Here is a 57,671-nt window from a genome sequence, read left to right on the forward strand (position 1 = left end):
CCATTGGGCACACTGCGGAAAGCCTGACGCAGGCGCGCGCCGAACTGGGCGCATGGCTGGCGGGCGAGGGGGCAGAGCCGGATTGGCCGGGCATCGGCCTGCTGCGCACCGCGCGCGACTATCCCGGCCGCCACGGCGCGATCGTGCTGGCGTGGGACGCGGCGCTGGCAGCGCTGGCGGAGCCGGCAAAGGCAGGCTAAGGCATTCCCGGATAACAGTGCCCCGGGGGAAATTGCACACCATGAACACCACCCACGCGGAACCGACCGCGGCAGACATTCGGCTGGTGATTGCCGCCAGTTCCGCCGGCACGGTGTTCGAATGGTACGATTTCTTCATCTACGGCACGCTGGGCACGATCCTGTCCAAGGCGTTCTTTCCCACAGGCAATGCCACGCTCGAACTGCTGCTGTTCTGGCTGGTCTTTGCCGTGGGCTTTGGCTTTCGCCCCCTGGGCGCTGTGCTGTTCGGGTTCCTGGGTGACCGGCTGGGGCGCAAATACACGTTCCTGGCGACTGTGGCGCTGATGGGCGTGGCCACGGCCGGCGTCGGCCTGGTGCCTTCGGCTGCCAGCATCGGCTATACCGCGCCGGCCCTGGTCATCCTGCTGCGCGTGGCGCAGGGCCTTGCCCTGGGCGGGGAATATGGCGGCGCGGCGGTCTATGTCGCCGAACACTGCGCGCCCGAACGGCGCGGTTTCTTCACCAGCTTCATCCAGGCCGGCGTGGTCGGCGGCTTCATCCTCAGCCTGGTCGTGGTGCTCAGCTGCAAGGCGGCGTTCGGGCCGGAACTGTGGGCCGCGTGGGGCTGGCGCGTGCCGTTCATCCTCAGCCTGGCGCTGCTGGCAATCTCGCTGTGGATGCGGCTCAAGCTTTCGGAAAGCCCGGTATTCCAGGCGATGAAGGCGGAAAACGAGCTGGCCGGCAATCCCTTTATCGAATGCATGACGGCACCGGGCAACCGCAAGCGGCTGCTCGTCGCGCTGTTCGGCATTGCCGCCGGGCTGACGGTGATCTGGTACACCGCCATGTTCAGCAGCCTGACGTTCCTGAAAACCGCTATGCGGATGAACGACACGGCGGCCGAGATCATCGTCGGCATCGCCGCGTTGTTCGGCGTCGGCTCGTTCCTGTTCTTTGGCCACGTTTCCGATCGCGTGGGGCGCAAGGCGCCGATCGTGTGGGGCTATGTCGCCACGCTGGTGCTGCTGTTCCCGCTCTATTGGGGTATCGGCGCCCTCGCCAATCCGCATCTCGCGCGCCAGGCGCGTGAGCTGCCCGTGGTCGTGGCCGGCCCCGATTGCCGTTATGAAGCCTTTGCCATCGATCAGGCTAGCCAGTGCGGCAAGCTGCTGTCGGATCTCACCGCCACCGGCGTGCCCTATCGCCTCGAACATGCTGCCACGCTCTCGCTGCACGCCGGCGCTGCGCGCCTGCCGTTGGAAGCCTATCCCTGGGCCGACAAGAAGGCGCGCGGCAAGGCGCTGGAAGGCCTGCTGGGCAAGGCCGGCTATGATCTGGCGCGTATTACTCCAACGCCAGGCCGGGCGATCCTGGTCGTGCTGGTGCTGTTCGGCCTCATGGCGCTGTCGGGCGCCACCTATGGACCGGTTGCCGCGACTCTGTGCGAAATGTTCCCACCGCGCATCCGCTATTCCTCGCTGTCGATCCCCTATCACATCGGCACTGGCTATTTCGGCGGCTTCCTGCCGTTTCTTTCCACACTCATCATCGCCAAGACCGGCGATCCCTATGCCGGGCTGTGGTATACCTGGGTTGTCGTCCTGGTGGCCCTGGTGGTGTCGCTGTGGGGTCTCAAGGGCGGCCTGCCGCAGGACGAGCCAGTCTGAAACGCTTTCATCCATCAGGATTTGATCGAACGTTGTCTGTTTTTTCTTCCGTTCCGTTGCCCCCTGCCGCGCTGCGGCTTGCCTTTGATGCCACCGCCCTCGCCGGCAATTGGCGCGCGCTCGATCGCCTGAGCGGCGCGGCCAGCGCTGGCGCTGCGGTCAAGGCCGATGCCTATGGCTTGGGTGCGGCGCGGGTGGTGCCGGTCCTGGCGCAGGCCGGGTGCCGCGACTGGTTCGTGGCGCACTGGTGCGAAGTGCCCGATCTGCTGCCCCATGTTCCCGCCGCGTCGATCCACGTGCTGCATGGCCCGATGAACGCGGCAGACGTGGCCTATGCCCGCGCCACTGGGGTTACCCCGGTGCTCAACTCCCTGGCGCAAGTGCAGCGCTGGCTGGCCGCGGGCGGCGGGCGTTGCGACCTGATGGTCGATACCGGGATCAACCGCCTGGGCCTGCCGATGGCCGATCTGGGCGATCCCGGCTTGGCGGCGCTGGATATCGACTGCTGCATTTCGCATCTTGCCAGCGCGGACGAGGATGTGGCGCAGAATGCGCAGCAACTCGCCCGCTTTCAGGCGGTACGCGCCCAAATCAAGGCCCGGCGCTACAGCCTTGCCAACAGCGCCGGCATCGCGCTGGGTGCCCCGTGGCATGCCGATGTGACGCGGCCGGGCATCGCGCTTTATGGCGGCATTGTGCGCAGCGAACTGGCGGGCATGATCGCCCCAGTGGCGCGGCCGCAGGCGGCCGTGATCCAGCGGCGCCAGCTCCATCCGGGCGATCATGTCGGCTATAATGCCACGTTTACCGCCGATCGCCCTGTTGCAGCCGCGGTGGTCGCGCTGGGATATGCCGACGGCTATCTGCGCACATGGTCTGGCAGGGGCGAATTTTTGTGGCAGGGCAAGACCTTGCCAGTGATTGGCCGGATTTCGATGGATATGACCATAGTGGACGCAACAGATGCGCCCGCGCTGGTTGAAGGGGACTGGCTCGACGTGGCTTATAATCTGCCAGAAGCCGCCAAAATCAGCGGGTTGTCCCAATATGAGCTGCTTACCCTGCTGGGCCGCCGATTTTTGCGCGACAAAGCATGTCTTGCACCTTGATTAACTCATATTGCGCCGCACATACTGCATCTGCTAATCGTGTACGACATTCCCAGCGGGGGTCCGATAAAAATGGCAAATCAGGCTAAGGACGGCGATACCGTCATCATCAAGAAGTACGCCAACCGCCGTCTCTACAACACGCGGACGTCCAGCTACATCACGCTCGATCACCTCGCCCAGATGGTGAAGGAAAATGTCGAGTTCAAAGTGATCGACGCCAAGAGTGGCGCCGACCTGACCCATTCGATCCTCACCCAGATCATCATGGAAGAGGAAGCCACCGGCGAGCAGATGCTGCCGACCAACTTCCTGCGCCAGCTGATCGCGATGTATGGCAATTCGATGCAGGCGCTGCTGCCGGGCTATCTGGAAGCCTCGATGGAACACTTCCGCGAGAACCAGAACAAGCTGCGCAAGGCGATCGAGGATTCGATCGGTTCCAACCCGCTGGCGCAGATTGCCCAGCGCAACATGGAAATGTTCAAGGCTGCCGCTGCTGCGTTTGTCCCCGGCGCCACCCCGCGCGAGGATGACAAGCCCGCCAGCGCTCCTGCCGGTGGCGAGGGCGAACTTTCGGAACTGCGCAAGCAGATGGCCGAAATGCAGAAGAAGCTCGATCAACTGGGAAAGTAAGCCGCCGATTTTTGCCGGTGCGCGTGCATTGGGGCGTTGCCCCGATCCGCCGCACCGGCTAACCGGCAGGGCATGAACCAGCCCAAGATCAAGCACGCGCTGCCGATCAAGCGCGAAGAAGACTTTGCCCAGTGGTACCAGGCGGTCATCGCCGAGGCCGAGCTTGCCGAGGAATCCGGCGTGCGCGGCTGCATGGTGATCAAGCCATGGGGCTATGGCATCTGGGAACGCATCCAGAAGCTGATGGACGCACGCATCAAGGAAGCGGGCGTCGAAAACTGCTATTTCCCGCTGTTCATCCCGCTGTCGTACTTCGCCAAGGAAGCCGACCACGTGGAAGGCTTTGCCAAGGAAATGGCGGTTGTCACGCATCACCGCCTGATCGCCGATCCCAAGGGCGGGCTGATGCCCGATCCGGAAGCCAAGCTGGAAGAGCCGCTGGTCGTGCGCCCCACCTCGGAAACGGTGATTGGCGCGGCCATGGCACGCTGGGTGCAATCGTGGCGCGATCTGCCGCTGCTGACCAACCAGTGGGCCAATGTCGTGCGCTGGGAAATGCGCACCCGCATGTTCCTGCGCACCAGCGAATTTCTCTGGCAGGAAGGCCATACCGCCCATGCGGACGAGGCCGACGCCATGGAGGAAACCCTGCGCGCGCTCGAAATGTACCGCGGCTTTGCGCAAGACGTTCTGGCGCTGCCGGTCATCGCCGGGCCCAAGCCTGAAAACGAACGCTTCCCCGGTGCCGTCGCGACCTATTCGATCGAGGCGATGATGCAGGATGGCAAGGCACTGCAGGCCGGCACCTCGCACTATCTCGGCACCACCTTCTCGCAGGCAGCGGGCATCCGCTATCAGGACAAGGAAGGCCAGCAGGCGCTGTGCCACACCACCTCGTGGGGCGTGTCCACCCGCCTGATCGGCGGCGTGATCATGACGCATGGCGATGATGATGGCTTGCAGACGCCGCCACAGGTGGCGCCGCACCAGATCGTGATCCTGCCGATGCTGCGCGATAACGACGGCGATGACGCGCTGCTCGCCTATTGCGAAGACCTGCGCAAGGCGCTCGCGGCGCGCAGCGTGTTCGATGAAAAGGTGCGCGTCCTGCTCGACAAGCGCCCCGGCAAGGCCACCGCCAAGCGCTGGGCCTGGGTCAAGAAGGGGGTGCCGCTGATCCTCGAAATCGGCGGGCGCGATGCGGAAAATGGCCAGGTTTCGGCGGTGCGCCGCGATCGCCTGTGGCGCGAGGATGGCAAGGTCAATTTCGTTGGCCAAGCCAAGGACGATTTCGTTGCCAGCGCCGCCGCTGAACTGGAATCGATCCAGGCTGCGCTGTTCGCCCAGGCAGAGGCGCGTCGCGATGCGCAGATCGAGCGCGGCGTGACCGATCTCGATGGCCTGGCCGCCTATTTTGCCGAAGACCGCAAGTTCCCCGGCTGGGTGGAACTGGGCTGGTCGCGCCCCACCGGCGCCGCGCTCGACAAGGTGGTGGAGCAGCTCAAGGCGTTGAAGCTTACCATCCGCAACAGCCCGCTTGGCGGTCCCGCGCCCACCGGCACCTGCCCGTTCACGGGAGAGCCGGCGGTGGAAACGATCTATATCGCCCGGGCTTATTGAGCGCTTTGTAAAACATTCCCTCCCCCGACCCCTCCCGCAAGCGGGAGGGGGTTAGGGGAGGGAATGTCCCATGTTCCCCCTTACGCCCCGCAAAATTTCGTTTACCTTGCGCAACATGACCCGCGCTCTCGTTGCTCTTCCGCTCCTCGCCCTGGCCGTGCCGCTTCATGCGCAAGAGGTTTCGCCACAGCGCCTCAAGGCCGATGTCGAAACCCTGGTCGGCTTCGGCACGCGGCACACCATGTCCTCTCCCACCGATCCCAAGCGAGGTATCGGCGCGGCGCGGGCCTGGGCCAAGGCGCAGTTCGCGGCGAGCAGTGCGGCCTGCGGTCAGTGCCTCACCATCGTCACCCCCGAAACCACGGTGACCGGCGAGCGCGTCCCCACGCCCACCAAGATCGTTGATGTCGTGGCCATCCAGCGCGGCACGGAGCGGCCCAACGAGGTCGTCATCGTCGCCGGCCATATCGACAGCCGCGTCAGCGACGTGATGAACGTCACCGCCGATGCCCCCGGCGCCAACGATGATGGTTCGGGCACGGCTTTGGTGCTGGAAGCCGCGCGCGTGCTCTCCACCCGCAAGTTTCCTACAACCATCGTCTATGCCGTGCTCAGCGGCGAAGAGCAGGGGCTCTATGGCGGCAAGCTGTTGGCCGATTATGCAAAGGCCCAGGGTTGGACGGTGAAGGCCATGTTCAACAACGATATCGTCGGCAATTCGCGCGGGTCTGACGGCCTGGTGGACGATACCCATGTGCGCGTCTTTTCCGAAGGGCCGCGTGGCGATGGCGATGCCGCGCTCGGCCGTGCGCAGCGCGCGATCGGGGGCGAGAACGACAGCCCCTCGCGCAATCTTTCGCGCTGGCTGGCGGGCCTGACCAATCCGGCCAAGACCGGCCTTGCCGTGCGCCAGGTCTGGCGCGCTGATCGCATGGGCCGGGGCGGCGATCACCTGCCGTTCGAGGCGCTGGGCTATCCCGCCGTGCGCTTTTCGGTCGCGGTCGAAAACTATGATCGCCAACACCAGGATCTGCGCACCGAGCAGGGGCGCCCCTATGGCGACACGGTCGATGCCATGGATTTTGCCTATCTTGCCAAGGTAACCCGCCTCAACGTTGCCGGCCTTGCTGCGCTGGCCCGCGCACCGATGCCGCCGGTCGCCACCGTCAAGGCGGCGGTCCAGACCTTTACCGATATTGCCTGGCAGCCGGTGCCCGGCGCGGTGCGCTATGCCGTGTGGCAGCGCGCCACCGACGCACCGGGCTGGCCGGCCAAGCCGGTGCTGACCACCAGCGATACCCATGTCACGCTGCCCGGCGTGCGCGGCGATGACTGGTTCTTTGGCGTCAGCGCAATTGCGGCCGATGGCAGCATGAGCCCGGTGGCCTCGGCCGTGCCGGGCGGCGGGTTCGGTCCACAGCAGGCCCAGCACTAAATTAAGCGGTTGCGTGGAGACCACGCCAAAGGGGGATTTTCATGCTTCACGCCATCAAGCACGGCTTGCGCAATCTCGTCACGCTTACCGGCCGCGATGGCCGCAAGCAGTTCTGGCTCTATGCGGTGTTCCTGCTGCTGTTGCGCTGGGCGGTCAGCACCGTGGCAACGGTGCCCTTGATGGCCAGCACGATGAACACGGCCTTCACTGCCGCGCGCAACAGCACCGATCCTGCCGCCACGGCCACGGCCGTGCAGGCCAATATCACCGCCGCCCTGCCGCAGATCATGCTGCTGGGCATTGTGATCAGCCTGGTCACTGCAGCCATGCTGCTGTCCAGCCTGGTGCGCCGCCTGCACGATAGCGGGCTGTCCGGTTGGTTCGCGCTGTTGCCGGGCGTGCCCTATCTTATTTCGCTGGCAGCCGCCCCGCGCGAAGTGGCGCACACCATGGCGGTCATGCAGCAACAGGGCCCTGGCCACCCCGGCGCGGCGCTCCATGCCACCAACTGGAGCATTGCCGCGATCGGCTGGCTGGCCCTTGCCTTGCTGGTGGCAGTGGCGGCGCGGCCGTCCACCCCCGGCACCAACCGCTACGGGCCGGAGCCAGTGGATTTGGACGCCTGATCAGGCTGCGACCGCCTCGATCAGCAGGGTGTCGATGGTAAAGCTGCCATCCGCCTCGATCGCAAAGTGATCCTGCACCTCGCGCGGGGCCTGTTGCTGAACCTGGCGGATCATCGCTGCATGGGCGGCGGGCGTGCCCATCCGCGCCGTCCATTCGGCAAAGTCCATGCGCAAGCGCCCCGGCTGGATCGCGGTCACGGCAAAGCCGGCCTGGCCCAGCGCCGCCACCCATTCGGCGGCGCTGTAATCGCGCACGTGTGACGCATCGCGCAGCAGTTCCATCACCTGCAAGTGCGTGTCGCACAGCGCCTGGACCGGCGCCACCACATCGGCAAACAGCGCCAGCCCGCCGGGCCGGCACACCCGCCGCGCCTGTGCCAGCCCGCGGGCCAGGCTGTTCCAGTGGTGCGCGGAAAAGCGGCTGCTGATTGCATCGGCATGGCCATCGGCAAAGGGCAGGGTTTCGGCGGCGCTCACGCAGGTGACGATGTTGGCCATGCCACGGCGCGCGCTTTCGGCCTCGACAGCGTCCAGCATGCGCGGGGAAAGATCGGTGGCGATCACCTCGGCACAATGCGGCGCAGCGGCATAAGCCACGTGGCCGCCGCCGGTGCCGATGTCGATCAACCGGGCGGGGCGGCGTTCGGCCAGCGCCTGGGCGATGCGGGCGAGATCGGCACCCTGGGCGTGAACGGTGCTGGAAACATAGGCGGCGGCGCGGCTGCCGAATTGGGCGTCAGCGTGGCTGTCGTGGTTGGGCTGAATCATGGTCTATCCTTTCCCGGCGGGGTGTGGCGCGCGATTTACCCTGTTACAAGATTGGCGTTTATCCTGTTATAAGCGCTGCCATGACCGATACGAGACTGGAACTCGGCCGCTTCCTGCGCGCCATGCGCGAACGCAGCCCGGCCGAGGCAGGGGGCCGCCGCCGCACGCCCGGCCTGCGGCGCGAGGAACTGGCGATCCGCGCCGGGATCAGCACCACCTGGCTGGCCTGGCTGGAGCAGGGGCGCGAGGCCAATCCATCGCCCCATGCGCTCGCCCGCCTGGCGCGGGCCCTGGCCCTGTCGGTGGCAGAGCGCGCCTATCTGTTCGAACTGGCCGGCCGGCTCGATCCCGAGGCGCCGGTCGCCCTGGCGCTGGAAGAGGCGCCCGATTCGGTGCGTGTGCTGGTCGATTTCGCACCTGGCCCGGCCTATGGCCTCGATCGCACCTGGCGCGCGACCTGCTGGAATGCGGCCGCCGCACGGCTGTTTCCCGGCTGGCTCGATGATCTGGGAGAGCGCAACCTGCTGCGCTACATGTTCCTGCGGGCCGAAGCGCGCGCCATGCTGCCCGATTGGCACGAGCGCGCCCGCCGCCTGATTGCGGAATTTCGCGCCGATCATGCCGGGCGCCATGGCGATCCGGTCAGCGAGCGGATCGTGGCCGATCTGCGCGGGCAAAGCGCTGAATTTGCCAGCCTGTGGGACGAGCAGGTGGTGCAGGGCCGCGAAGGTGGCCTGCGCCGGTTCGACCATCCCTGGGACGGGCACCTGGCCTTTCGGCAGTTCACCTGGATTCCCGCCGATCGCCCCGATACCAAGGTGGTGGTGCTGCACCCGGCGTGACGCGCGCGGCAAAGGTTGCGCTTTGCGCGCCAAACGCCCACATGCGCTGGAATGGCCAAGACCAATTTTCCCCCGGGACTCCCTACGCGCCAGCAGGTGCTCGATTTCATCGCCCAGAGTGCAGAGCCAGCCGGCAAGCGCGAGATTGCCAAGGCATTCGGCCTGAGAGGCACGGAAAAGATCGCGCTCAAGGCGCTGCTCAAGGACATGGCCGAAGAGGGCCTGATTGACGGCAACCGCACCGCGTTCCACGCCATGGGCGGCGTGCCCAAGGTGACGGTGCTGCGCGTCGTCGAAATCGATGAAGGCCATGTCCTGGCCATTCCCGATTCATGGCAGCCCGATGATGCCAGCCCGCCGCCGCGCCTGCGCGTAATCGAGCCCAAGGGCAAGGCGCGTGATCGCCAGGCCGCGCTCAAGCCGGGCGATCGCGTGCTGGCCCGCACTGAGGAAGTTGGCGGGTCTGGTTCGGGCAAGTGGCTGGCCCACCCGATGAAGAAGCTGCCGCAGCAAAGCGAGCAGGTCATGGGCGTGGTCGAACTCGATGGCGTGGGCAAGGGTTGGCTGGCCCCGATCGACAAGCGCGAGCGCCACGCCGCGCCGATTTCCGATCTTGGCGGGGCAGAGGCCGGGCAACTCGTTTTGGCAGAGCCGGCCGGCCGCAGCCCGCGCTCGGGCATGCGGGTCACGGCGGTGCTGGGCGATCCGCTCGCGCCGCGCGCGTTCAGCCTGATCGCCATTCACAAGCACGGCATCCCGATGTCCTTCGCGCCCGAAGCGCTGGACGAGGCGCACATTGCTGCCAAGCTGCCGCTCAGCCACGATCACCGCGAAGACCTGCGCGCCCTGCCGATCGTGGCGATCGATCCCAGCGACGCCCGTGACCACGACGATGCCATCTGGGCCGAGCCCGATGGCGAGGGCGGCTTCCGCGCGCTGGTCGCCATCGCTGACGTCAGCTTTTACGTGCGCCCCGGCGGTCAGCTCGATCGCGATGCACGCAAGCGGGGCAACTCGGTTTATTTCCCCGATCGCGTCGTGCCGATGCTGCCCGAAGTGCTCAGCGCCGATGTCTGCTCGCTCAAATCGGGCGCCGATCGCGCGGCCATGGCCTGCCATCTGCACATTGCCGCCGACGGCCGCATCAAGGATTTCCGCTTTACCCGCGCGCTGGTGCGCATCCATGAAGTCATCGCCTATGAAGAGGCGCAGGCCCGCATCGATGAGGATCGGGCCGAGCCGCATCTGCAGAACCTGTGGGCAGCATGGCGCCTGCTCGAAAAAGCCCGCGCCGCGCGCGATCCGCTCGAACTGGAACTACCCGAACGCCGCGTGATGCTCGATGATCAGGGCCGCATTGCCCAGATCGCCCTGCGCGAACGGCTCGATGCGCACCGCGTGGTCGAAGACTTCATGATCGCGGCCAACGTGGCGGCAGCCAAGGCGCTGGAAGCCAAGACCGCACCGGTGGTCTATCGCATTCACGAGCCGCCGAGCCGGGAAAAGCTGCTGGCGCTCAAGGACTATCTCGCCACGTTCGATCGCAAGCTCGCGCTCGGCCAGGTGATCACGCCGGGCCTGTTCAACCGCATGCTCAAGGACGTGACCGACGAGGCGGAAAAGGCGCTGGTGATGGAAGCGGTGCTGCGCAGCCAGACCCAGGCCTATTACGGCCCGCGCAATGCCGGGCACTTTGGTCTGGCGCTGGGCAGCTATGCCCACTTCACCTCGCCGATCCGCCGCTATGCCGACTTGCTGGTGCACCGCGCGCTGGTCGATGCCTATGGCCTGGAGCAGCCACGCCCGGCCGATCATGCCGTCCCTGGCACCTCGGGCCTGTCTGATCGCGACAAGGGCGATCTTGCCCGCGTCTCTGACGCCATCAGCGCGGCCGAGCGCCGCGCGATGGAAGCCGAGCGCGAGACGATCGATCGCTATGTTGCGGCCTGGCTATCCACCCGCGTGGGCGAGGTCTTCGACACGCGCATCAGTGGCGTGCAGAAATTCGGGCTGTTCGCCACGATCCTGGGTCTGGGCGGCGATGGCCTGGTGCCGGTGTCGACCCTGGGCGCCGAGCGCTTCAATTACGATGAAAAGGCCCAGCGCCTGGTCGGCGAATTGAGCGGGGAGGAATTTGCCATGGGCATGATCCTCAAGCTGCGCTTGGCCGAAGCCAACCCGCTCACCGGCGCGCTCAAGTTCGAGCCGGTGGACGTGGCCGAAGGCGTGCAGCGTATCGAGCGGCGTGGCAGCAAGCTGGATGGCAAGCCCAAGTTCCGCGGCAAGCACATGGTCGGCCAACGCGGCCGGCCCGGCAACATTCGACACCAGGGCAAGCGCAAGTAACCCCCTCCGACGGCCTGCGGCCGCCACCTCCCCCGGTGGGGGAGGACCTGCTGATCCTCCCCCACCGGGGGAGGGGAACCGCCGCGAAGCGGTGGTGGAGGGGCGGCGTCAGCTCACCGCGTCGATCGTCTCGTCATCGACGCCACCTGGCACGATCATCAGCACGCAGGGCAGGGTGCCCGCGGCCGCGGCAAAGTGGGTGATAAGCGGGCCAGGATTGTCCTGAGCCGCGCCCAGCACCAGCGCCGACACTTCCGGGTGCTCCTTGAGGTATTCGCGTACCACCTGCGGGCCGTTGCCCTGGCGCACGCTGATCAGCGGCGCCAGGCCGGATTCACTGGCGAGGCTGCCGGCCGCGGCGGTGGCGAGCACTTCGGCGCGATCGTGCGCTTCCTGTTCAATCGTGGCCTGCACCCCGGCAAAGGCGACGAATTCCTGGCGTGGCACCAGCGCCAGAATGTGCACCCCGCCATTGGTACGCACGGCGCGTCGCGCGGCAAAGCGCAGGGCACGCGCCGCTTCCTCCGTCTCGTCCATGATCACCAGATAGATGCGCTGCTGGTCTGGCATGTGCTTGATCCGCCCCCGTTTCGCGCAGGTGGTATCGCGAATGCGGGGTTCTGGCAAATAGGTGAGGTGCACGGGCACGGCAGGATGCGTAAAAATCATCGCCTGCGCGCGTCGCTAGAGGCTTGACCGAAGGTGCAAGGCTGGTGAAATGGAGTGGTGAAACAGAAATTCGATTTAACCCGAATTTTTGAGAAAAAACCAGTTTTGCAAACCGAATTGACACTTTTGTCAGCAAGGACACGGAAAACAGCCCATGCCCATCGCGATCAAGATGCCCGCCCTGTCCCCAACGATGGAAGAGGGCACGCTGGCCCGCTGGCTCGTCAAGGTTGGTGACAAGGTTTCCTCGGGTGACATCATGGCCGAAATCGAAACCGACAAGGCCACCATGGAATTCGAAGCGGTGGACGAAGGCACGATCGTGTCGATCGACGTGGCCGAAGGCAGCGAAGGCGTGAAGGTTGGCACCGTGATCGCCATGATCGCCGGCGAAGACGAAGATGCCAGCGCCCCGGCACCGGCCACACCCGCACCCGCGCCGGCCAAGGCCGCCGAAGCCGCGCCGGCGCCTGCTGCCAGCGCCCCGGCACCCGCTGCTGCCCCGGCCGCCAAGGGCGATCGCGTCATCGCCACGCCGCTGGCCAAGCGCATTGCCGCTGAAAAGGGCATCGACCTGTCGGCCGTCAAGGGCAGTGGCCCGAACGGCCGCGTGACCAAGGCCGATGTGCTGGGGGCCAAGCCCGGTGCGGCTGCAGCGCCCGCCACCGCTGCTGCCCCGGCTGCGCCCGCCGCCGCCACGCCGGCCCCGGCTGCGGCGCCCGCACCGGCTGCAGTGCCCGATTTCGGCATCCCTTACGAAGCGCAGAAGCTCAACAACGTGCGCAAGACCATTGCGCGCCGCCTGACCGAAGCCAAGCAGACCATCCCGCACATCTACCTTACGGTCGACGTGCGCCTCGATGCGCTGCTCAAGCTGCGCAGCCAATTGAACGCCGCGCTCGAAGCGCAGGGCGTCAAGCTTTCGGTCAACGACCTGCTGATCAAGGCGCTGGCCAAGGCCCTGGTCCAGGTGCCCAAGTGCAACGTCAGCTTTGCCGGCGATGAGCTGCGCAGCTTCACCCGTGTCGATGTGTCGGTGGCCGTGGCCGCGCCTTCGGGCCTGATCACGCCGATCATCAAGGATGCCGGAGCCAAGTCGATCTCGGCCATCGCCACCGAGATCAAGCAGCTGGCCGGCAAGGCCCGCGAAGGCAAGCTGCAGCCGCACGAATTCCAGGGCGGCACCGCTTCGCTGTCCAACCTCGGCATGTTCGGCATCAAGCAGTTCGAAGCCGTGATCAATCCGCCCCAGGGCATGATCCTGGCCGTGGGTGCCGGTGAACAGCGCCCCTACATCGTCGATGGCGCGCTGGGCGTGGCGACGGTGATGAGCGCCACCGGCAGCTTTGACCACCGCGCGATCGACGGGGCCGATGGCGCCGAACTGATGCAGGCGTTCAAGCAGATCGTCGAAAACCCCTTGGCGCTGGTTGCCTAGGAATGACGGATACTAACACGCTGCTAGGGCTTACGCAGGCTGTGACTGGCCTGTTTGCCCTGGTAGCTGCTAGTACCGGACTCATCGCGTGGATTAGTTGGCGAATTTCGCCTCTGGAAATAAATTTCACTGAACATCGGCAAAAATCAGGATATTCGATTTGGTCTGCAAAGGTCAGAAGTTTTCGAAATATCGTTGGTAAGCAGGAGCTCTATGTCTGCAGCCACGATAGAAATCTGAAAATTCATCGCGCAACCATTATTGATGGTCCTGGAAGCTGGGGAATTGTAGGTCTAAGTTTACTTCCAAATGGTGCATTGAGGGTTGATATTGAACTTTTAAAAAGTGGCGGATTTTTTTCATTTAGAATGATTGCCGATGGAAATTCTGTTCCTGAAATATTGAAAATTTCGGAGGACTCATACTGGAGTGTGGCTATAGGGCGCTTTTTTTCAAGCCCAATAGCGCGAGCGCTAGTCACCGCGAAGGTTCGAGTTCTTGTGATTTGCGTTGGATTCGTATTTTTGACGTTGACGGCATTAATTCGACTTCTGGAAATCGGAGTATTGAAATGAGAGCTGTCAATTTATGAGCGTAAGCAGCCGCGAGCCGGCCATCCGCGTCACCGCCATGCCGGCGGATTGCAACGCCTATGGCGACATTTTCGGCGGATGGCTGATGTGCCTGATGGACAATGCTGCGGGGCTGATCGCCTCGCGGCGTTGTCGCGGGCGCGCGGTCACCATCGCGCTCGACGGCATGCAGTTCCTCAATCCGGTGAAGGTGGGTGACGAGGTGTCGGTCTATGGCGAAATCGAAAAGACCGGGCGCACCTCGATGACCATCGCCATCGAGGCATGGCGCCGCGAACGCCATCGCGAGCAGTCCTCGATGGTCACCCAGGCCAAGTTCACGTTTGTTGCCGTTGACGGCACCGGCCGGCCCCGCCCGGTTGACGAATAAGGAGAATTCCAAGTGGCTGATCAATATGACGTGATCGTCCTCGGTTCGGGTCCTGGCGGCTATGTGGCGGCAATCCGCTGCGCCCAGCTGGGTCTCAAGACCGCCATTGTCGAGCGCGAGCTGCTCGGCGGCATCTGCCTTAACTGGGGCTGCATTCCCACCAAGGCGCTGCTGCGCTCGGCCGAAGTGCTCAACCACATGAAGCACGCGGCGAGCTATGGCCTGGCGGCCGACAACATCCGCGCCGATCTGGACGCGGTGGTCAAGCGTTCGCGCGGCGTGGCCAAGCAGCTTAACCAGGGCGTGACGCACCTGATGAAGAAGAACAAGATCACCATGCACATGGGCACGGGCGTCTTGAAGAGCCCCACCAGCATCGAAGTGACCGGCGACAAGGGCACCGAAACGATTTCGGCCAAGCACGTGATCGTGGCCACTGGCGCCCGCGCACGCGATCTGCCGTTCGCCAAGGCCGATGGCAACCGCGTGTGGACCTATCGCCATGCGATGACGCCCAAGGAGCTTCCGAGCAAGCTGCTGGTCATCGGCTCGGGCGCGATCGGTATCGAGTTCGCCAGCTTCTACAACGACATGGGCGCTGACGTGACCGTGGTCGAAATGCTCGATCGCGTCGTGCCGGTGGAAGACGCCGATGTTTCGGCATTCCTCGAAAAGGCGCTGACCAAGCAGGGCATGAAGATCATGACCGGCGCGGGCGTGGAAAGCCTGGCGGTGTCGGCCAATGGCGTGAAGGCCAAGATCAAGGCCAAGGACGGCAAGGTGATCGACGGCGATTACAGCCATGTGATCGTGGCGGTCGGCATCGTGCCCAATACCGAGAACATCGGGCTTGAAGCACAGGGCGTGAAGATGGAGCGCGGCTTCATCCAGATCGACGGCTATGGCCGCACCGGCGCCAAGGGCCTGTGGGCGATCGGCGACGTGACGCCCGGGCCGTGGCTGGCGCACAAGGCGAGCCACGAGGGCGTGATCGCGGCAGAAGCCATTGCGGCCGAACTCGGCAATAAGGACGTGCACCCGCACCCGATGGACCGCGCCAACATCCCCGGCTGCACCTATTGCCACCCGCAGATCGCCAGCGTCGGCCTGACCGAGGCCAAGGCCAAGGAAGCCGGTTACACCGTCAAGGCCGGGACGTTCCCGTTCATCGGCAATGGCAAGGCCATCGCGCTTGGGGAGCCGGAAGGCTTCGTCAAGACGGTGTTCGATGCCAAGACCGGCGAACTCTTGGGCGCGCACATGATCGGCGCCGAAGTGACCGAAATGATCCAGGGCTTTGTCGTGGGCAAGACGCTGGAAACCACCGAGGCCGAACTGATGCACACGGTGTTCCCGCACCCGACCATCAGCGAATCCATGCATGAATCGGTGCTCGCCGCCTACGGCCGCGCCCTGCACATCTAAGGCAAGCGGCCTCCTCCCGCGTGCGGGAGGGAGGCCTATCTACTCCCCTCCCGCGTGCGGGAGGGGCTGGGGGAGGGCATGTTGCACCCCAACCGCCCACCCTCTTGCCAAACCTCCACCAATCCCCCACGGCCCCAGGCATGACGCACGATGTGATCATCCTGGGCGCCGGGGCGGCTGGCCTGTTCTGCGCGGCCACGGCGGCTGGGCGCGGGCGCCGCGTGGTGGTGCTCGATCACGCCGAAAAGCCAGGCAAGAAAATCCTGATCTCGGGCGGCGGACGGTGCAATTTCACCAATCTGCACACCGCGCCTGATCGCTATCTGTCCGAAAATCCGCATTTCGCGCGCTCTGCGCTCAGCCGGTTTACCCCGGGCGATTTCATTGCCCTGGTCGATGCCCACGGCATTGCCAGGCATGAAAAGACGCTGGGGCAGTTGTTCTGCGATGGCTCTGCCCGCCAGATCGTCGACATGCTGATGGACCAGTGCGCCGCCGCTGGCGCGCAGGTGCGCTGCAACAGCCCGATCGCCGCGGTGCGCCACGCCGATGGCCTGTTCCATGTCAGCGCGGGGGAAAGCGCATTTGCCGCCCCGTCGCTGGTCATCGCCACCGGCGGCCCGGCCATTCCCAAGATCGGCGCCACCGGCTTTGCCTATGACCTGGCGCGGCAATTCGGCCTCAAGGTGGTGCAACCGCGCCCGGCGCTGGTGCCGCTCACGCTGCCGGCCGAGGCGGCCTTGTTCCGTGAACTGTCGGGCATTGCCGCCCCGGTTGAAGCCACCTGCGGCAAGGCGCGGTTTGCCGAAGCGGCGCTGTTTACCCATCGCGGGCTGTCCGGCCCGGCGATCCTCCAGGTGTCCTCGTACTGGAAGCGCGGCGAGGTCGTGCGCATCGATTTCCTGCCCGGCCGCACGGGCGACTGGCTGCTCGATGCCAAGCGCCAGCGCCCGCGCGCCGGCCTGCGCAGCGTGCTGGGCGAGGCGCTGCCCGAGCGCCTGGCCACCGCCCTGGCCGATCAGCTTGGCCTGGCGGCCGAAATGGGCAACCTGCCTGACAAGGCCTTGCGCGCCGCGCAGGCGCGCCTGCATGCCTGGGATTTCATGCCCGATGGCAGCGAAGGCTTTGCCAAGGCCGAAGTGACCGCCGGCGGCATCAGCACGGCCGAACTGTCTCAGCGCACGATGGAAGCTCGCAAGGTGCCAGGCCTTTTCGCGATCGGTGAGGCGGTGGACGTGACCGGCTGGCTGGGCGGGTATAATTTCCAGTGGGCCTGGGCCAGCGCGCACGCGGCCGGCATGGCCGCCTGATCGGGGGAATACCTAGGGAAACGCGGGTTGAACCGGCAGAAACCTGCCGGATAACGGCAGGATAATGCCAATTGGGTGCAAGCACGTGCCCTTAAACATACGCGCTGTTGATGGTCTATGTGGCCTGTTCGCCATGGAAAGCCCGCCAGCCGGGCATCGTGCGATCAAGGACCACACCCCCATGCCCAACTATACCGATGCGTCGGTCGTTTCGACCTATGCGCTTACCGGCAACAAATACTTTGACGCCTTGCTCTATTCCAAGGCCATGTTCCGCTCCAAGTGGTCGACCATTGCCGATGGCAAGACGGCGATCACCTACAGCTTCCCGTGGCTCGATGGCGTCGCCAGCAAGTTTGCCAATGGCTATGGCAGCGAACCGGGCGCGGCCACCCATGGCGCCATGCCCAGCGCGCAGATCGCCAACATCAAGGCGGCGTTCCAGGCGTGGTCCGATGTGGCCAACATCACCTTTACCCAGGTGAGCGAGACCGACAGCGGCACCGTCGGCGATATCCGCGTCGCGCAATCGTCCAGCGTGAGCGGACAATACTGGGGCTATTGCAAGCTGGTATCCAATGGCGCGGCCAATGCCCATGGCGATATCTGGATTTCGCCCAGCTATGGCAACGGCTCGTTCGCGGTGGGCACCTACAACTACATGGCGATGATGCATGAGGTCGGCCACGCCCTGGGCCTCGATCACCCGTTTGAAGGCAATAAGATGCCCTCGGGCTTTGACGTGCGCAATTACACGATCATGTCCTACACCGATCCCAAGGGGGTGTGGTGGGTGAACAGCGGCACGGGGCAGACCGAATACCTCATCAAGTCGCCGATGGTCTATGACATCGCCGCGATCCAGGCGATCTATGGCGCCAACACCGGCTTTCACGCCGGCGATGACACCTACAGCTACTCCGCCACGGCACCGTTCTTCGCCGCAATCTGGCATGGCGGCGGCAATGACACGATCGATGTCAGCGCCTTTTCCAAGGGGTGCCGCGTTGATCTGCACGCCGGTGCCTATTCTACCCTGGTGTTCGACAACCTGCAGACGCTGAACAACAATCTCGGCATTGCCTTCAACTGCACGATCGAAAATGCCACGGGCGGCAGCGGGGCCGACAAACTCGTCGGCAACGATATCGCCAATGTGCTGTTCGGCCGCGACGGCGACGATACGCTGACAGGCAATGGCGGTAACGACACGCTCAACGGCGGCGCGGGCAAGGACGTGCTGCTGGGCGGCAACGATGCCGATACGCTGATCGGCGGGGCAGGGCAGGACACGCTGACCGGGGGCGCCGGCGCGGACGCTTTCGTTTTTACCGCCATTTCCGATTTTGCCGGGCAAGACCTAGCCAGTTGCGATGCGATCACCGATTTCAGCAAGACGCAGAAAGACGTGATCAAGCTCAACCAGATCGATGCGATCAGCACCAACGCCAATGCCGATGATCCCTTCACTTTCATCGGCACCGCCAATTTCCACAAGGTGGCGGGCGAATTGCGCTATATGTACAGCGGCGGCGCCACGGTGATCCAGGGTGACGTCAATGGCGATGGCGTGGCTGATTTCTGGCTGAAAGCGGCGGGCAAGATCGCCTTTGCCGCCACTGATTTCGTGCTCTAGCCTGGACGCCTTGCCAGGGGGAGGAGCGCTCACGGCTCCACTTTGAACCTGTCGTCCGTCCCGTAACGCGGCGGGCTTGCCTACCAAGGCAAGCCTTCAACCGTACGGGAATGCACGCGTGGCCACCTATACCCAGGCATCGCCGGTCAAGACCTATTCGCTGACCGCCGACGCGCGGTTCAATGCCTTGCTCCAGGCCGATCCCGCCTATCGCCTGGCGTGGTCCACGGTCTCTGCCGGCAAGACGGTGGTCAGCTACAGCTTCATCTGGGGCGGCGGCGTCGCTTCGGCCTTTGCCAGCGGCTATGGCACCGAAATGACCGCAGCCACGGTCGGCGCCTTGCCGTCTGGCGACTATGCCAATGTCGCCCTGGCGTTTGCGCAATGGTCCAACGTGGCCAACCTTTCGTTCAAGCAGGTGGCCGAAACCGCCGGCGGCACCGTGGGGGACATTCGCCTGGGCCTGTCCTCGCGCGTGGGCGATGCCTGGGGCTATACCAAGGCCACGGCTGGCGGCCTGGCCAATAGCCACGGCGATATCTGGATCAACCCGCTGTATGGGCGCGATTCCTATGCGGTGAACACCTACAATTTCACCGCTCTGATGCACGAGATTGGCCACGCCCTGGGCCTGGCGCATCCATCGGAAGGCAATATCATCCCCACCGGGTATGATTATCGCAACTACACGATCATGTCCTACAACGATCCCTATGGGGTCTATGCCTACAACCCGGCCAAGGAAGACTTCGACTATATCATCCAGACGCCGATGGTTTACGATATCGCCGCGATCCAGGCGATCTATGGCGCGAACATGAGCTATCATGCCGGCGACAACACCTATGCCTATTCGCCCGGCAGCCCGTTTTACGCCACGATCTGGGATGCCGGCGGCAAGGATCTGATCGACCTGCGCACGTTCAAGCTGGATTGCTGGGTTGATCTCCACCCTGGCGCCTATTCCACGCTGGGGTTTACCAATGTCAGCGTGTCCAACAACCTGGGCATCGCCTACAACGTGACAATCGAAGACTGCTATGGCGGCGCTGGCAACGACACGCTGGTGGGCAACGAGGCGAACAACGCGCTTTATGGCAACGCTGGCAACGACCGGCTCTATGGCTATGGCGGGAATGACAAGCTTTCGGGCGGCAAGGGCGATGACATTCTCTCGGGCGGCGATGGCAACGATACCTTCCTGGCCGGTGATGACCTGGGCAACGATCGCTATGTCGGCGGGCCTGGCCTCGATCTTGTGACGTATGCCGGCGCGACGGTGGGCGTCACGGTCAACCTGGCGACGGGAGTGGGCGATGGCACCGCCGCCGGCCTGGGCAAGGACACGATCTCGGGCGTGGAGCGCGTTACCGGCTCTGCCCACAATGATACCCTGCTGGGCGATGCCAACGACAACATCCTGTCGGGCAATGGCGGCAACGATACGATCAACGGCATGGCCGGCGCCGATACCTTGCGCGGCGGATCGGGCCAGGACCGGCTCACCGGCGGCAGCGGCGCCGATCGCTTCGTGTTTGAGCGGGTGATCGAATTTGCCGGAAGCACAGCCACCACGTGTGACGTGATCACCGATTTCAAGCATGTGGACGGCGATCTGATCGTGTTGACGCCGATTGACGCGAACAGCCTGACCAGCGCCGACGATGCCTTTGCGTTCATCGGCACGGCCGCCTTCCACCATGTGGCGGGCGAGTTGCGCTATGCTATCACCGGCGGCAACACCCTGGTTCAGGGGGACATCAACGGCGATGGCCTGGCTGATTTCGCGCTGCTGCTGCAAGGCAGCCTGTCGCTGGCAAAGGGCGATTTCCTGCTCTGAACGGCTACGCACTTTCCGCAGGGGCGCCCAACGGTTTGTTGGCCATGGCGGGTCTAAGCCGGCCAAAATGCCGGAGACGACCATGTTCGGATTGCGCAAAGTCTTTGGGAGCCCTGCCGCGCCCGCGCCACTGCCCACCTTGGCGGCGTGGGATCAAGACGTGCCGCCTGTCGAGAGTTTTGTCCCGCTGGCGCAGCCGTCGATGCGTGTGGTGCGCAGCAACAGTATGCTGCACGGGCTGGGCCACGAAACCTTCCGCTTTGGCGATGTCGCGGCAGCGCTGGTCATGGCCTATGTGTCCCCGCACGTCGATTTCGAAACGGTGGTGCAGCGTTTGCGTCCGTTGTGCGCGCCGGCGCGCGTGGTGGCAGTCACCACGGCGGGCGAACTGTGCGGCGATGGCCAGGGGCCGCTCTATTGCCCGGCCGATGGCGCGTGGGACAGCGTGGTGGTGCAGGTCTTCGGGCCAGACCTGTTTGCCGCCACCAGCATCCACGCCGTTCCCCTGGCAAACGCCGATATTCGCGCCGGCAGGCCCAGCAAGGCGCAGGATGCCCGCGTTGACGAGATCGCCGATCACCTCTCGCGCCTGTCCGTGTCCTTCCCGGTACGGCACCATGATACGCTGGCACTCACCCTGATCGACGGGCTTTCCGCCAGCGAGAACTTCTTCATGGAAGCGGTCTATCGCTGCGGCCGCTTCCCATGCGTGTTCATCGGTGGATCGGCTGGCGGCAAGCTGGATTTCCAGGCGACCTGGCTGTTCGACGGCGAACACTTCTTGCAGGACCATGCGGTGATCGTCTTTGCCAAGATGCGCGACGATGCGCGCTTCGGCATCTTCAAGACACAGAACTTCGTCGATACCGGGCGCAGCGTGATCATCATGGAAGCTTCGGCCGAAACCCGCTGCGTCACTTCGGTGGTGGAGCCCGGCTCGGTGGAGATCGTGCCCGTGGTCGATGCACTCAGCGCCATGATGGGGTGCCAGCCGCACGATCTGGAACAGCGCCTGCAAGGGCACACGTTTGCCATCCGCCTGAACGACCAGCTGTTCGTGCGCTCCATCTCCAGCATCGATGTGGCGGCCGGGGCCGTGCATTTCTATTGCGACATCAACCCCGGCGATGAATTGCACCTGGTGGCCGCCACCGATTTTGCCGGGCAGACCAGGGCTGATCTGGAGGCGTTCCTGCGGGGCAAGCCGCATCCGGTGGGCGCCCTGCTCAACGACTGCATCCTGCGCCGCCTGGGTAATGGCGCGCAACTCGGCGCGCTGGACGGGCTGTGGGGCGATGTGCCGGCGGCGGGCTTTTCCACGTTTGGCGAATTGCTGGGCATCAACGTCAACCAGACCTTGACGGCGGTGGTCTTCTTCAAGCCCGCGCCGGGCGAGGTGCTGGCCGAACCGTTCGTGGAGCAGTTCCCCATCCACTATGCGCAGTTCGCGCGCTATTTCGTGGAAACGCGGCTCAACCAGCAGCGCCTGATCAACGGGCTGCGCCAGCAGTTGCTGGGCCGGCTTACCGATTTCGTGATGAAGACCGCGCGCCTCGCGCACGAGCTGGACCAGGTGGCCAGTGGCACGGAGGACGTGCGCCGCAATGTCGATGCGATGCGCAGCGAGATCGAGCAGCGGCTGGCGGGCCTCGCCCACAGCGACGGGGAAGGGGTGCTCGATACCGAATTCGGCCATGTCGCCCAGGCCATGGCCCAGCTGCGCGACATCGTGGAAGTGATCGACAAGATCAACATGCAGACCAACCTGCTCTCGCTCAACGCCGGGATCGAGGCGGCACGCGCCGGCGAGGCCGGGCGCGCCTTTGCCATCGTCGCCAACGAAGTGCGCAGCCTGGCCAAGATGACCCGCACCACGCTCGATCAAAGCCGGGAATCGCTGGGCCAGGTCGATAACTCGATGACGCGCCTGGGCGGCCATGTCGCCCAGACAGAGGCCAAGCTGGGCAATGCCCGCAATGGCTTTGATGTCATCACCGCCAGCCTCGGCGCGATGTTCGCCTCGTTCTCGCGCATTGGCGACTTGCTGGGATCGGTGGAGCAGATGGCCCGCCAGCAGACCGGCATGATGAGCCAGGTCGAGCTGGAGATAGAGCGCCTGCGCCGGGTGGAGGGGCAGCAGGCGTAAGCAGCCTAGGCGGCGTGGACAAATTCCACAACGTCACGGTTGCCCTCTAAAAGGCCCTGGGGAGGCGCGAGGACGAAGCAAGAGTGGGCCTCTTGCAAGACCGAGCAACGCTGCCAGGGCCTTTTAGAGGGCAACCCCTGTGGGGCTGGACCAAAAACCGCCATTTCAGCGTCGGCTCGTCGCGCAATATTCCCGATATTGCGCTTCCTCGCCTCCTCGAACTGGCGGTTTTTGCTTCCAGCCGTGGCGCTGTGGAATTTGTCCACGCCGCCTAGATCCGCCGCAGCGCGTCGGCCATCACATGGGCTTCATGCTGGCTGGCGATCAGCAGCGGCTGGGTGTCCTGCTCGGCCCGGCGTTCGCTTTCGGGCACCAGCGCGCGTGCGTCGCCGCTCCACTGTGCGGCAATCGCTCGCACTTCGGGCACGATCACCAGCTTGGCCACCACCAGCGATCCGGTCCACAGCGGGATCGACAGCACGAGCGAGGTGATGACGCACTTCACAGCCTTGCCGGGGTGCAGGAAGTTGATGTTCCAGGTCATGGTCAATTCCCGATTGCGCTTTCCCATCGGTCCCGGGGCAGGGGCTAATGGCTCGGGCCTGACATCGGGATGAATGACCAAATTTTCATGTTGGTTCAAAAGGTAGTCTGGGCACTGCGCCGCCAGTGGCCCTGCGGCCATGGCGGCGCAGCAATGGTTCAGGCCGCCACGTAATGCGCCGTGGTCTTGGCCGCCACTTCCTCGGCCGTCACGCCCGGCGCCAGCTCCACCAGGTGGAACGGGCTGTCGTGATCCGGGCGCTGGAACACGGCGAGGTCGGTGATCACCATGTCGACCACGTTCTTGCCAGTCAGCGGGAGGGTGCAATCAGGAATGAACTTGGAGCTGCCGTCCTTGGCGCAGTGCTCCATCACCACGATGATGCGCTTCACCCCCGCGACCAGGTCCATGGCGCCGCCCATGCCCTTGATCATCTTGCCGGGCACCATCCAGTTGGCGATATCGCCGCCCTGCGACACTTCCATCGCGCCCAGCACGGTCAGGTCGATATGCCCACCCCGGATCATGGCAAAGCTTTGCGCGCTATCGAAATAGGCGGTCTGCGGCAGTTCGCTGATGGTCTGCTTGCCGGCGTTGATCAGGTCGGCGTCGACCTCGTCGTCGAACGGGAAGGGGCCGATGCCCAGCATCCCGTTTTCCGATTGCAGCGTCACTTCCATGCCGGCGGGAATGTGGTTGGCCACCAGCGTGGGGATGCCGATGCCCAGGTTCACATAGAACCCATCTTGAAGTTCGCGCGCCGCGCGCGCGGCCATTTCGTCACGAGTCCAGGGCATCAGGCGTTCTCCCGCGCACGGGTGGTGCGGAATTCGATCTTCTTGTCATAGGGCGCGCCCAGCACTAGCCGCTGGACATAGACGCCCGGCAGGTGGATGCCATCGGCATCGAGGCTGCCGGTCGGCACGATCTCTTCCACTTCCACCACGCAGACCTTGCCGCAGGTCGCGGCCGGCACGTTGAAATTGCGCGCCGTCTTGCGGAACACCACGTTGCCGCTCTCGTCCGCCTTCCACGCCTTGACCAGCGACAGGTCGGCAAAGATCCCGCGTTCCAGGATATAGTCCTGCCCGTCAAAATTCTTCACTTCCTTGCCCTCGGCCACCAGCGTGCCCACGCCGGTCTTGGTGTAGAAGCCGGGAATGCCTGCGCCGCCCGCGCGCATGCGCTCGGCCAGGGTGCCCTGGGGGCAGAATTCCACCTCCAGCTCGCCCGACAGATACTGGCGTTCGAATTCCTTGTTCTCGCCCACATAGGACGAGATCATCTTCTTGACCTGGCGCGTGCGCAGCAGCTTGCCGATGCCTTCGTTGTCGATGCCGGCATTGTTGCTGGCAAAGGTCAGCCCGCTCACCCCGGACTCGCGCACCGCATCCAGCAGCCGCTCAGGGATTCCGCAAAGGCCAAAGCCCCCGCAGGCGATCAGCAGGCCATCGTGCAACAGCCCGTCCAGCGCGGCTGTGGCAGAGGGATAGATCTTGTTGGCCATCGGCACCTCTCCATTGATGCCCCGTCTTACGCCAGCCAATCGATCGGAACTAGCGATACATTGTTATCTTTTATGATAAGACCTGGATATGATACCGCAGGCCCATGAAGCGCCTGGCCATCTATCACCTCGAAACCCTGCTGTGGATTGCCCGCCTGGGCACGTTCCGCGCCGCGGCAGAGCGGCTCAATACTACGCAGCCCGCCATTTCCGCCCGCGTGAAAGAGATCGAGGAGCAATTGGGCGTCGATCTGTTCCGCCGCGAAGGGCGCAACATGGTGCTCACCGCGCGCGGCCGCGCCCTGGTCGCCGATTTCGAGCCGCTGTGGGCCGGCTTCGAACGCGCGCTGTTCAAGGCGAGCGACTTTGGCGGCGCCACCGGCATCGTGCGCATCGGCACCGGCGAGATCGCCGCCGCCAGTTGCCTGCCCGCCTTCGTCGCGGCGGTGGAGCAGGACCTGCCCGGCGTGACGCTGGAGATCGAGCTCGACCTAACCGCCCGCATGCTCCAGCAACTGCTCGCCGGCACCAGCGACATGGTGTTCCTCGCCGGCCCGGTCGCCAGCCCCGGCGTGCGCACCACGCCATTGGGCAGCGTCGCGCTGGTCTGGGCGGCCAGCAAGGCCACGGCGCAGGCCGACGGCTTCAAGCAAGCGCTGCCGGTGTGGTCGATCCCGGAACACTCACCCATCCACGGCATCATGCGCGAATCCCTCGCGCAGCACGGCATCACGCCGCCAGTCATCCGCACCTGCAACAACGTCCGCGCCTTGGTCGAAATCATCCGCCTGGGCAGCGGCGCCGCGCTGTTGCCCGAAACCATGGTGCGCGGCGAACTGGCGAGCGGGGAGCTGGTGCAAGTCCTGCCATCGCCCAAGCGGCAACTGCGCTTCGAAGCGGCGATCAGGAGCGCCGAGCGCGACCCGCTGATTCTGGAGCTGTTCCGGCGGGTTGGTGGGCTGCGGATTGATTAGCCCAAACATTCCCTCCCCTAACCCCTCCCGCTGGCGGGAGGGGCTGGGGGAGGGCCTGTAAGCACCACAGCTCAATTCTACCGCATTCCCCCGGCGCGGCGCGCTGTATTGCGCATAAATGCCAGCCACGATTCCACGAAAACCGAGAATTGCCTTTCAATTTTTCGGCATCGTGTTATTAAGGTCGTGCTTACGTCGCATGCGACGGATAAATCGGCAGCTTTATGCCACCCCTTTATCCTTTTCTAGCACTACAGAAGCCGGGATGCGCCGCTGTTGGCGCATGCCCGTCAAACCATGGGATAAAGGGTTATCCATATGACGACCGGAACCGTAAAGTTTTTCAACGTCGACAAGGGCTATGGCTTCATTGCGCCCAATGACGGCGGCACCGATGCCTTCGTGCACATCTCGGCCGTGGAACGCGCCGGCATGCGCACGCTCGAAAAGGACCAGCGCGTTTCGTACGAGTTGGAAACCGATCGCCGTGGCAAGGTTTCGGCAGTCAATCTCCAGGCTGCCTGATGGATGCGGGTCGCGCGGTTGATCCAACCGCGCGACCACACCGCACCTGTCGCTACATGCCAAATTGACATTGCTGGAGGCCGAAAATGTCTGATCCGAAAAATCGTCCGTTCCTGATCAACAAGGATGCGGAAGGCAATTTCCGGCTGACCGTGCGCAGTGTGCGATACAACTCGCAAGGGTATCCGTTGGTCACGGCGGCACTGCAAGACGAACTGTTCAAGACCATGGCTGGCGCACGCACATTCGCGCGCGACAACTTTGGCGCACAGCCGGGCGAATACGCTTCAAAGTAAAGAGCGTTGTTCGCAACGTGAGAAGGAATTGGCATGGCCAAGGGTCAAAAGAAATCCAACAAGGAAGTGCGCAAGCCCAAGGCGGCCAAGCCGCCCAAGCTTAACGCCTCCAATCCATCGACCAAGCCAGCGCCGGTCGGGATCGTCACGATCAAGCGGTGAGCCCGAGCGGGCAACTGCGCTGCTTTGCCACTCTGGCCGCGCCGATGCCAACGCTCGGCGCGTCGTTGGCATGCCGGAAAATCAGCAAGATTGCCGGCATCGCCAACCGGTGGAGCCAGTTTCATGACGGATAGTCCCAGCCTCATCGACCCCCAGTTGCTCGATGCGCACGAAGCGTCTGATATTTCAGCCATCAACGGCATCGTCAGTCTGGCGAACATCCTGCGCGGCCGCAATATTCTGACCGACGCCGAGGCTTCGGCCCTGCACGAAAGCATGAGTTTGCCGCTTGGCATGGCCAAATACGCAGACAATCCGTCGGTCCAGGACATTCAGCTCAACCTCGACCGCCTGTTTGCGATGGTCGTCCGCCCGGGTTGAGCCCTACCGCTCCCTGATCGCCGCCTTCAGCCCCAGATGCGCGGCAAGCGCTTTCAAGTCCCGGCCCACGCTGTCGTTGATCAGTACGGCATGGCGGTCTTCCACTTCCATCACCAGCACCTCGCCTTCGCGGCGCAGCGTGCTGCCGTTCAGCGCCGAAGGGGCGCCAACGGTGAACCGCCGGCACAGCCGGGTGGCAAGGCCCCAGGCCTGGGCTTCGCGCAGCGAGGCGGGGGTGGCGAGAAGGTTGAGGTCTTCGGGCAGGGTCAGCTTGCCGGTATTGGCGATCATTGCGGCGGCGAGCATCGCGCGATCGCGCGCGGTCGCGCCGATCCAGCGTTTGCGCAGGCCCCATTCATGCGCCAGGTCGCCGCGCAGGTTGGGCTCCACCGTGGCCGAGGCCATGCACAGCATCGTGGAGGCAAGGCGCAGGCGCTCGCGCCGGTCGGGCCCGTCGGTCTGCACCACGCCGGCGGTCCAGCCGGCCACCATGCTGGCGGTGTTGGGTGAAATGCCGTGTTCTTGGGCAAAGGCAGAGGCGCCGGCGACCAGCGGTTCCTGCCCGCGCACGGCATCGGGCATCGCTTCCCACAGCACGCCTTCGCGCAGGCCCCAGGCGGAAAATACCAGCCTTTCGGGCTTTAGCCGGGCGATCAGCACGGCGAGCAGCGCGGCAGTATCGGGCAGGCTGGTAAGGCGCCCGCCGGAAACCCCGGCGATCGGCGCCACGGCCTCTCCCTTGCGCCGCGCCAAGGACTTGGCCAGCTTCAGCGCCAGGGCGGGATCGGCGACATAGCCGTGCGGATCATCGATCGGAAAGCGCGTTTCCACCATCATGTGGCGGGCAAAGGCGCGCAGCGAGCCGCCGACGAGATAGAGCGTCTGCCCCGGCGTGGCTTTCCATTCCGCCTTGGCCAGCGCCTTGGTGATCTTCTGCCCGAACGCGCGCTGCCCTTCGGCGCGCAGCGCGGGCAGGCGCAGCGTGCCCAGCGGCAGGCTGACCCCGTGGGTGCAGCGCTGCCCGTCCACATCGACCAGTTCCAGGCTGCCACCGCCCAGATCGCCCACCACGCCCTTGGCCTTGGGAAAGGCACCCAGCACGCCGTGCGCGCTGGTGATCGCCTCTTCCTCGCCCGAGAGCAGGCGCGGGGCAAAGCCCAGCTTGGCAATCGCATCCAGAAAGGCCGGACCATTGCGCGCGTCACGGCTGGCGGCGGTGGCCACCACGTCCACCTCGCTTACCCCTTGCAGCGCCAGGATCGCCTTGAACCGGGCTAGCGAGGCCAGCGCCAAAGCCATGGCCTTGGGCGAAAGATCGCCGCTTTCCGCAACGCCCTTGCCCAGGCGCGCGGTCACTTTCTCGTTGTGCAGCACCTTGGGCGCGCGCAGCGGCTGGCCATAGATGACCAGGCGCACGGTGTTGGAGCCGATATCGATAATGGCGCGCTTGGGCGCTTCTTTGCCACGGGACAGGCCAAATGCCATCGCGCCGTCAATCGACCGTTGCGCCACCGCGCCGCAGCGCCAGCTTGGGTACCTTGCGCCCCTTGGTAAGGGCCGCGCCGCGGCCCGAAAGCGAAGGATTGGTCATGAAATAGCGGTGCACATTGAACGGTTTCTCGCCGGCATCGGATCGACACGAAACCCGCTGATAATCGCCATCGGCGTGCAAAGTCCAGCTTTGCTCGGTATCGATCAGGTTGGCCAGCATCACCTGGTCGAGGATCTGGTCGTGCACCGTGCGGTTGCGGATCGGCACCAGCACTTCCACCCGGCGATCCAGATTGCGGCTCATCCCGTCGGCTGAAGAGATGAACACCCGCGCGCGCCGGTTGGGCAGGGCGGCGCCATTGCCGAACGCCCAGATGCGGCTGTGCTCCAGAAAGCGGCCGATGATCGATTTCACCGTGATCCGTTCCGAAAGCCCGGGCACGCCGGGCCGCAGGCAGCAGATGCCGCGCACCACCAGCGAAATGTCCACGCCAGCCTGCGCTGCGGCATAGAGCCGCTCGATCAGGCGGCTGTCGGTCAGCGCGTTGAGCTTGGCCCAGATCGCGGCGCGCTTGCCGGCGCGGGCAAAGGCGATCTCGCGCTCGATGCAATCATACAGCGTGCGGCGCAGGCCGATCGGCGAGATGGAAAGAAACTCGGTGTTCTTGGGCTCGACATAGCCGGTGATGAAATTGAACAGCTGCCCGGCATCGCGCCCCGCCTTGGGATCGGCGGTAAAGAACGACAGGTCGGTATAGATGCGCGCGGTCACCGGGTGATAGTTGCCGGTACCAAAGTGGCAATAAGTGCGATAGCCATCGCCCTCGCGCCGCACCACCATCGAAACCTTGGCGTGGGTCTTCCAGTCGACGAAGCCATAGATCACCTGGACCCCGGCGCGCTCCAACTGGCTCGCCCAGTGCAGGTTCTGTTCCTCGTCGAACCGCGCCTTGAGTTCGACCACGGCCGTGACCGACTTGCCCGCCTCGGCCGCCGCGATCAGCGCGGCAATCACCGCCGATTGCTTGCCGGCACGATAGAGCGTCTGCTTGATCGCCACTACATCGGGGTCTTCGGCGGCCTGGCGCAGGAAATCGACCACCACGTCGAAACTTTCGAACGGGTGGTGGATCACAAGATCCTTTTCGCGGATCGCGGCAAAGCAATCGCCGTCGTGTTCCAGCACGCGTTCGGGATAGCGCGGGTTGTAGGGTTCGAATTTCAGTTCCGGGCGCGGCATGTCGACGATCTGCGACAGGCCGTTCATCGCCAGCAAGCCGCGCGATTTCACCACCAGCGCATAGTCCAGGCGCAGCTTGTCGCGCAGCAATTGTTCGGCCGTGGGGTCGAAATCATCCTGCAATTGCAGCATGATCACCTTGCCGCGCCGCCGCCGCTGGATCGCCGTGCGGAAATAGCGCACCAGGTCTTCGGCGTCTTCCTCGATCTCCATGTCGCTGTCGCGCAGCACGCGGAACGTGCCCGAACCCTGGATGCGAAAGCCGGGAAACACCGTGGCGGCGTTGCGGCGCACCAGTTCCTCGATGCTGATCCAGCCGCCATCGTCGGGCAGCTTGACAAAGCGCGGCAGCGCCGGCGGCACCAGGATCATCTCGGTGACCGGGTCATTATCGGCCACCCGCACCATCGAAAACAGGATGCCCGTGCCCTGGTTGGCGATGAACGGGAACGGGTGCGCCGGATCGATCGCCTGGGGGGTAAGCACCGGCATGACATGCTCGGTGAAATAGCGTGCCAGCCAATCGGCCTGGTGGCGGGGCAGGGGCTTGTCGCCCACCAGATGGATGCCGGCGTCGGCCAGCAGGTCTGACAGTTCGCCCAGCACCACGCGCTGCGCGCTGACCAGGTCTTCCACGGCGCCGTGGATCTGCTGCAACTGCTGAACCGGGCTGAACCCGTCGATCGAAACCTCGTCGATCCCGCGCCGCACCTGGCCGGCGATCCCGGCCACGCGCACCATCATGAATTCATCCAGGTTGCTGCCCGAGATCGACAGGAAGCGCAGCCGCTCCAGCAAGGGATAGTTGGTGTTCTGCGCCTCGGCCAGAACGCGGCGGTTGAACATCAGCCAGCTCAACTCGCGGTTGAAATAGCGCATCGGCGGTGGACCCTCGGTCAACGCGGATAGGGCCTGCATCGGCAGCACGCCACCCGGCGCTGCGCTGGTTTCTGCCACGATTGCTGTCCTGCTTGGTGTTGTTGCGGTCCCGCGCGCCATCGTTCCGCTTTGCTACTCTTGTATGACAAGCACGATGTTAGAAACGGGCAGCGGCGCCTTGGCAAGTGCAAAGCGGCCCTGTCAGGAAACGTTACAAGCTGTGCTTTAATCTCTACTCGTTTTGTCGAGAATCATGCCCGCTTCGCCGCCCGCCTGCTCGTCAGCGGGCGTCGTTACGCTAGATTACGAGCATGGCCCCGGTGAGTCGCGTGTCCAGGCGCGCGCCCACGGCCGATCCGCAGCGGGCTGGCCGCGCATGCCCAAGCCCGCTGCGGACTCTGGTTGTTAATGAATATTATCAATTGCTTGGTCCGCGTTGGTGGGCCGGGCCTGCTGGTGTGCGGGTGAGGCGTAGCGCCGTTCATCGTGGCGAAAGTTTCGCTATCTGGCCTCCAACAACTCGTTTAATGTCTATCGCAAAAGTTGAGTATAAGAAGGTGGCAACAGGCACCTCGCCACGGCGGGGCCAAGACCCAAGCCTTTGCAAGAGAGAGCCGATGTCCATCACACCTGCCAATGCAGATCTGGCCGCCCGCGATCCGGAACAGGCCCGCCTGATCGAGCAATCGCTCGACAGCGTGCGCGAGGCCCTGGCCGGGCTGCGCTATGGCCATGTCGGCCTCACCGTTCACGAAGGCCGCGTCGTCCAGATCGACGTGACCGAGAAGCGCCGCTTCAACAATCACTGATCCGCCAGAATTTTCGATCACGCCAAGCAATCCATGGCGGCACCACGGCTCTGGGGAGGGCCGCCAGCCATGGCAAAAACCAACAACAGACCATGCCGCCACCCGCCACGGAACCCCTCCGCGCGCGTGGTCCGGCATGTCGAAAGGGACACTTCCATGATCGTTCGCGCTCATCTCGCCGCGTCGGTGGCTTCCGCCGGCCTTGCCCTCGCGCTCGCCGCCCCGGCCCATGCCGCCGATGCGCCTGCACCCGCAGACGCCGCCAGCAAATCTGTGCCAGCCGCTGCCCAGCCGCCCGTGGATGACAGCATCGTCGTCACCGCCCGCCGCCGCGCCGAAACCGTGCAGACCGTGCCTCTGGCCGTTACCGTGGTGGGCGGCGCCCACATCGATGCCGCAGGCGCGTTCAACGTCGGCCGCCTTACGCAGTTGACGCCCACGCTGCAGTTCTATTCGTCCAACCCGCGCAACACCTCGGTCAACATCCGCGGGCTGGGCGCGCCGCTGGGCCTGACCAACGACGGCATCGAACAGGGTGTGGGCGTCTACATCGATGACGTGTTCTATGCCCGTGCCGCGTCCTCCACGTTCGACTTCCTCGACGTGAGCCGCATCGAAGTGCTGCGCGGGCCGCAAGGCACGCTGTTTGGCAAGAACACCACCGCCGGCGCGCTCAACATCACCACCCGCGCTCCCACGTTCGAGCCCGAGGCCCGGCTGGAGGCGACCGCCGGCAACCTTGGTTTCGTCCAGCTCAAGGGCGCGGTGTCCGGCCCGCTTAGCGATACGCTGGCAGTGCGCCTGGCCGGCTCGTTTACCGAGCGTGATGGCACAATCTACAACGTCAAGCAGCGCCAGTGGATCAATTCGCAAGACAACAAGGGCGCGCGCCTGCAATTCCTGTGGCGCCCGTCGAGCACGGTCGAAGTGACGCTGGCGGGGGATTACAACAAGCAGAACCCCAATTGCTGCGCGCTGGTCTATGTGCGCACCGGCGCCACCCAGCGGCCGCTCAACCGCCAGTACGCCGCGCTCGCTGCCGCGCAGAACTATGCCGTGCCCAGCACCAATCCGTTCGATCGCGTGACCGACGAAGACGTGGCCCTGCGCGCCAAAAACGAGGTGGGCGGCGTGTCGCTGCGCGCCAAGATCCAGACCGGGCTAGGCACGATCACCTCGATCACGGCGTGGCGCTATTGGGATTGGGACCCGTCGAACGACCGCGATTACCTCGGCCTGCCGATCACCACCAAGTCCAACAATCCCTCGCACCAGGACCAATATACCCAAGAACTGCGCCTGACCGGCGAAACCGGCCGCTTCAACTACACCGTCGGTGCCTTCGGTTTCTATCAGAAGATCCACACCACCGGCATTCAGCAGCAGGGCCCGGCGGCGAGCAAGTTCCTGATCGCGCCGAGCAATGCGCTGTCCAACGATCCCAGCGTGCTCAACGGCCTGACTTCTGCCAACGACATCACGCTCAAGAACACCAGCGCGGCGATCTATGGCAAGTTTGGCTACAAGCTGACCGACACGCTGTCGATCCAGCCGGGTGTGCGCCTCAACTATGACAAGAAGGACGGTATCTACAATTCCACCGTCACCGATGGAAACGGCGCTCTTGTCACGTTTGCCACCAACAACACCGCGCGCCAAAAGGCCCAGCTGGCCGTGCTCGCGCCGCAGTATTTCGTCGCCAATTTCAGCGATTGGAACCTGTCGGGCGACGCGACGCTGGCCTGGGACCCCACCAGCGACGTGCATGTCTATGGCACTTATGCGCGCAGCTTCAAATCGGGCGGCATCAACCTTAACGGCGTGCCGGCCAACACCGATGGCACCCCGCTGCTGCAGTTTGCCACGATCAAGCCGGAACGCGTCAACCACTTTGAACTGGGCATCAAGACGCAGTTCTGGAACCGCAAGGGCACGTTCAATGTTGCGGCGTTCCGCACCGATATCAACGACTATCAGGCGCAGGTGACGAACTACACCGTGGGCGCGCTGCGCGGCTATCTCGCCAACGCCGAAAAGGTTCGCACCCAGGGCGTCGAAGTCGATTTCGCGGTGCGGCCGAGCGAGCGGATCAGCCTCTATTCCAACGCGGCCTACACCGATGCCAAGTATATCCGCTTCAAGAACGCGCCCTGCGCGCCCGAGCTTTCGGGCGGCACGCAGAATGTCGATGCCAACGGCAACCTGATCGGCACGCCGGCGGCGCCGGGCACGCCGGGGATCAGTCCGCTGTCGTGCGACATTTCCGGCCAGGTGCTGCCCGGCGTGTCGAAGTGGTCGTTCTCCTATGGCGGCGAAGTCAACCTGCCGGTCCAGGCGTTCGGCGGGGAAGGGCAGGTCTATCTCGGCGTCGATGGCAACTATCGCTCGCGCTTTTCGTCCAACCCCACCCCTTCGGCCTATACCTGGATTGAAGGTTACGCGCTCACCAACTTCCGCCTGGGCGTGCGCCGCGAGGGCCGCTTCGATATCTATGGTTGGCTGCGCAATGCCTTTGACACGCACTATTTCGAACAGCTCGCAGTCGGTTCGGGCAACACCGGCCTGATCGTGGGTCAGGTGGGCGATCCGCGCACCTATGGCCTGACCGTGCGCACGCAGTTCTAAGCGGCGCGCGGGGGAGCGGGCTTCGACAAGCTCAGCCCGAACGGAACCGGGAATTTTCTCAAGTTCCGTTCGCCCTGAGCCTGTCGAAGGGCCTATCCTGAAACCCCTAGCGATTGCCGTCGATGAAATCACCCAGCGGGCCCAGCACCGAACCTTCGCCGCGGTTGCTGCCCCCGCCGGGTATGGCAGCGGCGACGACGCGGCCGGCCAGGCGGGCAAAGGGCAGGGACTGGATCCACACTTTGCCCGGCCCGGTCAGGCGCGCAAAGAACAGGCCTTCGCCGCCAAACAGCACGCTGCGCACGCCGCCCGCGCGCACCAGGTCGAAATCGATCGACGGGGTATAGGCGGCCAGGCACCCGGTATCGACATGAAGCTGTTCGCCCGGGCCAAGCTCGCGTTCCACCAGGGTGCCGCCCATCTGGACAAACACCCAGCCATCGCCATCCAGCCGCTGCATGACAAAGCCTTCGCCGCCAAACAGGCCGGTCATGATCCGGCGCTGGAACGCGATGCCGATCGATACGCCGCGCGCGGCCGCCAGAAAGCTGTCCTTCTGGCAGATCAGCGTGCCGCCCAGGTCTGACAGCTTGAGCGGCAGGATCGTGCCCGGCACAGGCGCTGCAAACGCAACGCGTGCCTTGCCATGGCCGTGGTGGGTGAACACGGTGGTGAACAGGCTGGCCCCCGTGACCAGGCGCTTGCCCGCCCCCAGCAGCTTGCCCATCAAGCCGCCGCCATCGCCGTCGCTGCCATCGCCAAACACCGTGGTCATCTCGATCGCGGCATCCTTCCAGACAAACGCGCCAGCCTCGGCCACGGCGCTCTCGCCGGGATCGAGTTCGATCTCGACGAACTGCAGGTCATTGCCGCGAATGGCAAAGTCCACGTCGTCGGCGACGCCGGCGCGGCGGCTGTGGCTCCAGGGGCTGCTGCTCATGGGAAATGCGGTCTCCTGATGGCGCGGGGCAGGGCGCCCACGCGCGGTGACGCAGCGAACCATGACATGGCTGCAACGCACGCTCCAGCCTGGTTCGTCGTGATGACGATGGCGGTCGATCGGCGACATGCACCGGTTGGATCGCACCTGATCCGGCATGGATCGGCTGGGCATATCAAAAGCCACAACCGCCTGTTATAGACAGCGCGGGTGGCCAAGAGGATGAGGAGATTTTCGCGGCATGAATGACACGTTTTCGCGGGGGCTGTCGCCAAAGCGCTATGCCCTGAGTGCGATCATCCTCCACTGGTCGATCGCGGCGTTGCTGCTGTTTCAGGTGTCGCTCGGCTGGCGGCTGGAAGACCTGCCCAAGGGCACGGCCAGCTTTGCCGGCTACCAGTTTCACAAGTCAGTCGGCTTCCTGATCCTGGCGCTCAGCCTCGCGCGCCTGGGCGTGCGTCTGGTGGCGCGGCGCCCGGCACCGGCCGAAGGCGCGCCGGCGGTAAAGCTGCTGGTCAAGGTCGTGCACGTCCTGCTCTATGCAGTGATGATCGTGGGCCCGCTGTCGGGCTGGATCATGGTGTCCACTTCCAAGATTCGCATGCAGACCATGGTGTTCGGTAAGCTGCCGATGCCCAATCTGCCGGTGGGCCATGCCTGGCACGAGCCGGCCGAAACCATTCACGGCGCGCTTGGCCTGGTGACGCTGGGCCTGTTCGCGCTGCACGTCGCTGGCGCGCTGCGCCATCACTTCATGGGCGATGATCTGCTGGGCCGGATGATCCCGGCCAATACCCGCCGCGGCCTGACCATCGGCGTGATCGTCGCGCTGATCGGTTCGGCAGGGGCCATGGCGCTTGCCAAGGTCTGGCCGTTTGGTGGCCCGGCGGTGGCGCCGGTTGCAGCCGCGTCGGCTGATCCCGATGGCGATGAGTCAGAAGCGGCCACCGATATGGCCAGCGATGCCGCAGTTCAGGCGCCGGCCAGCGCGGCGGCGCCCGTGGCCGATGCATCCGCCGGCGCTGAGGCTGCTGCCAAGGCGGTTGCCTGGCAACTCGCGCCCGGTGGCAAGCTTGGCTTCCACGCCACCTATTCGGGTGACGCGATCAACGGCAGCTTTGGCCGCTGGGACGCCAAGATCGTGTTCTCGCCCGATGATCTTGCCCATTCCACGCTGCGCGCCACGATCGATCTGGCTTCGGTCGGCACCGGCGATGCGCAGCGCGACGACATGCTCAAGGGCGACAATTTCTTCCGCGCCGCCGCACATCCCCAGGCGATCTATACTGCATCGCGTTTCCGCGCGCAGTCGCCCGGGCACTATGTCGCCGAAGGTACGCTGTCGCTGGCCGGCAAGATCCGCCCGGTGCCACTGGCCTTTGTGCTGACGATCGATGGCGATCGGGCGACCGCGCACGGCACCGCCACGTTGTCACGCACGGCGTTTGGCGTCGGCACCGGTGAATGGGGTGGCACCGATACGCTGCTCGATGGCGTGACGGTCGATTTCGCGCTCAAGGCCAAGCGCCAGTCCTGATCCGCGTTCCCGCCCGCGCCTGGCCGATACCGGGCGAGGGCGGGCGAGGGCGGGATGCGATCGGTCAGCGTGGCGGCGCGCCGGGCGATCCTTGCTGGCGCACCCCGGCAAAGAAGAAGCTGACATAGCGATCGGCCCAGCGCATGTGCTGCGCGCGATCATGCCCGCCTTCGGAACTGGCCATCTTGTAGTGGCCTAACAGGCCTTCGAGCCAGAACCGTGCGGCGTTCTCGCAATCGTCGATGACGATCTCGCCCCGCTGCTGCGCCATTTCGAACAGGCTGCGAATCTTGTCGACCGCGTTGCGATAGACCATCGCGCGATAGCCGCCCTGCGGGCTGCCGGCTTCGGTATCGAGCCAGTCGATCAGCCGTTCCATCAGCTTGCCATCGGGGGAATGGAGCAGTTCCAGCGTTTCCACGGCGCGCAGGCTAAACGTTTCTGCGAGTGAACGGTCGCTTTGCAGCGCGGCGATGGCATCGCGGCGCTTGGCCACGGCGTGATGCACCAGCGCTTCCAGCAGTTCGCGCTTGCCGGCAAAGCGGGAATAGATCGTGGCCTTGCCGATATGGGCATGGCGCGCAACGCGATCGAACGTGAAGGTATCCAGCCCGCTGTCCAGCAAAACCTCCCAACTGGCGTCGAGAATCTTGCCGTAAAGCTGTTCTGCCTCTGCCACCGAGGGGCGCCCCCGCCGCGGCGCGGCGGGCGATGCCATGCCGTCGGTGGCCGGCGCGTCAGTGGCGGGCGGTTGATCCGTGCTGGAATGCGGCGGCAGAGTCATCGGCCGCACTCCCGTTGCCCGAGGCCGTCGCCGCATCGATCTGCGCGACGAAGGTGTACGACGCCGAAAATTCCGCTGCCGTTCCGGGCAAGGCCGATGCACTGTCGCGTGCCGCAATCTGTCCCGGCCGCTTTACGCATTCGCGATGTGCGGGGCAGGTCATTTCCAGCCCTTCCTGATAGGCCAGCCAGACGCGGCGGCCGATATCCGAAAACCAATCCATCCTTCCCAACCCTCTGTCCGAGTGGCTCACGCCTTTGCGGCGTCTTGTGAAGGAAAATTGACACAGATTCGGGCGTTCGCAAAGCGCTATAAACGGAACGGATCTGGCTCATTTCAGCGGTCCTGGGCCGGTGCCTGCCACCCCAGGCCAAGCGCCTTTTCCACGGCGATGAAATCGGTGGTCAGCTCTGCAGCGGCCGCTGCAGTGGCTTGGGCTGCCTGCACCTGCTGGCGTTGCGCGCTCAAGGCGTCGCTGCGGGCCACGGTGCCGGCATCGGCCCGCTGTTGCTGCAGGGCTTGCGCCCGCGCGGCTTGCGCCTGGCTATCCAGCGCCTTGCCATAGACCTGGCGCTGGCTGCCAAAGCGGGTGAGGGAGCCTTCGGCATCCTGCAGCGCGGTCAGCACGGTGTTGCGATAATTGGCTTCCTGCTCGGCATAGGCCTGGCGCTTGCTGGCCACCTGTGCCTTGTTGCGCCCACCGTCGAACAGGCTCCAGCGGATCTGCGGCAGGGCCAGGCCGATGATCTTGGACGGATCGACCACATCGCCGATGCTGGTGCCACCCAAGCCCAGCAGGCCCATGAAGCTGATCTTGGGCAGGCCAGCTGCGATCTGTGCGCCGATGTCGGCATTGGCGGCGGCCAGCTGGCGCTCGGCCATGCGGATATCGGGGCGATTACGCAGCAGGCTGGCGGGATCGCCCACGGCCACGCTGGCCGGCGGCAACGGCAGCGGCGCCGGCGTGGTCAGCGTGGCATCGAGCGCGCCGGGTTCCTGCCCGGTCAGCACGGCCAGCTGATCGATCAGCACGGTGATATCGGCCCGCGTCTTGGCGCGGTCCCCCTCGGTTTGCGAAGCCTGGCCACGGGCCTGGGCCAGCGGCTGCTCGGGCGCGGTGCCGCCTTGCAGCCGTTGCTGCGCCAGGTTGACCAGCTGGGCATCGATCGCCGCCTGCTGATCGAGCAGGGCCAGCACCGCCTGCTTGGCGCGCAGCGACACATAGGCGCGGGCGATTTCGGCCGACAGCGTCACGCGGGCATCATCCGCGCCGGCCTCGGCCGCTTCGGCACGGGCGCCAGCAGCGGTGATCTTGCTGCGGGTGCCGCCGAACAGATCCAGTTCCCAGCTCGAGTCAAAGCCCACGTTGTAGATCGTGGTGTCGGTGCGGCCGGTATCGTTGCCACCCAGGATGTTGGAGGGCACGTTGATATAGGGCACCGCGCCCGAAACATTGAGCGTGGGGATCAGCGCGGTCTTGTTGGCGGCAAGGCCGGCGCGCGCCTGGGCGATGCGGGCATTGGCCGCCGCGATATTGGGCGAATTGGCCAGGCCCTTGTCGATCAGGCTGCCCAGCACCGGGTCATTGAGTGCATCCCACCAACGCGCGGAGGGCGCCGTGGCGGTGGTGGTGGCAGCGTCGCCCCGCAGGAACGCGCTGCGAGCCGCGGCGCCCGGCGCAGCATCGGGCGCGCCGGCATACTTGGGGCCAACCGTGGTGCACCCGGCAAGGGCGGCGGACGCGAGCAGGGCGATGGCCAGGGGGCGGAAAGCCATGGGGCGTGAAGAATGTTGCATCAGTGCATCGCCATGTTGTGGTGGCCCTTGGGCAGGGGCCGGAGAAGGAAAACGAGCGGCAGGACGACAGCAATGCCGACCATCAGCGCGATGAACTCATCGGTGTAGGCCATGACCAGCGCCTGCTTGAGCACCATGCCGTCGATCGATTGCAGCGCGGCAGAAAGGCCGTCGGGCCCGCCACCAAACGAGGCAGCCTGGCTCGATACCCAATCCTGCACGCTGGGGCTGTTGGCCGGCAGGGTTTCGTGGATTGACCAGCGGTGGAATTCCTCGCGCCGTTCCTGCAGGGTGGCCAGCAGGGCCAGCGCGATCGAGCCACCGAGGTTGCGCGCCGCGTTGAACAGGCCCGATGCGTCACCGGCTTCGTCGGGCTTGACGCTGGCAATGGCTGCCTGGTTGAGGAACAGCATCGACAGGGCCTGGCCCAATCCGCGCATCAGCTGCGACACGACAAAGTCGGACCCATCGGAGTTGACTGTCAGCGTGGTATCGAGCCAGCACGACCCGGCCATGATCAGCATCCCGGTCAAGACCACGTAGCGCAGGTCGAACCGCTTCACGAGCAGAGGGAACAGCGGCATCATCATCGCGGCAGGAATGCCCGACAGGAACACGATCTGCCCTGATTGATAGGCATTGTAGCCAGCGATCGCGGCCAGGAACTGCGGGATGACATAGGCCGTGCCATAGAGCACCGAACCGATCAGCAGACCCAGCACGAAGACCGCGGCAAAAGCGCGGTTGCGCAACAGTGCGAGCTTGATCACTGGCCGTTTGGCAAAGAGCTGCCCGATCGAGATGAGGATGAACCCAACGATGGTCACCCCGGTCAGTTGCCAGATCAGCGTGGATTGAAACCACTGTTCGCGGTTGCCTTCCTCCAGCACCACGGTCAATCCGCCCAGGCCCAGTGCCAGGCCAAGAATGCCCAGCCAATCGGCGTTGAGCAACTCATCAAGGCGCATCTTGGTGTTGGACAGGCCAACCGTGAGGAACACCATCAGGATGATGCAGATCGGAATGTTGATGAAGAAGGCATAGTGCCACGAGAAATTCTCGGTCAGCCAGCCGCCGGCCAGTGGGCCCATGACCGGCCCCAGGATCAGCGTGGAACCGAACAGCGCGGTGCCTACCGGTTGCTGGTGGCGCGGCAGGCGCGTGGCGATGATGGTCATCCCGGTGGGAATCATTGCCCCGCCGGTGAAACCCTGGCCGACGCGTCCCACGATCATCATGGTCAGCGTGGTGGACAGGCCGCACACGATGGAAAAGCCGGTGAACAGCACCGAGGCGATCAGCAGGAACCGCTTGAGCCCGAACACGCGTTCCAGCCAGGCGGTGAGCGGGATGATGATGATCTCGGCCACCAGATAGCTGGTGGCGATCCACGTGCCTTCGGTGGAAGACGCGCCGATTTCGCCCTGGATGGTTGGTAGGGCCGAATTGACGATCGAGATGTCGAGCGTGGCCATCAGCGCGCCGATGGCCCCGGCCACCACGGCCAGCCAGGCGGTCAGATCGGCATTGCCAGAGCTGGAACCAGCCGCTGGCTTTGCCGCGCCACCCCCGTTGCCGGCCTCGGCCGGAAGGGTTGCGGCGGCCATTACTTGGCTCCCTGGTCCTGCTCGGCGCGGATCGCCTTGATGGCGCCCTTGGCGGCGCGGGTATCAACCTTGACCGTCAGCGACAGGCCAGGGACCAGCACCTTGCGCGATTCCTCGCCCGCGTTGATGCGGATGCGCACGGGCACGCGCTGGACGATCTTGGTGAAGTTGCCGGTCGCGTTCTGCGGCGGGATCAGCGAGAAGTTCGCCCCCGTGCCCGGCGTGATCGAATCCACCACGCCGTGGAAATCGACGTCAGGCAGCGCGTCGACATGCATCGTCACCGGCTGGCCGGGGCGCATCAGGCCGATCTGGGTTTCCTTGAAATTGGCTTCCACATAGATCGCCTGGGTCGGCACGATGGTCAGCAGGCGCTGGCCGGGCTGCACGAATTGGCCAAGGCGCACGGCCGAGGAGCCGACCTTGCCGGCGATCGGCGCGACGATGCGCGTGGTGCCGACATCGTTGCGAGCGGCCTGGCGGCTGGCTTCGGCAGAGGCGATCTGCGCGCTGGCCTGCTGCACCTGGGCCTTGGTCGTGGCGATCTTGCTGGCGGCGGCCTGGACCATGGCCTGCTTGGCGCGCACATCGGCCGCGGCCTTGTCGCGCGCGCTGGTCAGCTGGTCGAGCTGGGTACGCGGTTCGGCACCACTGGCGGCGAGCGGGGCATAGCGCGCCACTTCGCTGCTGTAGTACGCCAGGTCGCGCTGCGAAGCGGCGAGGGCGGCCTTGGCCTGGTTGAGGCTGGCCTGCGCTTCGGCGATGCCGGCAGAGGTCGCCTGTTCGGCGGCGCGGGCCACGCTGACCTGGGCATCGGCCTGGTTCAGCTTGGCGCTGTAATCGGTTGGGTCGATCTGCACCAGGAAAGCGCCGGCAGGAACCTGCTGGTTATCTGCCACGCCAATCTGCCGCACATAGCCGGCCAGCTTGGAGCTGACGGTCACGCCATCGGCCTTCACATAGGCATCGTCGGTCGACTGGATGTACTGGCCATTGTTGCGATAATCGATGAAGGCATAGATGCCATAGACCAGGCCCACCGCCGCCACGCCCAGCGCGATGCGGCCGATCAGCTTCTTGCGGCCGCTGGTCGCGGGCGCGGTCTCTTCAGCAGGTTCGGTGGACGGGGTTGCGGCAGCGGTGTCGGGGGCGGGCATCGGAGGGCTTCCTGTCAGATCGGTAAAAATGGAACGAGACAGTTTAGTTCAATATTGGCGCAATTGGCGAGCGGTGCCTTGGGCTGCAAGTGAAAGTTTTCGAAGCGAGCTTGCGAAAATTGCAACCTGAAATGTCAACATATTGGCTTTGAAAGGTTTTTTAAGGCAATCCGTGTGCTGCCAGCGCCCAGGCGTGGGCTTTCAGGCGGGCGGGAACCAAGGCTTGCACGCGCTGCAATTCGCAGCTGCGCAATTGGTTCCCTGCGCCGGGGGTGTCCAAAGGGCATGTCGGGGCACGACGCATGGATGCGATCAGCGCTGGACGCGTCTTATCGAAAGGATCAATCAATCTGGGCGGAATTGATCATTGGCAATCGCCGGCGCCCATGCCTAATTGCTGCCCTGCAACGAGGGGCGTTGATGCGCTGTGGCGTGTCTTGCCCCTCTTGCCAGCATTCATTTCAGCCACGACCAACCACAAGGAAGTCGAACCCATGTCGATCGTCGGAACCAAGCTCAAGCCGTTCCAGGCCACTGCCTATCTCCAGGGCAAGTTCGTCGATGTCAGCGATGCTGACGTCCTGGGCAAGTGGGCCGTGTTCTTCTTCTACCCGGCCGACTTCACCTTCGTGTGCCCGACCGAGCTGGAAGACCTTGCCGACAAGTATGAAGAGCTCAAGAGCCTGGGCGTGGAAGTCTATTCGGTGTCGACCGACACCCACTTCAGCCACAAGGCCTGGCACGACAGCTCGCCGGCCATCGGCAAGATCAACTATTACATGCTGGGCGACCAGAACCACACCATCTCCAACAACTTCGGCATCCTGCGCGAAGGCGTTGGCCTGGCCGACCGCGGCACCTTCGTGGTCGATCCCGATGGCGTGATCCAGCTGGTGGAAATCACCCCCGAAGGCGTGGGCCGTAATGCCACCGAACTGCTGCGCAAGATCAAGGCTGCCAAGTACTGGCGCGAAAACCCCGGCCAGGTCTGCCCGGCCAAGTGGGAAGAAGGCGCCGAAACGCTTGCTCCCTCGATCGATCTCGTCGGCAAGATCTGATTCTTGCTGCCTGAACCGGGGCGGGCCAGCGCGCCCGCCCCGGACCCGGGCACCCCGGCCCCTTGCGCGCGCCCACGCGGCGCCGACGCCTTCATCGGCCGGGAAAGCCCCCAAATGTCTGCCCGCTCCGCCCATCCCAGGCGTGAGGCCGTCCATGGCCCCACGCGGCACGCACCCTCCTGCCTGAGAGAAACACGCCATGCCTATTCTTGACGCCCCCACCACTGCCCAGCTCAAGGGCTTGCTTGGCAACCTGCGCCGCCCGATCGAACTGGTCGCGAGCCTGGACGACAGCACCAAGTCTGCCGACACCCGCAGCCTGGTCGAAGAAATCGCCGCGCTGAGCGACAAGGTTTCGGTGCGGCTCGACGGGCAGGATGCCCGCCGCCCGAGCTTTGCCATTCGCGCGGATGAAGGGCGCGCGCAGGCGGTGTTTGCCGGCCTGCCGCTGGGCCACGAATTTACCTCGCTGATCCTGGCGCTGCTGCACGTGGGTGGTCACCCGCCCAAGGAAGATGCCGAACTGCTCGACGCGGTGCGCAACCTTGATGGGCCGCTGCATTTCGAGACGTTCTTCTCGCTCTCGTGCCAGAACTGCCCCGACGTGGTGCAGGCGCTCAACATCATGGCCGCGCTCAACCCCGATATCACCCACGTGGCGATCGATGGCGCGCTGTTCCAGGACGAGGTGGAGCGCCGCAAGGTGATGGCCGTGCCGACCGTCTACTTGAACGGCGAACAGTTCGGCCAGGGCCGCATGGATCTGGCGCAGATCGTGGCCAAGCTCGACACCGGATCGGTGGCCCGCGCGGCGGAAAAGATCGCCGCCAAGGATCCGTTCGACGTGCTGGTGGTCGGCGGTGGCCCGGCCGGCGCGGCAGCGGCGATCTACGCCGCGCGCAAGGGCATCCGCACCGGCGTGGTGGCCGAACGCTTTGGTGGCCAGGTGCTCGATACCATGGGCATCGAGAACTTCATTTCGGTGCCGCACACCGAAGGGCCCAAGCTGGTTGCCCAGCTGGAACAGCACGTGAAGGACTATGAAGTCGACGTCATGAACGTGCAGGCGGCGGTCAAGCTCAAGCCCGCCAATGGCGATGGATTGCACCACATCGAACTGGCCAGCGGCGCGAGCGTCAAGGCCAAGACCGTGATCCTGTCGACCGGGGCCCGCTGGCGCCAGATGGGCGTGCCCGGCGAAGAGGAATATCGCAACAAGGGCGTGGCTTATTGCCCGCACTGCGATGGGCCGCTGTTCAAGGGCAAGCGCACCGCCGTGATCGGCGGCGGCAATTCGGGCGTGGAAGCCGCGATCGACCTGGCTGGCCTTGTCCGCCATGTCACCCTGATCGAGTTCGACAGCCAGCTGCGCGCCGATGCCGTATTGCAGACCAAGCTGCGCAGCCTGCCCAACGTGACGATCATCACCTCGGCCATGACCACGCAAGTGCTGGGCGATGGCCACAAGGTGACGGCGCTGGTCTACAAGAACCGTGAGACCGGCGAGGAACACACCGTCGAACTGGAAGGTATCTTCGTGCAGATCGGCCTGGTGCCCAACACCGAATGGCTGGGCGGTAGCATCGCCATGACCAACCGTGGCGAGATCGAGGTGGACGCTCACAATGCCACCAGCCTCGACGGCGTGTTTGCTGCGGGTGACTGCACCACGGTGCCGTTCAAGCAGATCGTCATCGCCATGGGCGAGGGCGCCAAGGCCTCGCTGGCGGCGTTTGATTATCTGATCCGGCACTAAGGCCAGATAACATTCCCTCCCCCCGACCCCCTCCCGCCTGCGGGAGGGGGTGGGTAAAAGCCCCCTCTTCTTCAGAGGAGAGGGTTTGGGGGTGGTGGAAACCTGGCGCTAGGCATCGCACCACCCCCCGCCCCCCCTCCTCTGAAGAGGAGGGGGAGAATGTGGCCAAGCCCACCCCGCTTTCGACAACCTTTTCCCCCATTCCCCTTGCCGCCACGGCCCTGCGCGCTAAGAGCGAGGCGTGAGCGCAACCATCGTCATCGGCGCCGACGACCGGTCGGGCGCCTCCGTCCGCATCGATGTTGAGGAACTGCTGGCCACGCGCCTTCTGGTGCAGGGCAACAGCGGCTCGGGCAAGTCGCACCTGCTGCGCCGGATCCTGGAGCAGAGCGCCAGCGTGGTGCAGCAGGTGGTGATCGACCCGGAAGGCGATTTCGTCAGCCTGGCCGAACCGTTTGGCCATGTCGTGGTCGATGGATCGGCCTATGACGGCACCGAGATCGTCAAGCTGGCCGCACGCATCCGCCAGCATCGCGCTTCGGTTATCCTGGCGCTCGACGGGCTGGAGCTGGAAGCGCAGATGCGCTGCGCCGCCGTGTTCATGAACACCCTGTTCGATGCCCCGCGCGACCAGTGGTATCCCGCGCTGGTGGTGGTGGACGAAGCGCAGATGTTTGCGCCTGCCGCCGCCGGTGATGTGGCCGACGATGTGCGCCGCCTGTCGCTGGCGGCAATGACCAACCTGATGTGCCGTGGCCGCAAGCGCGGGCTGGCCGGGATCATCGCCACGCAGCGCCTGGCCAAACTGGCCAAGAACGTCGCGGCCGAAGCCTCCAACTTCCTGATGGGGCGCACCTTCCTGGACATCGATATGGCCCGCGCTGCCGATCTCCTCGGCATGGAGCGGCGCCAGGCCGAGCAGATCCGTGACTTGGAGCGCGGCCATTTCCTGGCGCTGGGCCCGGCGATCTGTCGCCGCCCGGTGGGGGTGAAGATCGCCGACGTGGAAACGCGCGCGCGCAACGTGGTGCATGGTCTGATGCCGATGCCCAATGCCGCGGGCGAGGAGATGGAGGCGCTGCTGATGGCAGAGCCGCTGATGTTCGATCCGCTGCCCACGCCGCCAGAGCCGGAAGAAACCGCGCCCGAAAGCGGCGAACTGCTGGAGCAGATAGAGAGCAGCGTGCCCGTCGCCGAGCAGGTGGAGCCGCCGGTCGAGCCCAGCCTGTTTGCCGCCGAGGAAACCGCTGCCGATATTGCCGCGATCCTGGCGGAAATGGCGGCCGAGCCGGATTGCACGTTCCAGCCTGCGGCGCAGCTCTATCAGGATTTCACCGTGCGCTGCCGCATGCAGCGGCTGGGCCAGGTGGGCATCGACCTGGCCGCGTTCCGCCGCCGCTTTGCCATGGCCGTGGCCGGCATCCCCGACGATCGCGAGCCGCGCTGGCAACCGGCGCTCAAGCTGGCCGAAGGCGTGGCGGATGATCTGCTTGCCCCGTTCCTGGTGCTGGCCGTGGCGGCCGTCGAAGGGTTGCCGTGCCCGGATGACGAGCGCATGGCCGAAATCTATGGCACGCGGAGCCCGGGGCGCATCCGCCGCCTGCTCGATCACCTCGAAAAGAGCGGGCTGATCGTGGTGCGCACCGATTATGGCGGGCGCCGCTCCATCGGTATTCCCGGTCTGGGCATGACGACGGCACCGGTCGAAGCCTGACCTTTGGTGGGCTTCGGCGCTGTTGCGCCGCAAAACATTTGCGCAAAAACGGTTCGTATGCCTAATGGACTTGATGCGGTAACATTCTGTGCCGCAGTGTGTCTTGAAAGGTTGCGCTTTGGCGTCCGAAGTTCTTACCCGTCAATCAGTTACGCCCGAACTGGCGCTGGATGGGCTGGATTCGGTCCTGGGCCTGCACATCGGCACAACGAACACACTGTTCGTCTCGCGGCTGGAACGCCAGCTTGAACCGCTCAGCGTCACGCCCAAGCAGGTGGCGATCCTGTGGCTGGTCAACGCCAATCCCGGCGTGAAGCAAACCGACCTTTCGCGCTTTTTCAAGATCGAGCGCCCGACCGTTCACCAGTTCGTGCGGCAGTTGATGCGCAACGGCTATCTCGTCAACGAGCCGTCGAAGCTCGATCGCCGCGCTGGTGGGCTGTGGGTCACCGAAAGCGGCTTGATCACCCTGGCCGAGGCGCGGCGCGTGATCGTGGCGCATGAAGACGAATTGACCGCATGCCTGACCGTGCGCGAGCGGTCCGAACTGTTCCGCATCCTGATGAAAGTCTATCTTTCCGCCCCTTCCAAGGAAGGGTGACCGCCGGGACGCCGGCGGCTTGTGCGCCACGGCCCGTTCAGCACCTTGTCAGCCAGCGTGTGACATGGTCTGAAATCACGCGGGCCGGAATGTGGCCCGCCCGGGAGACCGTGATGAAGCTTGCTCGTTTTTCTGTTGTGGCGCTGGGCGCCTTGGGGCTGGCAATCGGGGTTGCCGGAACGGTGGCACCGGCTGCGGCGGCCGAAGGCGGTGATCCCGCGCATGGCCGTACCGTGGCGGCGCGCTGCCTGGCGTGCCACGATCTCAACACCGGGGCGACGCGGCTTGGCCCCTCGCTCAAGGGCGTGATCGGGCGGAAGGCTGGCTCGCTGCCGGGCTATGCCTATTCCGATGCGATGAAGAGCAGCGGCGTGACGTGGACGCCCGATACGCTCAACACCTATCTCAAGAGCCCGACCACCTATGTGAAGGGCACCAAGATGGCCTTTGCCGGTCTGCCCGATGCCAAAGACCGCGCAGACGTGATCGCCTATCTGCAACAGGCGACCAAGTAACACCGGTCTATTCGGCAATCACCAGTTGCACGCCGGCGTCGCGTATTGCGGCGGCGGCGGCGGCGGGAATGCCGGCGTCGGTGATGAGGGTGTCAACCTCGTCCAGCCCGCACACGATCGTGCCCGAACGGGTGGTGAACTTGCTGCTGTCGACCAGCAGGATCACCTGTTCGGCGCGGTCGATCAGGCGGCGTTCTGCTGCCACCAGCACGACATCGGCCTGCATGACGCCGGCCGCGCCCACCGACGCTGCGCCCATGAACAGCTTGGGCGCATGAAAGCGTGGCATCGATTCCTCGCCCGCCGCGGCCAGGATGATGTTCTGTTCGCGAAACACCGCGCCCGATGGCACCAGGATGCGCGTGCCGGGCTGCGGCAGCAGCGCGTTGACGATATAGAGCGAGTTGGTCAGCACCTGGAGATCGAGCCCGGCCAGATGCGGGCACATCTGCAAGGTGGTGGTACCGCCATCGAGCATGATGCCTTCGCCGGGCTGGCATAGCGACGCGGCTGCCCGGCCGATCGCCTGCTTGGCCGCAAGGTTTTCCGTAATGGCCTGTTCGAACGGCGTGCCCGACAGGTGAAAGCCGACCGGGCGGGCAGGCGCCTCGGCGCCATCAGCCAGACGCGCGCCGCCATGCACGCGCACGATGCGCCCCTCGCTTTCCAGGCGCGACAGATCACGCCGGATCGTGGCGGGAGAGGCATCGAGCATCGCCTCGAGATCGCGATAGCTCACGAAACCCGTGGGGCCGATCGCTTCGACGATCAACCGTTCGCGTTCCGCTGCATGCATGGCCTTGGCTCGTCCCTTCTCAATCCCGGCAAACCACGGCTTATGCCCGCCCGCGCGCTCAAAAGCCATCATCTTCGCGCATCGCGCGCGCGTCATGTGGCGGCCTGCAGCATGTTGCCCGCGCCGATCACCACGGTGGCGCCGACCAGCAGGGCGATGCCGCTCCACACGATGGTGCGGGTGCGTGCACTGGTGCCCTGCCATTCCTTGAGGGCAAAGCCCCACAGCGTGGAAAACAGGATGATCGAGGCCATGTGCAGGGTCCATGATGAGAAGCCGTACTTGCCCATCTGGCTTTCGCCCATGGTGTAGAAGAAGAACTGACCATACCACAGCGTGCCGCCCAGCGCGGCGAGGGCATAGTTGCGCAACAGCGGTGCGCGCCCGGTGCCGTCACTGGCCGCGCCCAGGAACTGCCCGGCGCTGCGGTTGCGCGCGATCAGGATCAGGCACCAGACTAGGTTGGTGGTCAGCCCGCCAGCGAGCACGACACACAGCACTGGCAGCCCCTGGCTGAGCGGATCGGTGCCAGCGGCGAGGGTCAGATCGCGGATCGGCTGCCCGGCATCAAGGCCCCAGGCAAAGCAACCGGACATGACACCGGAAAAGATCGCGATCAGGATGCCTTTCTTGAGGTCGAATTCGGCCACGCCCACACTGGCGGTGCCGCCCAGGTCACGCTGCTTGGCGCTGCCCGCGCGGGCGACGACGACGATGCCGATGAGCGTGATGGCAATGCCCAGCAGCGTCAGCTTGCCGCTGGTGGTGGCGGCAATATCACCCAGCGTGCCGTGGAAGATCGGCGGGCCCATCGTGCCGATCACGGTGGTGAGGCCCAGCGCCACGGCCATGCCCAGCGACAGGCCAAGATAGCGCATGGTGAGGCCAAAGGTCAGCCCGCCAAAGCCCCACATCGCGCCCCAGAACCAACACCACAGCAAAGTCTGGCGCGGCGCGGCGGCGAGCACGCCAAGCAGATCATGCGTGCGCAGCGAGGCAAACAGCCAAGGCGCGATCGCCCACGAGAACAGCCCGCCCGCCAGCCAGAACACCTCCCACGACCAGCGGCTGATCCGCTTGTACGGCACATAGAAACTGGCCGAGGAAAAGCCCCCCAGCCAGTGAAACAGCACGCCCAGTGCCGGATTTCCGCCCATCGTCGTTGCTTCCTCTCGTGTTTCTTATCGTGGTGTCAGGCCGGTTGGGAAATGGCGGCGTGCCAGGCGGCGCGATAGGCGGCGATATCGCCTTCCAGCGGCGCGACCGGGACCAGTTCACCCTGTGGCTTGAGCGTGGGATCGATCAGGCGCAGCGCGCCGAACGACACGTCGTTGTGGGCATTGGCGGTATAGACCGCCAGGTCTGGGCGCAGTGCCGCCAGCGCGCGGACGAATACCTCTGCCTCGGCAAAGCGGCCTTCGACCAGAAGGTGGCCCCTGGCGCCGATCAGGCCGAGCGAGATATCGGCAACCAGTGCAGCATAGAGGCACGCGGCAGCGCGGCGGCCGTACCAGTCGCGCGGCTGGCCGATCCAGCCAAACGTGCCATGGGGCAGCGGGCCAAAGCCACGGCACAGCGTGGGCAGGATCATCGTGCCGTCGCGCAGGATATCGGGCACGGCGGCGAGCAGCGCGGGCTGATCGGGTTTGATATCGACCCGGCGCGTGTCGATCTCGATCAGGCTTTCGATCTCGCGCCCCCCCATGAACCGGGCAGAGGGCACGGGCTGGCCAAACACGTCGACATTGACCAGGCAATCGCGCGCTTCGGGCAGGGCGGCAAGATCAAATGCCCCGCGCGCCAGGCGCATGGCGATGAACCAGGTGCCGGTGGACAGGATCGTGGCATCCTGTCCGGCCAACTGGTCAAAGCCGCGCGCGGCCATCAGCGCGGCATTGGAATCGTGCAGCCCGGCAAGCACCCGCGTGGTGGCAGGCAGCCCGGTCGCGCGTGCCAGGCGCGGAGAGAGCAAGCCGACTTGCGCCGATGCGGGCACCACCGGGGCAAACTGATCGGCCCAGCCGCGCCGCGCCGCCATGGGCGCTAACGTGCCTTGGGCGGGGCTCCAAACATCGGAATGGCAGCCCAGGCTCGACACTTCGCTCGTGGCCGTACCGGTCAGGAACCACGCCCAATATTGCGCCCATGGCATCAGCGTGGCGCGGGTGGGGCCACCGGCAGCAAAGGCGGCGGGATAGAGCTGTTCGAGCCAGAACAACTGGCTGCCCAGGTTGAGGCCATCGGGCAGGGCGGGGGAGCCGGTGATGGCAAAGGCATCGCGCTGCGCTCGATAGGCGGCCATCACATCGTCGGGGATCGGCTGTTCGTAATCGAGCGGGGGAAACGCCAGCGCGCCCTGCGCCACGCCAACCACGCCCGCGCCGTGTCCCACTGGCACGATCGTGTCGATCGGCGCATCGAGCGGGAATGCGGCAAATTCGCGCAAGGCGCCGATCAGCCATTCGCCGATGCCTTGCGCATCGAGCCGGCGTAGCCCGTCGATCTCGATCGGGGCGTTGGGCCGCACCTTGCGATCGAGCAGCGTGCCATCGGGGCGCCACAGGCTGACCTTGCTGAGCGTCTTGCCCAGATCGATGACGATGATGCTGCCCCGTGCCAAGCCACTCGCTCTCCGTTTGGTGGCGCCCGATAGGAGAATCTCCGTCGCTGACGCCTTGTGTGGAAATGATCAATATCAATCATTCTTGATCAATTCCACCAAAAATGTTAGCAGCCCTGCGACGCGATGCAATCATCCTGGTTGTGCCGCCCCACGTTCACCGGCCAATCGGGCAGCGACTCGATGGCCCAATCCACGCAGGATGCCATGACCGTCGAAACGCTTGTTGCCGCAGACGCCGCCATTCCTTTTGCCGTGCCGACCAGCCGCTGGGACGATGCCCATGCCGCCACGCTGTCGCCGGCAGAGCTGCTGCTCTATCGTTCCAACCTGCTGGGTTCAGACCTGACGGTGACCAATTTTGGCGGGGGCAATACCTCGGCCAAGCTCACGCAAACCGATCCGTTGAGTGGCGCTGCGGTCGAGGTGCTGTGGGTCAAGGGTTCGGGTGGTGACATCGGCTCGATGAAGCTCGATGGCTTTGCCACGCTCTATCAGGAAAAGCTGCTGGGCCTGGAAGCGCACTATGCCGGGCCTGACGATGACGACAAGATGGTCGGCTATCTGCCGCATTGCACGTTCAACCTGAACGGGCGCGCGGCCAGCATCGATACGCCGCTGCACTCGCTGCTGCCGTTCGCCCATGTCGACCATGTGCATCCCGATGCGATCATTGCGTTGGCGGCCTCTTCGGGCGGCGAAGCGGCGACGCAGGAAATCTGGGGCGGCAAGATCGGCTGGCTGCCGTGGAAGCGCCCCGGCTATACGCTGGGCGTGATGTTGCGCGATTATGTGCGGGCCAATCCGCAAGTCGAAGGCGTGATGCTGGCCGGCCATGGCATCATCTGCTGGGCCGACAGCGCCAAGGCCTGTTACGAGCACACCGTGCAGCTGATTGCCGATGCCGCGAACTATCTCAACGGCAAGCTGGCGGCCAAGCCGGCGTTTGGCGGGCAGAAGGTGGCGCCGAACCCGGATCGCGCGACCATCGCGGCCGACCTGATGCCGCGCCTGCGTGGTTTCATGACCGGTGCGCGCCGCAAGCTGGGTCACTGGTCTGACGATGCCGAGGCGCTGGAATTTGCCGGGTCGGTTGAGTTCGAACGCCTTGCTGCGCTCGGCACCTCGTGCCCCGATCACTTCCTGCGCACCAAGATCGCGCCGCTGACGCTCGACCCGGCGCGTCTTCAGGATGACGCCTATCTGGCCGAAAAGATTGCTGATTACCGGGCGATGTATGCGGCCTATTACGAACGCTGCAAGCGCGCCAACAGCCCGGCGATGCGCGATTCCAACCCGGTCGTCGTGCTCGTGCCCGGCGTCGGCCGCATCACGTTCGCCACCGACAAGACCACTGCGCGCCTGGCCGGTGAATTCTATGGCAACGCCATCAACGTGATGCGCGGGGCCGAAGCGATTGGCGAATATATCGCGCTCGATGAGCAGGAAGCGTTCGACATCGAATACTGGCTGCTCGAAGAAGCCAAGCTGCAGCGCATGCCGGCGCCCAAGCCGATGGTCGGCAAGATCGCGCTGGTTACCGGCGGTGCCGGTGGCATTGGTGCGGCCACCGCCGCCCGCTTCCTGCGCGAAGGCGCCTGCGTTGTCCTGGCCGACCGGGATGCCTCCGCCGCCGAAGACGTACGCGCGGGGTTTGCCAAGCAGTTTGGCAAGGACGTCGTTCGTGCCGTGGCTTGCGACGTGACCGATGAAGCCCAGGTGCAGGCGGCCTTCGCCTATGCCGCGCGCGAGTTCGGCGGGCTCGATATCCTCGTCGCCAACGCCGGCATTGCTTCGTCCGCACCGATCGAGCAGACGACGCTGGAGCTGTGGGACCGCAACTTCGACGTGCTTGCCCAGGGCTATTTCCTTACCGCCAAGCACGCCTGGGGCTTGCTCAAGCGGATGAAGGAACAGGGCGGCACTTCAGTCGTGTTCATCGGGTCGAAGAACGCGGTGGCCGCCGCCGCCGGGGCTTCTGCCTATGCCAGCGCCAAGGCTGCGGCCAACCACTTGGCCCGCTGTCTTGCCCTGGAAGGCGCGCCCGAAGGCATTCGCGTCAACGTCGTGAACCCTGATGCGGTGATCAAGGGCAGCAAGATCTGGGACGGCGACTGGCGCAAGGAACGCGCGGCCTCGAACAAGATCGACGCTGGCGAGGAACTGGAAGCGCACTATCGCAACCGCTCGATGCTCAAGCGCGACGTGCTGCCCGAAGACATCGCCGAGGCGGCCTATTGGCTGGGTTCGGAAGCATCGGCCAAGTCGACCGGCAACATGATCAATGTGGACGCCGGCAACGTTCAGGCTTTCACGCGCTGAGCATTCGGGAGAGAACAAGACAATGACACAGTTGCCCCTGTCGGCCGATCTCATCGCCGAAGCCAATGCCCGCCATGCCGAGGCGCTGGACGAAGACTATGATGCGCTGGGCCGCAAGCTGGCCCGCACCGGCATCGATATAGATGCCGTGCTGGGCCGCGTCGCCAGCTTTTCCGTGGCGGTGCCCAGCTGGGGCGCGGGCCGGGGCGGCACGCGCTTTGCCAAGTTTCCCATTCCCGGGGAGCCGACCAATATCCACGAAAAGCTGGAGGATTGCGCCGTCATCAACCAGCTTTCGCGGGTGACTCCGCGCGTATCGCCGCACTTTCCGTGGGATAAGGTGAGCGACTTTGCTGCGCTGCGCGAAGAAGCCGCCGCGCTGGGCCTGGGCTGGGACGCGGTCAATTCCAACACGTTCCAGGATCAGCCGGGCCAGGCGCATACCTACGCCAACGGCTCGCTTTCGGCGCAGGATACCGCCACCCGCCAGCAGGCGGTGGAACACAACATCGAATGCATCGAGATCGGCCAGCAGCTGGGTTCGACCGACCTGACGGTGTGGGTGGGCGATGGCACCAACTTCCCCGGCCAGCAGGACTTTGCCCGCAGCCTGGATCGCTATCTCGATGCCGCTTCGCAGGTCTATGCCGCGCTGCCCGACGATTGGCGCATGCTGCTGGAACACAAGATGTTCGAGCCGGCGTTCTATTCCACGGTGATTTCCGATTGGGGCAGCTCGATCCTGGCGGCGCAGGAACTGGGGCCCAAGGCCAAGTGCCTGGTCGACCTGGGCCACCATGCGCCCAACGTGAACATCGAGCAGATCGTGGCGCGGCTGCACCGCTTCGGCAAGCTCGGCGGCTTCCATTTCAACGATAGCAAGTATGGCGATGATGATCTCGATTCCGGATCGATCAACCCGCACCAGCTGTTCCTGGTGTTCAACGAACTGGTCGAGGCCGAGCTGAACCCGCGCGACGGTTTCAATCCGAGCTATATGATCGACCAGTCGCACAACGTGACCGATCCGATCGAATCCATGCTGTCTTCGGCTGAGGCCATCACCGGCTGCTTTGCCAAGGCTTTGCTGGTCGATCGCGATGCGCTGCATGCGGCGCAAGAAAGCAACGACACGATGATGGCGTTCCAGGCGCTGCGCCGCGCCTATTCGATCGACGTGGCGCCGATCCTAGCCAAGGCGCGCGTGGCCGCCGGCGGCGCGATCGACGTGCTGGAAGCCTATCGCCTGAGCCAGTATCGCGCGCGCAAGGCGCAGGAACGCAGAGCGGTGGGGCTGGGCGCCGGCATCGTCTGACCCAGCGCCGTGCATGATGGCGGCGCGCGACCGGGGCTGGGGGCGAAGCGCGCCAACCCCTTGCCCTGCCGGGCCAAATGGCCAAAACCGAAAACGGATTTCCCAGGAGAGAATTGCATGATCGAGCCGGCGCTTTGCCGCATCCGCACCGCCCTGCTGCTGGCCAGCGCACTTGCCGGCGTGGGTGCTGGCCTTGGCAGCGGCAGCGTGGCCATGGCGGCACCCGATCCGGCGCCGCCGGTGCCGGGCGTGGCGGCGGTGCATGCCGGCACGGCCGTGCCGCTCGATCTGCAGTTCCGCGATCCGCCTGCCTCGGCCCGGCCGCGGGTGTGGTGGCACTGGATGAACGGCAATGTCACCAAGGATGGCATCGCCAAGGACATCGACTGGATGAGCCGCATGGGTATCGGCGGCCTCCAGGCATTTGACGCCGGGTTGATGACGCCGCAGGTGGTCGATCACCGCCTGGTGTTCATGTCGCCGGAATGGAAGGACGCGTTCCGTTTTGCGGCCTATACCGCCGACGCGCGCGGGCTTGAACTGGCCATTGCCTCCTCGCCCGGCTGGTCGGAAACCGGCGGGCCTTGGGTGCAGCCTGCCGATGCGCTCAAGAAAGTGGTGTGGAGCGAAACCGTGGTGCCCGGTGGCGCCGCGCCGACCGCGCCGCTGCCAGCGCCGCCGCGCGTGACTGGCACGTTCCAGGATATGGAACTGAACGACCCGCTGGCGGCGCTGACCAAGGAAGGCCCGGAACAGGCGCACGAATTCTATGCCGACGTGGCCGTGCTGGCGGTGCCGGTGGATGCCGGCCAGGTTGATTTGCCTGTGCCGGCCATCACCGGCCCGGATGGCAAGCCGCTCGACGCCGCGGCGTTGACCGGTGACAGCTTCGCCAAGCGGCAGATGCTTCCCCACGGCAGCGCCGAGCAGCCGTCGATCGTGGTGGCACGGTTTGCCCGGCCGCAGACCGTGCGCGGCGTCAGCCTGTTCATGGCCGGGGCCAAGGCGATGTTTGCCGGCGCCGTGGTGGCGCCGCGCCTGGAAGCGAGCAGCGACGGCACGACCTGGACCAAGGTGGCCGATATCCCGGTGTCGAATGCGCCAACCTCGGTGAGCTTTGCCCCGGTTACCGCCAGCCAGTTCCGCGTGGTCCTGGCGCCGCTGCCGTTCAAGGGCTCGAACCTGGGCGATCCGGCGCCGGGTGCCGCCACCGACGTGGGCTTCATGAAGATGATGTCCGCTGGCGCCACCGCGCCGTTCGATCTGCGCCACTTCCGCCTCTATGCCCAGCCGCGGGTTGACCGGTTCGAGGCCAAGGCCGGCTTTGCCGTGGAGCAGGACTATTACGCGCTGGGCACGCCCGATGCTGCCGCCACTGGGACCGATGCGGCCAAGGTGGTGAACCTGACCGGCAAGCTGCGCCCCGATGGCACGCTCGATTGGACACCGCCGGCCGGCAGCGCCTGGCGCATTCTGCGCTTTGGCACCAGCCTGCTGGGCACGACCAACCACCCGGCCGCGCCCGAGGCCACCGGGCTGGAAGTGGACAAGTTCGATGGCGCGGCAGTGCGGCGCTATCTGACGCATTATCTGGGCATGTATCGCGATGCCGCCGGCGCAGACCTGATCGGGCGGCGCGGGGTTACCGCGCTGTTGACCGACTCCATCGAAGTGGGGGCGGCCAACTGGACGCCCAAGATGATCGACCAGTTCAAGCGCCTGCGCGGCTATGATCCCACGCCCTGGCTGCCGACGCTGGCCGGCGTATTGATCGGAAGCCGTGCCGATGCTGATCGCTTTCTTTACGACTGGCGCCGCACCCTGGCGGATCTGCTCGCCTCGGAACACTATGGCATGGTCGCCCAGGTGGCGCACGAAAACGGCCTCAAGGTCTATGGCGAGGCGCTGGAAGACAACCGCCCGATGCTGGGCGACGACATGGCGATGCGCGCCCGCGCCGATGTGCCGATGGCCGCGCTGTGGACCTTTTCGCGCCAGGCTGGCCCAAACCCCAGCTATCTGGCCGACATGAAGGGCGCGGCTTCTGTCGCGCATGTCTATGGCCAGAACCTGGTCGCGGCCGAATCCATGACCTCGGCACTGGCGCCCTGGGCCTATACGCCCAAGGACCTGCGCCGGATTATCGACCTGGAATTCGTCAGCGGGATCAACCGCCCGGTGGTGCACACCTCGGTCCATCAGCCCACCGATGACAAGGTGCCCGGGCTTTCGCTGATGATCTTTGGCCAGTTCTTCAACCGCCACGAAAGCTGGGCGGAAATGGCCCGGCCCTGGGTGGATTACATGGCGCGCAATTCGCTGCTGTTGCAGCAGGGGCGCAACGTGGCCGATGTCGCCTATTTCTATGGCGAGGAAGCGCCGCTGACCGGCCTCTATGGCAAGGCGCCGGTGGCCGATGCGCCCAAGGCCAACGCCTATGACTTCGTCAATGCCGATGCGCTGGGCGGCGTGCTGCTCAACCAGGGCAACGAACTCGTCAGCCAGGGTGGGGCACGCTATCGCGCGGTCTACCTGGGTGGCTCATCGCGGATGATGACGCTCAAGACCCTGCGCCGGCTGGCCGAACTGGTCGATGGCGGGGCCAGCGTGATTGGCCTGGCGCCGCAGGGATCGCCGGCGCTCGATGATGCGCAACCTGCCAACGCGGCGCAGTGGCAGCAGCTGGTGGCGCGGCTGTGGCCCGGCAGCGGCGATGCCATGGTGGGCAAGGGCCGGGTGATCGCGCTGGCTGACGTGGACGCGGGCCTGGCGCGGCTGGGCGTTGCGCCCGATTTCCGCCTGGTCGGCGCGAGCGACGCGCAAGTGCCGTTCGTGCATCGCCAGTTGGCCGATGGCGACGCGTGGTTCCTGGTCAACCGCCTCGATCGCAACGAAACGTTCGAGGCGCATTTCCGCGTGACCGGCAAGCAGCCTGAATTGTGGCATGCCGACAGCGGCAAGGTAGAGCCGGTTTCCTGGCGCAGCGAGAATGGCGAAACCATCGTGCCGTTGACCCTGGCGGCAGAGGAATCGGTGTTCGTCGTGTTCCGCAAGGCGACGA

Annotated in this window: 49 protein-coding genes (2 of these 49 cut by a window edge); 33 read left to right on the forward strand and 16 right to left on the reverse strand. The window is 65.0% G+C overall.

All coding sequences use genetic code 11. The features are described from left to right. From SCA01S_RS02515 to SCA01S_RS02545, 7 genes are all read left to right on the forward strand, one after another. Positions 1-200 carry the 3' end of a hypothetical protein gene (locus SCA01S_RS02515; RefSeq protein WP_062782527.1) on the forward strand. Its footprint begins 232 nt before the window's first position, so only the last 200 of its 432 coding nucleotides appear in the window; the start codon falls outside the window, past its left edge; the stop codon is at positions 198-200. Positions 201-241: 41 nt separating this feature from the next. After that, complete coding sequence (locus SCA01S_RS02520) at positions 242-1,849, forward strand: MFS transporter (RefSeq protein ID WP_022674917.1); 1,608 nt, start codon at positions 242-244, stop codon at positions 1,847-1,849. Between the two features lie 32 nt (positions 1,850-1,881). Beyond that, positions 1,882-2,958, forward strand: a complete 1,077-nt coding sequence (locus SCA01S_RS02525; RefSeq protein ID WP_062782530.1) for an alanine racemase — start codon at positions 1,882-1,884, stop codon at positions 2,956-2,958. Between the two features lie 72 nt (positions 2,959-3,030). Beyond that, positions 3,031-3,594 (forward strand): polyhydroxyalkanoate synthesis repressor PhaR, encoded by a 564-nt coding sequence (gene phaR / locus SCA01S_RS02530; RefSeq protein ID WP_022674919.1) that lies wholly within the window; start codon positions 3,031-3,033, stop codon positions 3,592-3,594. 72 nt (positions 3,595-3,666) lie between these two features. After that, positions 3,667-5,214, forward strand: a complete 1,548-nt coding sequence (gene proS, locus SCA01S_RS02535; protein WP_022674920.1) for a proline--tRNA ligase — start codon at positions 3,667-3,669, stop codon at positions 5,212-5,214. 115 nt (positions 5,215-5,329) lie between these two features. Beyond that, positions 5,330-6,649 (forward strand): M28 family peptidase, encoded by a 1,320-nt coding sequence (locus SCA01S_RS02540; RefSeq protein ID WP_062782533.1) that lies wholly within the window; start codon positions 5,330-5,332, stop codon positions 6,647-6,649. A 41-nt stretch (positions 6,650-6,690) separates the two neighbouring features. Next, positions 6,691-7,275 carry a DUF805 domain-containing protein gene (locus tag SCA01S_RS02545; protein ID WP_062782536.1) on the forward strand — a complete coding sequence of 195 codons (585 nt, stop codon included), beginning with the start codon at positions 6,691-6,693 and terminating at the stop codon, positions 7,273-7,275. Here the strand turns inward: SCA01S_RS02545 and SCA01S_RS02550 are convergent, their stop codons facing one another. Beyond that, on the reverse strand, positions 7,276-8,043 hold the full coding sequence (locus tag SCA01S_RS02550; protein ID WP_062782539.1) for a class I SAM-dependent methyltransferase: 768 nt from the start codon (positions 8,041-8,043) through the stop codon (positions 7,276-7,278). 80 nt (positions 8,044-8,123) lie between these two features. Between SCA01S_RS02550 and SCA01S_RS02555 the strand changes: the two genes are divergently transcribed. Further along, complete coding sequence (locus tag SCA01S_RS02555) at positions 8,124-8,885, forward strand: helix-turn-helix domain-containing protein (RefSeq protein ID WP_062782542.1); 762 nt, start codon at positions 8,124-8,126, stop codon at positions 8,883-8,885. 51 nt (positions 8,886-8,936) lie between these two features. Further along, entirely contained in the window at positions 8,937-11,231 is a 2,295-nt protein-coding gene (locus tag SCA01S_RS02560; RefSeq protein ID WP_062782545.1) for a ribonuclease R family protein, read from the forward strand. Positions 11,232-11,339: 108 nt separating this feature from the next. On the opposite strand, the gene SCA01S_RS02565 is transcribed toward SCA01S_RS02560, so the two are convergent. Next, positions 11,340-11,801, reverse strand: coding sequence for a universal stress protein (locus SCA01S_RS02565; protein ID WP_062783000.1), 462 nt, complete (start codon positions 11,799-11,801; stop codon positions 11,340-11,342). A gap of 253 nt (positions 11,802-12,054) precedes the next feature. Between SCA01S_RS02565 and SCA01S_RS02570 the strand changes: the two genes are divergently transcribed. The 8 genes from SCA01S_RS02570 to SCA01S_RS02600 all read left to right on the forward strand — a co-directional run bounded on the left by SCA01S_RS02570 (position 12,055) and on the right by SCA01S_RS02600 (position 22,658). Continuing rightward, positions 12,055-13,338: a pyruvate dehydrogenase complex dihydrolipoamide acetyltransferase gene (locus SCA01S_RS02570; RefSeq protein ID WP_062782548.1), complete on the forward strand. Its 1,284-nt coding sequence runs from the start codon at positions 12,055-12,057 to the stop codon at positions 13,336-13,338. Positions 13,339-13,340: 2 nt separating this feature from the next. Further along, positions 13,341-13,913 carry a hypothetical protein gene (locus SCA01S_RS22050; protein ID WP_157088837.1) on the forward strand — a complete coding sequence of 191 codons (573 nt, stop codon included), beginning with the start codon at positions 13,341-13,343 and terminating at the stop codon, positions 13,911-13,913. Positions 13,914-13,926: 13 nt separating this feature from the next. Beyond that, positions 13,927-14,301: an acyl-CoA thioesterase gene (locus SCA01S_RS02575; RefSeq protein ID WP_022677071.1), complete on the forward strand. Its 375-nt coding sequence runs from the start codon at positions 13,927-13,929 to the stop codon at positions 14,299-14,301. 12 nt (positions 14,302-14,313) lie between these two features. Further along, positions 14,314-15,726: a dihydrolipoyl dehydrogenase gene (gene lpdA / locus SCA01S_RS02580; protein WP_062782551.1), complete on the forward strand. Its 1,413-nt coding sequence runs from the start codon at positions 14,314-14,316 to the stop codon at positions 15,724-15,726. A gap of 140 nt (positions 15,727-15,866) precedes the next feature. Next, a complete protein-coding gene (locus tag SCA01S_RS02585) occupies positions 15,867-17,036 on the forward strand; it encodes a BaiN/RdsA family NAD(P)/FAD-dependent oxidoreductase (protein WP_062782554.1) in 1,170 nt (389 codons plus the stop codon). A 181-nt stretch (positions 17,037-17,217) separates the two neighbouring features. After that, positions 17,218-18,672, forward strand: a complete 1,455-nt coding sequence (locus SCA01S_RS22925; RefSeq protein WP_167542859.1) for a M10 family metallopeptidase — start codon at positions 17,218-17,220, stop codon at positions 18,670-18,672. Positions 18,673-18,790: 118 nt separating this feature from the next. Continuing rightward, the gene (locus tag SCA01S_RS02595; protein WP_062782557.1) at positions 18,791-20,512 is read left to right on the forward strand and encodes a M10 family metallopeptidase; all 1,722 of its coding nucleotides are present in this window, start codon (positions 18,791-18,793) and stop codon (positions 20,510-20,512) included. An 82-nt stretch (positions 20,513-20,594) separates the two neighbouring features. Next, the gene (locus SCA01S_RS02600) at positions 20,595-22,658 is read left to right on the forward strand and encodes an FIST N-terminal domain-containing protein (RefSeq protein ID WP_062782560.1); all 2,064 of its coding nucleotides are present in this window, start codon (positions 20,595-20,597) and stop codon (positions 22,656-22,658) included. 271 nt (positions 22,659-22,929) lie between these two features. Here the strand turns inward: SCA01S_RS02600 and SCA01S_RS02605 are convergent, their stop codons facing one another. From SCA01S_RS02605 to SCA01S_RS02615, 3 genes are all read right to left on the reverse strand, one after another. Beyond that, a complete protein-coding gene (locus tag SCA01S_RS02605) occupies positions 22,930-23,202 on the reverse strand; it encodes a hypothetical protein (RefSeq protein WP_022677077.1) in 273 nt (90 codons plus the stop codon). Positions 23,203-23,360: 158 nt separating this feature from the next. Then, a complete protein-coding gene (locus tag SCA01S_RS02610; RefSeq protein WP_022677078.1) occupies positions 23,361-23,999 on the reverse strand; it encodes a CoA transferase subunit B in 639 nt (212 codons plus the stop codon). Next, positions 23,999-24,709, reverse strand: a complete 711-nt coding sequence (locus tag SCA01S_RS02615; RefSeq protein ID WP_022677079.1) for a CoA transferase subunit A — start codon at positions 24,707-24,709, stop codon at positions 23,999-24,001. Before SCA01S_RS02615 ends, SCA01S_RS02610 begins: the two co-directional genes overlap by 1 nt. 104 nt (positions 24,710-24,813) lie before the next feature. Here SCA01S_RS02615 and SCA01S_RS02620 point away from each other — a divergent pair, with 104 nt between their 5' ends. From SCA01S_RS02620 to SCA01S_RS02635, 5 genes are all read left to right on the forward strand, one after another. Next, positions 24,814-25,683 carry a LysR family transcriptional regulator gene (locus SCA01S_RS02620; RefSeq protein WP_062782563.1) on the forward strand — a complete coding sequence of 290 codons (870 nt, stop codon included), beginning with the start codon at positions 24,814-24,816 and terminating at the stop codon, positions 25,681-25,683. A 318-nt stretch (positions 25,684-26,001) separates the two neighbouring features. Beyond that, a complete protein-coding gene (locus tag SCA01S_RS02625) occupies positions 26,002-26,208 on the forward strand; it encodes a cold-shock protein (RefSeq protein WP_022677081.1) in 207 nt (68 codons plus the stop codon). 86 nt (positions 26,209-26,294) lie between these two features. Next, entirely contained in the window at positions 26,295-26,504 is a 210-nt protein-coding gene (locus SCA01S_RS02630; RefSeq protein ID WP_062782566.1) for a hypothetical protein, read from the forward strand. Between the two features lie 33 nt (positions 26,505-26,537). Further along, on the forward strand, positions 26,538-26,666 hold the full coding sequence (locus SCA01S_RS22930; RefSeq protein ID WP_255352173.1) for a hypothetical protein: 129 nt from the start codon (positions 26,538-26,540) through the stop codon (positions 26,664-26,666). Positions 26,667-26,789: 123 nt separating this feature from the next. Beyond that, positions 26,790-27,047 carry a hypothetical protein gene (locus SCA01S_RS02635; RefSeq protein WP_022677084.1) on the forward strand — a complete coding sequence of 86 codons (258 nt, stop codon included), beginning with the start codon at positions 26,790-26,792 and terminating at the stop codon, positions 27,045-27,047. A 3-nt stretch (positions 27,048-27,050) separates the two neighbouring features. On the opposite strand, the gene SCA01S_RS02640 is transcribed toward SCA01S_RS02635, so the two are convergent. Together SCA01S_RS02640 and SCA01S_RS02645 are read right to left on the reverse strand one after the other, a co-directional pair. Next, positions 27,051-28,532 (reverse strand): Ppx/GppA phosphatase family protein, encoded by a 1,482-nt coding sequence (locus tag SCA01S_RS02640; RefSeq protein ID WP_062782569.1) that lies wholly within the window; start codon positions 28,530-28,532, stop codon positions 27,051-27,053. A gap of 7 nt (positions 28,533-28,539) precedes the next feature. After that, on the reverse strand, positions 28,540-30,696 hold the full coding sequence (locus tag SCA01S_RS02645) for an RNA degradosome polyphosphate kinase (RefSeq protein ID WP_174544780.1): 2,157 nt from the start codon (positions 30,694-30,696) through the stop codon (positions 28,540-28,542). A 578-nt stretch (positions 30,697-31,274) separates the two neighbouring features. On the opposite strand from SCA01S_RS02645, the gene SCA01S_RS02650 reads away from it, so the two are divergent. Both SCA01S_RS02650 and SCA01S_RS02655 read left to right on the forward strand, forming a co-directional pair. Next, the gene (locus SCA01S_RS02650; RefSeq protein WP_062782575.1) at positions 31,275-31,466 is read left to right on the forward strand and encodes a YezD family protein; all 192 of its coding nucleotides are present in this window, start codon (positions 31,275-31,277) and stop codon (positions 31,464-31,466) included. A 156-nt stretch (positions 31,467-31,622) separates the two neighbouring features. Next, positions 31,623-34,091 (forward strand): TonB-dependent receptor, encoded by a 2,469-nt coding sequence (locus tag SCA01S_RS02655; protein ID WP_062782578.1) that lies wholly within the window; start codon positions 31,623-31,625, stop codon positions 34,089-34,091. A 106-nt stretch (positions 34,092-34,197) separates the two neighbouring features. Here SCA01S_RS02655 and SCA01S_RS02660 read toward each other — a convergent pair whose 3' ends face one another. Then, a complete protein-coding gene (locus SCA01S_RS02660; protein WP_062782581.1) occupies positions 34,198-35,031 on the reverse strand; it encodes an AIM24 family protein in 834 nt (277 codons plus the stop codon). A 241-nt stretch (positions 35,032-35,272) separates the two neighbouring features. On the opposite strand from SCA01S_RS02660, the gene SCA01S_RS02665 reads away from it, so the two are divergent. After that, positions 35,273-36,568: a cytochrome b/b6 domain-containing protein gene (locus SCA01S_RS02665; protein ID WP_062782584.1), complete on the forward strand. Its 1,296-nt coding sequence runs from the start codon at positions 35,273-35,275 to the stop codon at positions 36,566-36,568. A 64-nt stretch (positions 36,569-36,632) separates the two neighbouring features. Here SCA01S_RS02665 and SCA01S_RS02670 read toward each other — a convergent pair whose 3' ends face one another. The 5 genes from SCA01S_RS02670 to SCA01S_RS02690 form a co-directional block, all read right to left on the reverse strand. Then, a complete protein-coding gene (locus SCA01S_RS02670; RefSeq protein ID WP_233251100.1) occupies positions 36,633-37,352 on the reverse strand; it encodes a TetR/AcrR family transcriptional regulator in 720 nt (239 codons plus the stop codon). Next, the gene (locus tag SCA01S_RS02675) at positions 37,306-37,575 is read right to left on the reverse strand and encodes a hypothetical protein (RefSeq protein ID WP_062782587.1); all 270 of its coding nucleotides are present in this window, start codon (positions 37,573-37,575) and stop codon (positions 37,306-37,308) included. Before SCA01S_RS02675 ends, SCA01S_RS02670 begins: the two co-directional genes overlap by 47 nt. Before the next feature lie 113 nt (positions 37,576-37,688). Continuing rightward, positions 37,689-39,128 carry an efflux transporter outer membrane subunit gene (locus SCA01S_RS02680; RefSeq protein WP_084390733.1) on the reverse strand — a complete coding sequence of 480 codons (1,440 nt, stop codon included), beginning with the start codon at positions 39,126-39,128 and terminating at the stop codon, positions 37,689-37,691. 20 nt (positions 39,129-39,148) lie between these two features. Next, positions 39,149-40,756: an MDR family MFS transporter gene (locus tag SCA01S_RS02685; RefSeq protein WP_022677017.1), complete on the reverse strand. Its 1,608-nt coding sequence runs from the start codon at positions 40,754-40,756 to the stop codon at positions 39,149-39,151. Further along, complete coding sequence (locus SCA01S_RS02690) at positions 40,756-41,913, reverse strand: HlyD family secretion protein (RefSeq protein WP_084390734.1); 1,158 nt, start codon at positions 41,911-41,913, stop codon at positions 40,756-40,758. Before SCA01S_RS02690 ends, SCA01S_RS02685 begins: the two co-directional genes overlap by 1 nt. A gap of 494 nt (positions 41,914-42,407) precedes the next feature. Between SCA01S_RS02690 and ahpC the strand changes: the two genes are divergently transcribed. From ahpC to SCA01S_RS02715, 5 genes are all read left to right on the forward strand, one after another. Beyond that, on the forward strand, positions 42,408-42,971 hold the full coding sequence (ahpC, locus tag SCA01S_RS02695; protein WP_062782590.1) for an alkyl hydroperoxide reductase subunit C: 564 nt from the start codon (positions 42,408-42,410) through the stop codon (positions 42,969-42,971). A 205-nt stretch (positions 42,972-43,176) separates the two neighbouring features. Then, positions 43,177-44,727 carry an alkyl hydroperoxide reductase subunit F gene (gene ahpF, locus SCA01S_RS02700; RefSeq protein ID WP_218016382.1) on the forward strand — a complete coding sequence of 517 codons (1,551 nt, stop codon included), beginning with the start codon at positions 43,177-43,179 and terminating at the stop codon, positions 44,725-44,727. Positions 44,728-44,968: 241 nt separating this feature from the next. Further along, positions 44,969-46,441, forward strand: a complete 1,473-nt coding sequence (locus SCA01S_RS02705; RefSeq protein ID WP_062782595.1) for a helicase HerA domain-containing protein — start codon at positions 44,969-44,971, stop codon at positions 46,439-46,441. 118 nt (positions 46,442-46,559) lie between these two features. Then, positions 46,560-47,042 (forward strand): MarR family winged helix-turn-helix transcriptional regulator, encoded by a 483-nt coding sequence (locus tag SCA01S_RS02710; RefSeq protein ID WP_022677022.1) that lies wholly within the window; start codon positions 46,560-46,562, stop codon positions 47,040-47,042. 113 nt (positions 47,043-47,155) lie between these two features. After that, positions 47,156-47,557, forward strand: a complete 402-nt coding sequence (locus SCA01S_RS02715; protein ID WP_062782598.1) for a c-type cytochrome — start codon at positions 47,156-47,158, stop codon at positions 47,555-47,557. 7 nt (positions 47,558-47,564) lie between these two features. On the opposite strand, the gene SCA01S_RS02720 is transcribed toward SCA01S_RS02715, so the two are convergent. The 3 genes from SCA01S_RS02720 to SCA01S_RS02730 all read right to left on the reverse strand — a co-directional run bounded on the left by SCA01S_RS02720 (position 47,565) and on the right by SCA01S_RS02730 (position 50,973). Beyond that, positions 47,565-48,353: a DeoR/GlpR family DNA-binding transcription regulator gene (locus tag SCA01S_RS02720; protein ID WP_062783011.1), complete on the reverse strand. Its 789-nt coding sequence runs from the start codon at positions 48,351-48,353 to the stop codon at positions 47,565-47,567. Between the two features lie 92 nt (positions 48,354-48,445). Further along, positions 48,446-49,510 (reverse strand): L-rhamnose/proton symporter RhaT, encoded by a 1,065-nt coding sequence (gene rhaT, locus SCA01S_RS02725; RefSeq protein WP_062782601.1) that lies wholly within the window; start codon positions 49,508-49,510, stop codon positions 48,446-48,448. 35 nt (positions 49,511-49,545) lie between these two features. Then, positions 49,546-50,973, reverse strand: a complete 1,428-nt coding sequence (locus SCA01S_RS02730) for an FGGY-family carbohydrate kinase (protein WP_157088838.1) — start codon at positions 50,971-50,973, stop codon at positions 49,546-49,548. Between the two features lie 207 nt (positions 50,974-51,180). On the opposite strand from SCA01S_RS02730, the gene SCA01S_RS02735 reads away from it, so the two are divergent. The 3 genes from SCA01S_RS02735 to SCA01S_RS02745 all read left to right on the forward strand — a co-directional run. Continuing rightward, entirely contained in the window at positions 51,181-53,295 is a 2,115-nt protein-coding gene (locus tag SCA01S_RS02735; protein WP_062783013.1) for a bifunctional rhamnulose-1-phosphate aldolase/short-chain dehydrogenase, read from the forward strand. 22 nt (positions 53,296-53,317) lie between these two features. Continuing rightward, complete coding sequence (rhaI, locus tag SCA01S_RS02740; protein ID WP_062782606.1) at positions 53,318-54,610, forward strand: L-rhamnose catabolism isomerase; 1,293 nt, start codon at positions 53,318-53,320, stop codon at positions 54,608-54,610. A gap of 117 nt (positions 54,611-54,727) precedes the next feature. Beyond that, positions 54,728-57,671, forward strand: the 5' portion of a protein-coding gene (locus tag SCA01S_RS02745) for a glycosyl hydrolase (protein WP_245652413.1). Its footprint extends 530 nt past the window's final position; only the first 2,944 of its 3,474 coding nucleotides appear in the window; its start codon is at positions 54,728-54,730; its stop codon lies beyond the right edge, outside the window.

This window comes from Novosphingobium capsulatum NBRC 12533, from assembly GCF_001598375.1.
Taxonomy (GTDB): Bacteria; Pseudomonadota; Alphaproteobacteria; order Sphingomonadales; family Sphingomonadaceae; genus Novosphingobium; species Novosphingobium capsulatum.

What these genes read in the sequence shown, in the direction of transcription:
- SCA01S_RS02520 (WP_022674917.1), top strand. Translation starts at nt 242, where the DNA reads ATGAACACCACCCACGCGGAACCGACCGCGGCAGACATTCGGCTGGTG.
- phaR (WP_022674919.1), top strand. Translation starts at nt 3,031, where the DNA reads ATGGCAAATCAGGCTAAGGACGGCGATACCGTCATCATCAAGAAGTAC.
- proS (WP_022674920.1), top strand. Translation starts at nt 3,667, where the DNA reads ATGAACCAGCCCAAGATCAAGCACGCGCTGCCGATCAAGCGCGAAGAA.
- SCA01S_RS02540 (WP_062782533.1), top strand. Translation starts at nt 5,330, where the DNA reads ATGACCCGCGCTCTCGTTGCTCTTCCGCTCCTCGCCCTGGCCGTGCCG.
- SCA01S_RS02545 (WP_062782536.1), top strand. Translation starts at nt 6,691, where the DNA reads ATGCTTCACGCCATCAAGCACGGCTTGCGCAATCTCGTCACGCTTACC.
- SCA01S_RS02550 (WP_062782539.1), bottom strand. Translation starts at nt 8,043, where the DNA reads ATGATTCAGCCCAACCACGACAGCCACGCTGACGCCCAATTCGGCAGC.
- SCA01S_RS02555 (WP_062782542.1), top strand. Translation starts at nt 8,124, where the DNA reads ATGACCGATACGAGACTGGAACTCGGCCGCTTCCTGCGCGCCATGCGC.
- SCA01S_RS02560 (WP_062782545.1), top strand. Translation starts at nt 8,937, where the DNA reads ATGGCCAAGACCAATTTTCCCCCGGGACTCCCTACGCGCCAGCAGGTG.
- SCA01S_RS02565 (WP_062783000.1), bottom strand. Translation starts at nt 11,801, where the DNA reads ATGCCAGACCAGCAGCGCATCTATCTGGTGATCATGGACGAGACGGAG.
- SCA01S_RS02570 (WP_062782548.1), top strand. Translation starts at nt 12,055, where the DNA reads ATGCCCATCGCGATCAAGATGCCCGCCCTGTCCCCAACGATGGAAGAG.
- SCA01S_RS22050 (WP_157088837.1), top strand. Translation starts at nt 13,341, where the DNA reads ATGACGGATACTAACACGCTGCTAGGGCTTACGCAGGCTGTGACTGGC.
- SCA01S_RS02575 (WP_022677071.1), top strand. Translation starts at nt 13,927, where the DNA reads ATGAGCGTAAGCAGCCGCGAGCCGGCCATCCGCGTCACCGCCATGCCG.
- SCA01S_RS02585 (WP_062782554.1), top strand. Translation starts at nt 15,867, where the DNA reads ATGACGCACGATGTGATCATCCTGGGCGCCGGGGCGGCTGGCCTGTTC.
- SCA01S_RS22925 (WP_167542859.1), top strand. Translation starts at nt 17,218, where the DNA reads ATGCCCAACTATACCGATGCGTCGGTCGTTTCGACCTATGCGCTTACC.
- SCA01S_RS02600 (WP_062782560.1), top strand. Translation starts at nt 20,595, where the DNA reads ATGTTCGGATTGCGCAAAGTCTTTGGGAGCCCTGCCGCGCCCGCGCCA.
- SCA01S_RS02605 (WP_022677077.1), bottom strand. Translation starts at nt 23,202, where the DNA reads ATGACCTGGAACATCAACTTCCTGCACCCCGGCAAGGCTGTGAAGTGC.
- SCA01S_RS02610 (WP_022677078.1), bottom strand. Translation starts at nt 23,999, where the DNA reads ATGCCCTGGACTCGTGACGAAATGGCCGCGCGCGCGGCGCGCGAACTT.
- SCA01S_RS02615 (WP_022677079.1), bottom strand. Translation starts at nt 24,709, where the DNA reads ATGGCCAACAAGATCTATCCCTCTGCCACAGCCGCGCTGGACGGGCTG.
- SCA01S_RS02620 (WP_062782563.1), top strand. Translation starts at nt 24,814, where the DNA reads ATGAAGCGCCTGGCCATCTATCACCTCGAAACCCTGCTGTGGATTGCC.
- SCA01S_RS02625 (WP_022677081.1), top strand. Translation starts at nt 26,002, where the DNA reads ATGACGACCGGAACCGTAAAGTTTTTCAACGTCGACAAGGGCTATGGC.
- SCA01S_RS02630 (WP_062782566.1), top strand. Translation starts at nt 26,295, where the DNA reads ATGTCTGATCCGAAAAATCGTCCGTTCCTGATCAACAAGGATGCGGAA.
- SCA01S_RS22930 (WP_255352173.1), top strand. Translation starts at nt 26,538, where the DNA reads ATGGCCAAGGGTCAAAAGAAATCCAACAAGGAAGTGCGCAAGCCCAAG.
- SCA01S_RS02635 (WP_022677084.1), top strand. Translation starts at nt 26,790, where the DNA reads ATGACGGATAGTCCCAGCCTCATCGACCCCCAGTTGCTCGATGCGCAC.
- SCA01S_RS02640 (WP_062782569.1), bottom strand. Translation starts at nt 28,532, where the DNA reads ATGGCATTTGGCCTGTCCCGTGGCAAAGAAGCGCCCAAGCGCGCCATT.
- SCA01S_RS02645 (WP_174544780.1), bottom strand. Translation starts at nt 30,696, where the DNA reads ATGCAGGCCCTATCCGCGTTGACCGAGGGTCCACCGCCGATGCGCTAT.
- SCA01S_RS02650 (WP_062782575.1), top strand. Translation starts at nt 31,275, where the DNA reads ATGTCCATCACACCTGCCAATGCAGATCTGGCCGCCCGCGATCCGGAA.
- SCA01S_RS02655 (WP_062782578.1), top strand. Translation starts at nt 31,623, where the DNA reads ATGATCGTTCGCGCTCATCTCGCCGCGTCGGTGGCTTCCGCCGGCCTT.
- SCA01S_RS02660 (WP_062782581.1), bottom strand. Translation starts at nt 35,031, where the DNA reads ATGAGCAGCAGCCCCTGGAGCCACAGCCGCCGCGCCGGCGTCGCCGAC.
- SCA01S_RS02665 (WP_062782584.1), top strand. Translation starts at nt 35,273, where the DNA reads ATGAATGACACGTTTTCGCGGGGGCTGTCGCCAAAGCGCTATGCCCTG.
- SCA01S_RS02670 (WP_233251100.1), bottom strand. Translation starts at nt 37,352, where the DNA reads ATGACTCTGCCGCCGCATTCCAGCACGGATCAACCGCCCGCCACTGAC.
- SCA01S_RS02675 (WP_062782587.1), bottom strand. Translation starts at nt 37,575, where the DNA reads ATGGATTGGTTTTCGGATATCGGCCGCCGCGTCTGGCTGGCCTATCAG.
- SCA01S_RS02680 (WP_084390733.1), bottom strand. Translation starts at nt 39,128, where the DNA reads ATGGCTTTCCGCCCCCTGGCCATCGCCCTGCTCGCGTCCGCCGCCCTT.
- SCA01S_RS02685 (WP_022677017.1), bottom strand. Translation starts at nt 40,756, where the DNA reads ATGGCCGCCGCAACCCTTCCGGCCGAGGCCGGCAACGGGGGTGGCGCG.
- SCA01S_RS02690 (WP_084390734.1), bottom strand. Translation starts at nt 41,913, where the DNA reads ATGCCCGCCCCCGACACCGCTGCCGCAACCCCGTCCACCGAACCTGCT.
- ahpC (WP_062782590.1), top strand. Translation starts at nt 42,408, where the DNA reads ATGTCGATCGTCGGAACCAAGCTCAAGCCGTTCCAGGCCACTGCCTAT.
- SCA01S_RS02715 (WP_062782598.1), top strand. Translation starts at nt 47,156, where the DNA reads ATGAAGCTTGCTCGTTTTTCTGTTGTGGCGCTGGGCGCCTTGGGGCTG.
- SCA01S_RS02720 (WP_062783011.1), bottom strand. Translation starts at nt 48,353, where the DNA reads ATGCATGCAGCGGAACGCGAACGGTTGATCGTCGAAGCGATCGGCCCC.
- rhaT (WP_062782601.1), bottom strand. Translation starts at nt 49,510, where the DNA reads ATGGGCGGAAATCCGGCACTGGGCGTGCTGTTTCACTGGCTGGGGGGC.
- SCA01S_RS02735 (WP_062783013.1), top strand. Translation starts at nt 51,181, where the DNA reads ATGACCGTCGAAACGCTTGTTGCCGCAGACGCCGCCATTCCTTTTGCC.
- rhaI (WP_062782606.1), top strand. Translation starts at nt 53,318, where the DNA reads ATGACACAGTTGCCCCTGTCGGCCGATCTCATCGCCGAAGCCAATGCC.